Genomic DNA, 55,299 nt, shown 5'->3' with positions numbered 1-55,299 from the left:
TGGAACGTAACGGACGCCAACGGCAACGCCGCTGAGCAAGTGACGCAGACGGTGAAGGTGACCGACAACATCAAGCCTACGATTACCGCCCCGGACGCGGCTACGGCGTTTACCGCCACCACTGGCTGCTCAGCCAGCAATGTATCGTTGGGCACGCCAGTGACGGCGGACAACTGCACAGTGAAAAGCACGGTTGGCGAGCGCAGCGACAAGCTGGCCTTGACGGCGGCTTACCCCTTAGGCGTAACCACGGTTACTTGGACGGTTACTGACGGCTCGGGTAATACTGCCACGGCCATGCAGACGGTGACGGTGCGCGATAACATCAACCCCACGATTACCGCTCCGCTGGCAGTAACGGCCACTGCCAACACGGCCTGCACCGCGACCGGTGTGGCGCTTGGTACGCCGCAGACCGCAGACAATTGCACGGTGGCCACTGTGACAAACGATGCCCCGACGGCCTTCGCCCTGGGCGTGACCACGGTGACCTGGACCGTGACCGACGGCTCGGGCAACAAAGCCACGGCCACGCAAGTGGTAACCGTGACCAACACCGCTCCTGTTATCAAACCCATTACGGGCCCAAGCAGCCCCTTGAGCATCGCGGCTGCTACAGTTTCCTTGAGTGCGAGCTTTACTGACAATAACCTGAAGTCAGCTACCTGGGATTGGGATGATAATACCGCCATCACTCAGGGTGATTTAACCGCCAGCCCTGGTGCCGTAACGGGTACTCACAAGTACGCCACCCCAGGCGTTTATAAAGTAGCCCTCACATTGACGGATTTCTGCGGTCTGTCAACTACTCAGACGTATGAATACGTGGTGGTATACGACCCCAATGGCGGCTTTGTCACCGGCGGCGGTTGGATTAACTCACCCATACTGGATTTCCCTTTGATGAAAGTTGGCGGAAAAGCTACCTTCGGTTTTGTAGCCAAGTACAAAAAAGGCTCTACAGTCCAGGTTGACGGTGATACTGAGTTCCAGTTCCAGGCAGGTAATGTGAACTTTAAGAGTACTTCACTCACGGACATGCGCCTTGTGATTTCGGGAGACCGTGCCAGCTATAAAGGAGTTGGTACCATCAATGGCTCGGGTAATTACGGCTTCATGGTCTCGGCTGTTGACGGAGACTTAAAGGGTAGGAACCCGGACACCTTCCGGATGAAAATCTGGGAAGTTGCCGGCGGGAAAGTTGTTTATGACAACCAAAATGGCGCTAGTGAAGACGATGCAGCTACAATGGTCCTGGGAGGTGGCTCTATTGTAATCCACTCACCAGACAAAGGCACAGCTTCTAACGTTGTTGCTGCCGATGTAGAGAATGTTGTGGGAACAGTAGCTAGCAACCTCCTCGAAATCTACCCGAACCCGATGGCTGAGCAGGCCACCATCCACTTCCATACGGTGAAGGGTGGCAAAGCTCAGGTGTACCTCTACAACCAGCTGGGTGAACTGGTAACCACGGTTTACAATGCCGAAGTTGAAAGCGGCCGCGAATACTACCTGCCGCTCTCGAGAGAGAACATTGCGGATGGGGTGTACTTCTGCCGCATGATTACGAATGGCAAAGTGGTAAACCAGCGCATTACCATCATGAGATAGCGGAGGTTACTAGAGTAACTTAGTTATTAATTTAAAAAGGCAGCCAGGAATATCCTGGCTGCCTTTTTGGTTGTTGGGGCTGAGGGGTAGTAGTAGATGTGCTGAGTTTGAGCACTGGGTTATGGTTTGTTTTAAACTCAGTCAAATACCCGCTTCTCGGCGTGTCGCAGATACTGCTCGTCGATAACGGCGCCCAGGCCCGGCACTGTGGGTACCTCAAGTACGCCATTGGCTAGGTACTGAATGCCACCCAGGACTGGGTCTTCAGTGTACATCAACGGGGTGTCGAAATCGCAGTGGTGGATAGCGTCGTTGGTGAGGGCCAGGTGCGCGGCCGCTGTCATGCCCAGGCGGGATTCCATAAAGCCGCCGACCTGCAGGGTCATGCCAGCGGCGGCGCCCAGCTCAACAATCTTCTGGGCCTTGTGCAGCCCCGAGGCCTTGCCCAGCTTGACGTTGAACTGCGGGCAGGCGCGCAGCTGAATCAGACGCGCGGCGTCGTGTTCGTCGCCGCAGCTTTCGTCGGCCATGATGGGAATGGGAGAAGCCGCCGATACCCGGCCCAGGTCCATGAACAGGTGGCGGGAAATGGGCTCTTCGCAGTGGTCGATGCGGTAGGGGGCCAAGGCCTGGAGCACGGCAATGGCTGCGTCGGCGGTGTGCCAGCCCTGGTTGGCGTCGATGCGCAGGGGGTGGTCGGGACCGATGCCTTCCCGGATGGCCCGGATGCGCGCCACGTCGGCTTCTAGGGTTTCGCCCAGCTTCACTTTGATGGCCGGAAAGCCCTGCTGCTGAAACCGGATGGCGTCGGCCTGCATTTTCTCGGGCGACCCGAGGCTCACGGTCATGTCGGTAGTGAGCACCTTATCGGCGTGCCCGCCCAGGTAGGCGTAGAGCGGCACGCCGGCGTGCTGGGCGGCCACGTCGTGCAGGGCCATATCGAAGGCACTTTTGATGCTGCTGTTGCCGTAGATGATGCGGTTCATCAGGGCCACGCAGCCGGCAATGTCAAGCGCATCGTGCCCGTGCAGGCCCTGCGCCAAATATTGAGCTACCGCAAAGCAGGTATCAATGCTTTCGCCATTGATGGTGAGGTAGGGGCTGCATTCGCCGTAGCCGGTGCAGCCGTCGGCCGTCCGAATCCGGATGACGACATTCTGCACCTCGTTGATGGGGCCCAATGAGATGACAAACGGCTCCTTCAGCGGGAGAAACAGCTTGAAAATTTCAATGGATTGGATGGTGGAATTCAGCATGGCGCGGGATAAGGCGGGGTGTACAAAGCTGCCGGATGCCGTGAATCATACCAAGCAAGCCGGCTTTTTAGAAAGAACACAATGTAACGGGCGAAGCCAATCCAGTAGCTTCGTTCCATCATCCTTTTTACGCTAATCGAAAGTGCTAATGTTGTCGAACACTGGCTGGTGCCCCCGAAAGCCCAGCCCCCGCATTACCCACAAAAAAGGTATACACTTTAAGAGGTTGAGCTGGAGCGTGCTCTTAGTTTGCTTTGCCGGCGCACTGCATGCCCAAACCATGGCCGAGCCCGCCACGCTGCTGCGTCCGGCCGCCGTGTTCGATGGCCAGGCCATGCACGCTGGCTGGGCAGTGCTGGTCGAAAACGATAAGATTACAGCGGCTGGGCCAGCGGCGCAAGTGGCTTTGCCGGCCGGTGGGCGCACCCTCGACCTGCCGGGCCTCACCCTGATGCCGGGCCTGATTGAGGGCCATTCGCACCTGCTGCTGCACCCCTACAACGAAACGCCCTGGAACGACCAGGTGCTGCTCGAGTCGCAGGCGCTGCGGGTGGCGCGGGCCACGGTGCACGCCCAGCGCACGCTGCTGGCCGGCTTCACCACCGCCCGCGATTTGGGCACCGAGGGCGCGGACTACGCCGACGTGGGACTGAAGCAGGCCATTAACCAGGGTATCATTCCCGGGCCGCGCCTGCTGGTGGCCACCCGTGCACTGGTAGCCACGGGTAGCTACGGCCCCAAGCTCTCGACCGACGTCGATGTGCCCCAGGGTGCGCAGGAAGCCGATGGCGTGGATGGCATTGTGCGGGCCGTGCGCGAGCAAATCGGCAAGGGCGCCGATGTTATCAAGGTGTACGCCGATTACCGCTGGGGCCTGAATAGCACGGCCCAACCCACATTTTCGCAAGAGGAATTAACGTTGATTGTGCAAACGGCGCGCTCGGCGGGCCGCGGCGTGGTGGCCCACGCCAGCACGCCCGAGGGGATGCGGCGCGCCATCCTAGCCGGCGTCGAAACCATTGAGCACGGCGACGACGGCACCCCCGAAATCTTTAAGCTGATGAAGCAGCGCGGCGTGGCGCTGTGCCCCACCGTGGCCGCTGGCGATGCCATCGCCCAATACCGGGGCTGGAAGAAGGGGCAGGGCCCCGTGCCGGTTCGCATCGAGCAAAAGCACCAGAGCGTGCAAGCTGCCCTCAAAGCCGGCGTGACGCTGGCCATGGGTGGCGACGTGGGCGTATTCCCCCACGGCGACAACGCCCGGGAGATGGAGCAGCTGGTGAAGGAATTCGGCCTCACGCCGCTGCAAGTGTTGCGCCAGGCTACCAGCGGCAACGCCCAGATTTTCCACCTCACCGACCGCGGCAGCATCCGCCCCGGCCTGCTGGCCGACCTGGTGGCCGTGGCCGGCGACCCCACCCAAGACGTGGGCGCCGTGCGCAAAGTGCAGCTGGTGATGAAAGGTGGCGTGCTCTACAAACAGCCGTGAGCCGTTGAGCTGCGCCGAAACCGGCTGCTAATTACCGGAGCTGAAATTGAGCTGAATAGTGCGTGAAAGTGGGCTAATGCTGAAGGCCACGAAGGCCACGCTTCGCGTTGTTATTGTCATTGCCTTATAAAGAGATTTTTTAACGGCTTAATAGATTAAAATCAATATCTTAACGGTGGGTTGCATTTGCTGGCACTGACCGTTCCGTATGAAAAAACTGCTCTTCATCTGCTGGCTCATGGCACTGGCAGCAACTGCGCAGGGGCAGGCCCAGGTCACCGCGCGCCTGCAGGCTGCCGTGCGGAACCACGTGCAGGCCGATACCGGGCGCGTGAACCTGCTCAATGCGCTGGCTTTTGCTCAATATGCGACTGCGCCCCAGCAAACCTTCGCGGCTTACCAGGAAGTCCTTCCCCTTGCCCGCCGATTGCACTATGCCTCCGGGGAAGCGGTAGCACTACTGGGATTGGGTTTTTATCATCGGTTTCGAAACGAGTACGGGCCCGCAATAGCCTATACGCAACAAGCGCAGCAGATATTCCGGCGGCTCGGCGACGGCCTGAACCTGGTGAAATGCCTGTATAATCTATCGTATATCGAATTTGGGCAAGGCCACTTTGCACAAGCTATGGCCTACAGCTTGGACGGCTTGCGCCAGGCCGAAGCCGTGCACAATAAGCATTGGGCCATTTTGCTCTATAGCCAACTGGGCAATACCTGCCTGCAGATGGGGGAGTATGACAAGGCCCGCCAGTACCTAGTGCACGGCCTACACCTGGCCGAGCCGGCAGGTGACCTGAACGGTATTTCCCACTGCGCCTTGATTCTGGGCGACGTGTACCGCCAGCAAGGCCACTGGGCGCAGGCCCGTCGGTATTACGAGCGGGGCTTGGCAACTTCCACTGGGAACTCCGCAGATAAAGGCATTACCCTGACCCTCCTGCGAATTGGGGCCATGGACGAGCGAATGGGGCTTTACCGGGAAGCCTTCGCTACGGGCTTCCGCATTTTGCGCCGGATAAAGCGACTGAGTGACGTGGGCAGCCTGCCCGAGGCCCAACTGCTCCTGGCCCAGGCACACCTGCACTCGGGGCGGCCCGATAGCGCCCTGATGTACGGGCGGCAGGCATTGCGGGCCGGCCGGCGCAGCGGCACCAAAAGCACCAGCCGTGACGCCTGCGAGGTACTGGCGGAAGCCAGTGCCCGGCTGGGGCACTTCGCCGATGCCTACCGCTACCACGTGTCGTTTAAAGCGTATCAGGACAGCCTCAATAGCCAGGACCTCAGCCGCCGTACGGCCGCGCTGCAATACCAGTTTGAGTTGGATAAGAAGCAGTCCCAAATCCGGTTGTTGACCCGCAACGAGCAGTTGATTCGGCAGAAAAATCAGCAGCAACGCTGGCTGCTGCTCGGGGCATTGGTGGGCTTGGCGGCAGTAGGCGGCCTGAGCGGCCTGCTCTGGCGCAACAACCGAGCGAAGCAGCGAGCCAATGCCCGGCTCGAACAGCAGCAGCAGGCCCTAAAGGCCGCGCAGGCCCAACTTATTCAAAAAGAGAAGATGGCCTCGCTGGGCGAACTCACGGCGGGCATTGCCCACGAGATGCAGAACCCACTCAATTTTGTCAACAACTTCGCCGATGTGTCAGCGGAGCTTGTCGAAGAGTTGGCGGAGGAGCACCAACGCATCGCCCGCGATACGGCGCTGGAAACCGAGCTCATGGACAGTTTGCGGCAGAACCTGCACAAAATCAGCGGCCACGGGCGCCGGGCGGCCCGCATCGTCTCCGGCATGCTGGAGCACGCCCGCCCAATCAGCGGCGTGCGCCAGCCCACCGACCTAAATGCACTGGTAGCAGAATACCTACGGCTCGCGGCCCACGGCCCACACACAACGGCCCCCGCCTTCCACCCCACGCTCATCACCGACTTTGCGGCCAATTTGGGCTTGGTCGAGGTCGTGCCCCAGGAAATTGGGCGGGTGTTGCTGAATGTGTACGCCAATGCCCTCTACGCCGTGCAGCAAAAAGCTGCCACTCTCGGCCCAACGTACCACCCCGAAATCGTAGTCAGCACGCGGCGTTGCGCGGCGCAGGTCGAAATCCGGGTGCGCGATAATGGGGTGGGCATGCCCGCGGCGGTGAAGGAAAAGGCATTTCAGCCCTTCTTCACGACCAAGCCGGCGGGCGAGGGTACCGGCTTGGGCCTCTCGCTTAGCTATGACATCATTACCCAAGGCCACGGCGGCACGCTCAGCCTAAAATCTCTGGAAGGAGAATGCACCGAAGTGGTACTGGCGTTTCCCCTGGCTCAAGCCACTTGACAAGTGCCCACGACTATGTTTCTTCACTGTACCCGGCGCACGCTGCCACCACCGCTGTGCGAAGCATTGACCAAGCGCGCGTTGCCCTTGTAGCGCACGTCGCTGCCACCGGAAGCGCTGGAGTTGAGCTCGCCTTCGACGGATATCTTGACATCGGAGCCGCCGCTGGCATTTACGCTGGCGGTATTGCTTTGCAGGGCAAACGCGTTGTAGTCGGAGCCGCCGCTTACCTCTACTTTCTGGCGGTCGACGCGGCCGGCCAGGTCCACATCGCTGCCGCCCGAAGCCACGCTGCGCAAGGTCTTGGCGGTTAGGGTGAGTTTTACGTCGGAGCCGCCGCTGGCTTGCAGGTTAAAATCGTCGGCGGTGAAATCGGATTCGCCTTTGGCATCGGCGCCTCCGCTTAGGGCCAGGCCCGTAAGGCGGGGGCAGGTGATGTATACGTTCACGTGGCCCTTGCTTTTCAGCAGGTTCTGCCACGAGTAATTCCGCTCCCAGCCGATTTTCAGGGTGCCGTCCTCCACTTCCGTCACCACGTGCTCCTGGGCTTCCGGCGAGGCTTCCACCACCACCTTGGTGTTGGAGCCTTGGGTCAGGTAGACATCAATGCCACCGCTGGACTGCACCACCTGGAAGTTGCCCACCTGGCGGGACTGCTTTACCTGGGCCTGCGCCGTGCAGGAAGCAAGGGTGACGGCCGCAATGGCCAACGTGGAGGATAAAACAGAAATTTTCATGGCAAAAGCAGAATAAAGGTGTGGTGCGATAGATGCCTGAACGCGCCCTGGGGTTGCCTGATGGTTTCGGGCTCGCCAGTACGGGTTTAGCGCATGGAAATTACACCTGAAAGCGGCAAAATTCTATGTCAGTTACCGCCTGCTATTGCGGTTGAGCTAAAATTGAGCTGTTTAATGACCAGCTAATAATTCGCGCTTAACTACTACTTTGTGCGGCTTTACAGCTTAGCTTATTATTTATAAAAAACAGCTCTGTGCTACTAAAAATGCCTGTTGCTTCGTAGTTTTACTGCTATTCTGTTTTCTCTAAATAATACTTTTTCATTGATGAAGCTTACTCTACGCAGTCTACTGGTTGCCGCTTTGTTGAAAATGGCTGTTGTGTCGGCCCACGCCCAAACGGCTCCGCCCGCCGCCGAGCCCGCAGCGGCAGTTGCGCCCGCCAGCGCCGTGCCGGCAGCTCCCGCCGCCATCGCGGAGCCGCTGCTTTCGCCCGAGCTCGCCAAAGGCAAATACAAGGATTATTTGAACGTGCGCTACGCCGCCGATAAGGAAGCCCGGGCTGCCGTGCACATGTTTAACCGCAAGCAAACCGGCGGGGTGGTATGGCTGGTGGGAGGTGGAGCCTTTCTTGGCTTTTTAACTTCACAGACCGGCACCAAGACCGATGCCAACGGTGTGACTACTACGTTCACCATCTCGCCGTTCGGGTACCTCGTGTTTGCAGGCCTGCCCGTTGCGCTTGCCATCGGCAAGTTTTCGCGCTTCAACAACGGCGAGCTGTACAAAATGCTCCGGGAATACGATAAAACCCACAAACTGCCCGGCTACGTGGTAGCGAAGCTGGGCAAGTCGGACTACGAATAGGACGGCTTTTCGGAAGCACTGAATCGTGCGTCGCGCCAGATGGGCGGCTACGAAGCGGCGGGTCTGGCTGAAACACAAAGAGCGGGCCGCTAACGCAGAAGCTAGCGGTCCGCTCGAAGTGAGGTGGTCTAACTAAACCGGACAGAATTGGGACGTGGTTTGCAGGTGGGTTTCGAAGTGGTTGGGCGATTGATAGCCGAGCGCCGAATGTCGACGTTCGGCGTTGTAATAGGCGATGTGGTGGGCGATTTCGAGCTTGGCTTCGGCCAGGTCGGGGAAGCTCCCACCATCGAGGAGCTCGGCTTTGAAGCGGCTCCAAAACGATTCGGCGTGGGCGTTGTCGTAGCAGTTGCCGCGCCGGCTCATGCTCTGCCGCGCCCCGTAGCGGGTGAGCAGCTGCTTGAAGCGGGTGGCCGTGTACTGGCTGCCCTGGTCGGAGTGCACGATGAGCCCGGCCCGGGGCTGGCGCACGGCCAGGGCGCGGCGCAGGGCCTCGCTGACCAGGTCTTCGGGCATCGTGTCGCGCACGTCCCAGCCCACGATTTTGCGCGAGCAGGGGTCGAGCCAGACGGCCAGGTAGAGCCAGCCGCCACCTTGGCGCGGCAAGTACGTGATGTCGCCGACCCACACCCGATTCGGGGCCGTGGGGGCCGGCTGGCCCAACAAGCGGTTGGGCACGGCGCGCACGGCCGGGTCCGAATCGGTGGTGCGCGGCACAAACGAGCGGGGCTGCTGGGCACGCAGCCCGTGCGCTTTCAGCACCCGGCGGATGCGCCAGCGCCCCACGGCGTGGCCTTCGGCCTGCACTTCGGCCCGCAACCGGCGGGTGCCGTAGCGCTGGCTGTGCCGAGCAAATGCCTGGCGCACGGCCAGTTGCCAAGCCGGTTCAGGAGCTGGCTGGCCCTGCTGCCGGTGCCAGGCGTAGTACGCGCTTGGGGCCACGCACAGCACGTGGCAGAGCTGGCGGACCGGCACCCGGACCCGCTGCCGGGCAATGTGCTGGTACACGCTCACGGGGTCGGCTGGGCGAAGATGGCCAAGGCTTTTTTTAAAATGTCGAGCTCCTGCGCCAGCCGCTTATTGGCCGCCCGCAGGGCGCGCACCTCCGGGTCGCGGGCCACTTCCACGCTGCCCACTTCCGCCACCACCTGGGCCTGCTGCCAGCGGTAGAGCAGCTTGGGGCTGATGCCCAACGCGCGGGCCGCGGCTTGCGTGCTCCGGCTTTCAGACGCCAGGCGCAGGGCCTCCGCCTTAAACGCCTCGTCGTATTTGCGTCGTTGGTCGGGCGACGCCCCGCTCTTTTTGGCTATCATAACAGAAGAAATATACGTCCTTCTTCTGTCCGGCATTCCTAGACCACCTCAAAGCTCAGCTGCAAATCGATTAAAGGGCTTTGCGAAAAAGATAGCGGGTCTCTGAGGAACCGTGAAAAGACGTAGTAGCCTTGTAGATGGGGTTGTTAGCGTCGGTTGATTGCGAATCTTTTTCGATTTTTTGCGTTGCGCCCGTTGTCCAGGATTCCGTGCGCATTTCAACAAATTCCCACCCATCGGCGGAAAGTTCGTTGATTGTTTGCATCAGTAGTACTTGCAGCTCGCCAAAGTAATTAGAGTTGAACATGTAGCGTTTGGGCTCGAGTTTGATTTGCCCGCGCCACGCGGGCGCGAGCCAAACGCAGTATGCACCAGGGTATACCAACTGGTACTGATAGCGCACCCCCGGAGTCTCCTTAAAAGCTGTGGTGTTCACCGTACACTGCCGGCCGGACTCGGGAAAGGGCAGCGGCACGGGAACCGCCTGGGCTGCAGCCAATCGAGCCATTATTAGGCATGTAAAGAGTAGCAAGACTTTCATAATGGTATAGGCAGAAAAAGGGTTAACAACGCAGATGAGCTGCGTTGTTAACCCTTTTTTCGAATATCATGCCAACTGGCTAGTCCCGCTTGCTCTTAAGCATGCTTTTCAAGGCCGCCAGCTCGTCGCGCAGTTTGGCGGCTTGCAGGAAGTCGAGCTCTTTGGCGGCGGCCTCCATCTGCTTCTCGGTGGTTTTAATCAGTTTTTCCAGCTCGGGGCGGGTCATCATGGCCACCACGGGCTCGGCAGCCAGCGCCAGGGCCGCGCCGTCGGAATCGGGGCCGGCGTAGGCCTGGTTGTCGAGCACGCGGTAATCGGACAGCGAGGTTTGGCCCAATATTTCGGCGTGGCTCTTGCGCACCGTGCGCGGCGTGATGCCATTCGCCTCGTTGTAGGCGGCCTGGGTGGCGCGGCGGCGGTTGGTTTCGTCAATAGCGCGCTGCATGGAACCTGTGATGCGGTCGGCGTACATTATGACCTTGCCCTTGTCGTTTCGCGCGGCGCGGCCCATGGTCTGAATCAGGCTGCGCTGGTCGCGCAGGAAGCCTTCCTTGTCGGCGTCGAGAATGGCCACCAGGCTCACTTCGGGCAAGTCGAGGCCTTCACGCAGCAGGTTCACGCCGATGAGCACGTCGATTTCGCCCAGGCGCAGCTTGCGCAGGATTTCCACGCGGTCCAGCGTCTTCACGTCGGAGTGCACGTATTCTACCTTGATGCCCAAGCGGTCCATGTACTTGCTCAGCTCTTCGGCCATGCGCTTGGTGAGGGTAGTCACCAGCACGCGGTCGCCCTGCTTCACCCGCTCGTCCACCTCATCTAGCAGGTCGTCAATCTGATTAACGCTGGGGCGAATGTCGATTTCGGGGTCGAGCAGGCCGGTGGGCCGGATAATCTGCTCCACCACCACGCCCCCCGCTTGGGTCAGTTCATAATCAGAAGGCGTGGCCGACACATACACGGCCTGCCGGTACATGCTTTCGAACTCGTTGAAGGTCAGCGGCCGGTTGTCCAAGGCCGAGGGCAGGCGGAAACCGTACTCGATGAGGGCGGTTTTGCGGCTACGGTCGCCGCCCCACATGGCCCGGATTTGGGGCATGGTGGCGTGGCTTTCGTCCACTACCAGCAGGTAATCGTCGGGGAAGTAGTCGAGCAGGCAGAAGGGCCGCGAGCCCGGTGTGCGCCCATCAAAGTAGCGCGAGTAGTTTTCGATGCCTGAGCAGTAGCCCAATTCCCGAATCATCTCCAGGTCAAACTCGGTGCGCTCCATGATGCGCTTGGCTTCGGCGTCGCGGCCTTCCTTCTCGAAGTACGCGTGCTGCAGCACCATGTCGTCCTGAATCTGCTTGATGGCCGTGTTCAGCGTTTCCTTGCCGGTCACAAACAAGTTGGCCGGGTACAGGGCCACGCCGTTGGCCTCGTCGCTCAGCTTCTTGCCGCTCACCGGGTCAATCTTGTGCACCGACTCAATTTCATCGCCGAAGAAGTAGAGGCGGAACGCGTGGTCGGCGTAGGCCGGAAATACGTCCACCGTGTCGCCCTTCACCCGAAACGTACCCCGTGTGAATTCGACCTCGGTGCGCGAATACAGAATCTGCACGAATTGATACAGCAGGTTATTGCGCGTGTAGCGCATGCCCGGCTTTAGGAAAATGACGTTTTTGGCGAATTCTTCGGGGTTGCCGATGCCGTAGATGCACGACACCGAGGCGATGACGACGATGTCGCGCCGGCCGCTGAGCAGGGTAGAAGTGGCGTGCAGCCGCAGCTTCTCGATTTCCTGGTTGATGGCCATGTCCTTCTCGATGAACACATCGGAGCTGGCGATGTAGGCCTCGGGCTGGTAGTAGTCGTAGTAGCTGATGTAGTACTCGACGGCGTTGTTCGGGAAAAACGCCTTGAATTCGCCGTAGAGCTGCGCGGCCAGGGTTTTGTTGTGGCAGAGCACCAAGGCCGGCTTGCCGGTTTGGGCAATGACGTTGGCCATGGTGAAGGTTTTGCCCGTGCCGGTGGCGCCGAGCAGCACCTGGGCGTGCTCGCCGTTGTTTACGCCCTCCACGAGCTTGGCAATGGCCGTGGGTTGGTCGCCGGTCGGCTTAAATTCAGAGGTCAGTTGGTACTCCATGCAACGGGAAAGGTAGGCCGAAAAGGTCAGCCTACCTTAACCACAAACCGGTATTTTGGGTTTCGCGGGAAGTAAAACAGTCGGGAACCGCCAGCGGGCTACTTGCCAAATTCCACCGCCACATCTACGCCGAAGCCGTAGGGACGGCTCTCCCGCATAAAGCTTTGGGCCGGGTGGGCATTGAGCGACAGCAGGCCCAATTCGGCCGTGGGGCCCACCGTCAGGGCCCACTTGCCCGCCGTGGGCCGGAACTGCGCGCCCACGCCGCCGCGCACATTGGCCAGCACCCGGCGGTAGGGCGTGCCGGCCGAAGTGAGCGAATACGTGCGGGTGGCTTCCGGATTGTCTTCTACCTCGCTCCGCACGCCCAGCAGCGCCGTGACGGCGCCGCCCAGCCGGCCGTAGAGGCTCCAGCCGCGCTTCACGGGGTTGGTGTAGCGCACTTCAACCGGAATGCCCGCCGTGCGGTAGCGGAAATTGGTGGTGCGCAACCGCCCCGTGCTCATCTGGCCAAGGTCCAGAATCTGCTCGCCAACAAACGCAGCACTCGACGCCGACTTGGCCGTGGCCTGGCCAAACTCAGCTCCCGTGCTCAATGACCAGTGCCCGCCGAGGTGGCGCGTGGCCAGCAAGGCAAGGCGCTGGCTCAAGCCGGGGCGCAGGTTTTCGCGGTATTGGGCGGCGGCAAATTCGGTCAGCGCCGGGGAATCGGCCCCCAGCGCGGGGTTGTAGCCATACTCGGGTGCAATGCCGGCCCGCGAGAAGTCGATGTTGGGGTTAAACACGCCCGCCGTGTAGCTGGCGCCGTAGTGCCATTTCTGCACATCTACCGTGGGCAGAGGCTCTGCGGCGGGAAGCAGGGCCAGGCCGTCGGGCAGCGTAGCCGAAGTGGGCAGGGCCAACGAGGCCGGGCTCGAAGCAAGCAGGCCCACCTGCTCCGGAATGGCCACGGACGAGGCCTGCGTAAGTGCCGCCAAAGCCGGCGCCCCGGCTGCGGCACCGGTCAGCGCACTGCCAGCCGTCGTGGTGGCAGAGGAGGCTGCTACGCTGGCTGCCGTGGCTCCAGTAGCTGCCGCAACCCGGCTGGAATTGCCATTCAGGCCCGACGTTGGGCCACTGGTAGCGGGCGTGATGCGAGCCGCAATAGAGGCGGGGCTGTTAGCAGCGGCTATTTCAGCAGGTGAGCTGGCAGTAGTATTTCGGGTAGCGTTAGCGCCGGTCGGCTGTTCAGCGCTGCCGGAAGCCATCGCCCCATTTTCCAGTTCGTTGCGAACCGATGCCGAGCCAAAGCCCGTAGCCCGGCCTGCCGAATTGGCGGCAACCGAATATTTGCCTGCGGCATAAGTCGCATTGCCTGTTGAGCCACCGTTGTTCAAGGAACCGTTTGCGGAACCGTTAGCAGAAGTCGCAGCCGCGTTTTTGGTAGCAAAAGCGTCAGTTGTTGCAGCCGCGTCAGATTCCGTTACTCCGCCTTTTCCCGTCGACGCGTTTGCGTTGCCAGTAGCCGAAGCACCTCTAGCCCGCGTGGCCGTGGCTACTTCAGTGCCGGCCATATCGGAGGCACGGTGGGCCCACCAGCCGGTACCAGCCAGTGTGGCCAGGAGCAGGCTGGCTGCGGCCACCCACCGCGTGGCGGCAAGGCGGCGGCGGTAGGTTTCGTTTTGACGAATGAGCAGGGAATTATCAATCTGGTCCCAAAGCATGGGGCGCGGGGGCACGGCGGCCTCCTCGCCCAGGTGATGGCGAAATAAGTCCTCTAAGCTACCGGTGGGTTTGGGCGTAGAATTGTCCTCGATAGGATTAACTGACATGGCGGATTGGAGTGCCCAGGCGCTCCAGTTTAGTTTGTAAGATGACCCGGGCCCGGGAATATTGCGACTTGCTCGTGCCCTCCGTGATACCTAATAATTCTCCGATTTCTTTGTGGTTGTATCCTTCTATCGCATACAGGTTGAAGACCATGCGGTAGCGCGGAGCCAGCTCCTGCACCATCTCCAACAGCTCCTGGAAGTTATAATTGCTCAGGGTAAATTCTTCGCTGGCCAGGGTTTCGGGGTACTCGCCGTCGCTCACCGCCACCAGCGAGGCATTGCGGCGGTGCTGGCGCAGGGCCGCGTTCACCATAATACGGCGAATCCAAAACTCCAGCGGGCACTCGCGCCGAAAGCTGGCCAAGGTGCGGAACACCGTCAGAAAACCTTCCTGCAGCACGTCCTCCGCCTCGAAGGTGGTTTGGGCGTAGCGCAGGCACACGGCCATCATTTTGCCGGCGTACTTGTCATACAGCAGCTTTTGGGCCAGCTGGCGGCCGCGCAGGCAGCCGTCAATCAGCTCGGCTTCGGTGGGCGCGCCGGTGGCCGCGGCCCGGCTGGCCGTCAGGCGCGGCGCCACGGGCGTTTGGTCGGGCAGCACGTCGTCGGCGCCAAAAGCAAACCAGGTAGCAGTGCTCATGCCGACAGCCGGGAACCCCTGCCGGCGGGGAAAGTGGTAGAGAAGGTCATTTTCTGCAGCATAGATAAGAACATCAACCAAGCAATATCCGGCCCAGCGGCGGCCGTCTTCTTGTGGATGCACGTCGGCACCAAAAGGTTGCAACTGCTATATAAACAGGTGCGCCGCCCCAATAAGTTGAGCTGATTTTTCTGATGAAACTATAACCTATCTCTAATTTAGTTGCTAAAATTGAGCTGGTTAGCTCAACTTCCTTTCGGGGGCTGCGCATTCCAGATGTCCCAGGCGGCTTCGGCCTGCATGCACAGCATCTCAAAACCGTTCTTCACCTGAGCACCGGCTTCCTTGCCCTTGGCCATAAACAGGGTTTCCATGGGGTTGTACACCAGGTCGTAGAGGTAGTGGCGCTCGGTAAGGGCCTCGTAGGGCAGGCGGGGGCATTGGTCCACGTTCGGAAACGTGCCCACTGGCGTGGCATTCACAATGAGGGGGTGAGCGGCCAGCAGCTGCGGGGTGATGTCGTCGTACGTCAGGCCGGGCCCCAGCGGGTCGCGTGTTACGTTCCAATACGGAATGCCTAGCTCCTGCAGGGCCACTTCCACCGCCTTGGCGGCTCCGCCGGCGCCCAGCACCAGCGCCCGCGCTGCCTCGCCGCGGTGCGGAAAAAAGGCGAGCAGCGAGTTGCGAAAGCCGATGTAATCGGTATTGTGGCCTACCAGGCGGCCGGTGGCGGTGCGCTCAATCACGTTCACGGCGCCCACGCGGCTGGCCGACGGGGCCAGGTCGTCGAGGTACGGCACCACGGTTTCTTTGTACGGAACGGTCACGTTCAGGCCCACTAAGTAGGGGTGGGCCGCCAGCAGGCCCGGCAACTCCCCAATCGTGGCCAGTTCAAACAGGTCGTACTGATGCTCGGCCAGCCCCAGCGAATAAAACTTCTGGGTGAAGAAGGTCTGCGAAAACGAGTGACTAAGCGTGCGGCCAATAAGCCCAAACTGACGCATGATATTTCAAATAGATACAAGAAGCAACTTCAAAATAACACAAAAAACCGCCCCCAAGCATCATGCCTGAGGGCGGTTTTGTTAGCAAACTACAATTTCGGCTTTAGCTCAACTTTTCTAGCGCGAACTGGCGGCCGAGGTTCTGCCCATTTTGCTTTTCACAAACGAAACCAGTGGCGGCAGCACCGACAGCGCAATGATGCCGAGAATTACCAGTTCAAAGTTCTTCTTCACCACCTCGATGTTGCCAAACAAATAGCCCACCACCGACAGCGACACCACCCACAGCACAGCCCCCACAATGCTGTACGAGGCAAAGTAGCGGTACGTCATGGTGCCCACGCCGGCCACAAACGGCGCAAACGTGCGCACAATGGGCACGAAGCGGGCCATGATGATGGTCTTGCCGCCATGCTTGGCATAGAACGCCTGGGTCTGGTCCAGGTACTTGCGTTTGAGGAACCGAAAATCTTCCCGGAACACCCGCGGCCCGAGGTAGTCGCCCACCAAGTAGTTCACGTTGTCGCCGATGAAGGCCGCCGCAATCAGCAGCGGAATGAGTATCCACAAGCTCAGGCCCGTTTCGGGGCGGGCCGCCAGTGCCCCGGCCGCAAACAGCAGCGAATCGCCGGGCAGGAAGGGAAACACAATGATGCCCGTTTCGGTGAAAACGATAAGGAAGAGCACGAGGTAAGTCCAGGTGCCGTAGTTGTACACCACGTCCACCAGGGTTTTGTCGAGGTGAAGGAAGAGGTCGAAAAAGTGCTTGAGGGATTCCATGCCAGGCGTAAGTGAGCCACAAAGAAAACCGGCACCCGCCGAAGTCCCCGCTTCCGGGCCTTACGAGGGTAGTTTCTACCGCCCCGATTGACGCCCCTTCTGGGGAACAGCCCAAGCGTTTTGGCTCAATTCCATAGCGCAGCAGCAAAAAAAATTTTCTTTTATAAATCCCTCTTGGCCTCGGCAATAGTACCTGTACCTTTGCCGCCCCTGTTGCGGGTAGTGTCGAGGTTAAAAAACGTGCTTATTGTGAGTTTCTTATATTCAGTGGATTAGATAGAGATTGGCTCTGGTATCAGTAGCGTACTAGCTGCTGTTGAGTCGCTCACACCTACCACTAATGGCAACCCATGTGAAAGTTGGCATTGCCTCTGATTGGCTCCGCACCATACCTGACCTAGCGCTGTGCTACTCCCGTTCTACCGATTAGGTTTTACTACTCAACCTCAACCAATACTTCCCCGTTGCAGGACTAAATCTATACTTATAGCATGATAGTTTATCAGGGTGGAGACTGGTGGAAGGCCTTGCGGCACTTTCAGACCTCTGCTGTTATTCGCTTGCTGCTAAAGCGCGTGGCGCTGGTGGGCCTGTATGGTTCCGCCATAGCCGTTATCAGCCTCGATTTTCATACACTCAACGTCAAGATTGGCCGCGAATACCTGTCCATTCTGGGTATTCTGCTCAGCCTGTTGCTGGTGTTCCGCACCAACACCGCCTATGACCGCTACTACGAGGGCCGCAAGGTGTGGGGCATTCTCGTCTCGCAGTGCCGCGGCCTGGCAATGGAGATGAATGCGTTGCTACCACGCGAGGCTAAGTCCAGCCGCCGCTATTTCGCCGCCCTCATCTCCAATTTTCCCATCGCGGTAGAAGGCAGCCTGCGCAACAAGGTGCGCTTCGACAAGATGGAAGCCACGCCCGACATTCTCGAGCGCCTGCAGAAGTCCGAAAACGTGGCTTCTACCATCATCGCCGTCCTCATGGAGAGCGTGGAGCAGCTGCGTCAGGTCCAGATTTTCGACCCTATCCACCTCATCAACATCAAGCAGCACTACCTGAGCATGATGTCGGTCAACGGAACCTGCGAGCGCATCAAGGCCACGCCCATTCCGTATTCCTACAGCTTTTTTATCAAGTGCTACATCACCATTTTCATCATGATAATGCCCTTGGTGCTGGTCGACTCCTGCGGCTGGTGGATGGTGCCCATTACCATGATTGGAGCCTACGCCATGCTAGGCCTCGAGATGATAGGCAACGAAATCGAAAACCCCTTTGGGTACGATAGCAACGACTTGCCCATTACCCAGCTCTCCAACAAAATCCGGGTGAGTGTACACGACCTGCTCGGAGTGGAGCTACCAGCCGAAAAAAAGGCCTTGGCCACCGTGCCCTACAGTGTCATTCATTAGTCGGGTTTTATTGGGTGCTCATTTGGCGTTTGTCATGGTCTGACGGGAAAAAACTGCAAGACTCGAAGATAATATTATTTGTAGCATTTTAACATTAATTTTCATTTATTCCAATACCCTATACCTTTTTTAGACTCGTGCGTATATGCGCCTCATTAGGAAATACAGGTAATGCTTTTCCCTCCCCTTTACATCCAATCCCTCATTCCATGCAAATGTTAACCTTTACTCAGAAGCTGTTTCGACAGCGAAGCTTCTTCAATTGTCTTATCCCGCTATTAGCCTTATTTGTTGGTTTGGGCACTACGTCGGTTAGTGCCCAGTCAAGCTCAACCGCCACATTGCGGAATGTCATAGTGACTTCTGGGGCTAGCGCAAGTGCTGCAACTACAAATACTTATGATGCTATTCGTACCTCGAATGCCACAAGCCCTGCTCCTAATAATGGCATCTTTGATGGCACAGATTTTGGAACACTTGATGTAAATAGTGGTAGCTTATTGCTGCAAGGTGGCTCCATTCAAATTGTTGAAGTTGGAGGAGATGTTTTCACCAGCGCATTCATCGATTATGGCGTTGCCCAAGGTACCTTTCCTAATGCTCCCGACCCGGCATTTGCCCAGTCTCTGCAGCTAACCCAGATGAGTTACGATGCGGCTACTAAAACGCGGACGTTTTCGCTGAACGGTGCAGGCCGAAATATTCTGGCATTGGCTGTGGCCAATGGCACTGGAACGAGCCACCGCTTTGACATTGCTGTTCGGGCTATTGGTGCAAATGGTCGTGACCAAATTAGTATAAACGGTAGCAGACGCGAATCAGTATTTACTCCGACTTCTGCAGCTCCTACAGTATCTACTGCTACTCTGCGTAACGTTATTATCACTTCGGGCACAACGGCTGCTAGTGCTACCATTAATACGTACGACGCTAATACTTCCACTCCTGGCCCGGGTGTCTTCAACGGCACCAATTTTGGCATACTCGACGTCAATGCTGGTCGTTTGCTATTGCAAGGGGGTGCTATTCAAATAGCCGAGAAAAATGGGGATAGGTTTGACCAAGCTGAAATTGCTTATGTAGTCACGCCGGGCACTTTTTCTACATCACCTGCGTCTTTTGCATTAGGTCAAAAACTGCCTCTGACAGTAGTTAGCTATGATGCTGCTACGATGACGCGGACCTTTACGCTCAGTAATGCCGCCCGCAACATCCTTGCGTTAGCCACGACTACAGGGGCACCAGGAACAAGCTACCGTTTTGACGTTGCTGTCTCGGCAACTGGCGAGAATGGCGGGAATCCAATTGGCTTGCTTGGCAACAGACAGACTTCGGTTTTCTTTGCTACCGGCGTACCAACGTTTCAGCCTACGCTGACTAATACCACCGTCTTCATTTCGCCGAACGGTGGACCTAATGTGTCTTACGATGCAAATAATCCACCCAACGCCAATCCTTTTAGTGGTGGAAACCTTGGCACGTTCGACATCGTGACCGGAAAACTGGTATTGAACGGTGGTACTGCGGTGACAAGAGAAAATGGTACTAACGAGGTAAGTAATGTTACACTTTATTACCGTGTTCGTAGAAGCGGTACCGGTGGTGGTGGTTTCATTCCTCTAACATTAACGCAAACAAGTACTATCAATAACGCGGACGGTTCAAGAACGCGTAACTTTTCGCTTTCTTCTGCCGCGCAGAATTTGCTGTCAGCTGTTACAATTGTTGGTGGCTACAATGTGGATGTTTATTTGGAGGCTAGCGGCGCTGATAATAGCAATAATACCAATTTTGTTGCCCAAAATGGAAGTAGCATAAGCCCCTATACTGCCAGCTTCACTGTAAACGGTACGCCTATTGTAACGACGATATGGACCGGAGGAAAGAACGATAACTGGTTTGATCCAGCAAACTGGACTAATGGTGTTCCCACAGCTATTACAAATGCCATCATCCCGAACTTTACGAGTGGGACGGGTATTCCTTACCCCAACATTTATAGCGACGCTATTAAACCTTTCACGGCTGAAAGGGCAGGAACAGATGCGGCTGGCAATCCTATCACTATTCCTGCAGATCCTGGTTATAATAATATTGGGTCAGGCAATGCCATGGTGCGTAACTTAACACTGCAGGGAAATTCGCAGTTAGACCGTAGCATTTTGCGTCTAGTAGTGGGCCGGCTTGATGTATTTGGAGATTTTACTAACCCCTACGGCAGCTTTATCCAGCGAAGCTCACCAATCATCAGCTTCAAGGCTGACGGCAATCAAAATATTAGTGGTTCCATCAACGGGTTCTCTAATGTGGAGATTGATGGTGGAGTGAATAGCATTAAGTCGCTTATCAATAACTTTGAAATTAAAGCTGGTGGCTATTTGAAGTTCATTCACGGCATTTTGAAAAACACCAGCACCGATGTAAGCACCAACTTTATCTCCTTTGAAGGTTCACTCACTGACCCATCTACCCGGGTCGTGACCCCGGCTGCCCAACTGTTGGGAGAAACCGAAAACACCTTCTATTTCGGCTATCTCAAAACTACTCAAGCTGCTACTATAGGCGTTCCCCAATCCTTCAGTAATATAGGACTGACGCTCACGTTTTCGGGCGTAACCCAACCTGGCAACGTATTTGTAACGCGTAATAACTCGGATAACTATCCTTCTACCGCTTTTGGCAGTTCTCCTCCCAAAAATGGTATCCGGCGTGTATTCGGGGTTCAGCCCGGTGTTTCCACTGGCTTGGTTGCCCGACTAGAGTTTCGGTACCTGAGCAATGAATTGGTTAACCTAAGAAACCCCGATGGTACTTTTACTGGCAGCGTTGACCAGAATAAGCTCTCGCTGTTCATATCTACCACGGGTGGCAACACGTTCCTGCAATTGGGTCGTGACTCTAATAGTGGTAACATCTTGGTTAAAAACAACGTCACTCAGTTCAATACGTTTACGCTCAGCGAGCAGATAGGTGCTCTGCCTTTGCCGGTAACGCTGGTTGCATTTGATGCTAAGCGGGTGGGTGCCGATGCCTTGGTGACGTGGCAGACGGCTACAGAACTGAACAACAAAGGCTACAATGTGCAGGTGTCGACAGATGGCAAAGGCTTCCATACAATTGGAACGATAACGAGTGCTTCTCCAAATAGCACGAAGGCTACCAACTATAGCTTTACAGATACTGAGAAGAATAAGTATGGCGTGCGGTACTACCGTTTGGAGCAAATGGATGTGGATGGCAAGCTAAATTATTTCGCTCCTCGTGGGGTATCCTTCGATGGGAAAGCCACGGATGGTGCTAATGCTCTTGCTTATCCTAACCCGTTCACGAGCGACGTTCAACTCAACATTGCTTCTGTCTCGGAAGGCAAAGGTTCGGTTCGCATCAACGATATGACTGGCCGTCTTGTGGCTGAACGTCAAATTGAGCTAGCCAATGGTGTGAATGACGTGCACTTATCCAACTTAGGTGAGTTGAAAAGCGGCATTTACCTGGTTCACGTTACCTTGCCCACGGGTGAGGTAAAGAATCTGAAAGTAGTGAAGCAGTAAACTGGCTGCTTTGGCAATATAAAAGCCGGTCTCCACAAGGAGGCCGGTTTTTTTGTGGCGTATGCTCCTCAAGGAGTCACAGCCAGATGGCAGCGGTCGCACGGGCTGCTTAGCTGCGAGGCATGGACGTGCCGAGACTGGTCTCTTTTGGCGGAAGGGCGGCACATTGGGCCACGACGTCCATATCGAGCAAGTGCGAGAAGGTGTCGCCGCGCCGCCCGCGCCGGATGGTTTCCAGGCTCATCATTTGGCCAACTATAGTAAGATTAACCCTGCTGATTTATGGTCTTAACAGAATATAAATCAATAATTGGTATTATTTAAATAAAATTATTGATTTATATTAAGTTTTTACAAAATGTTTAAACTCAGCATTATATTTGATATGTTCTCTTTTAAGAAAGCGTTTACCTATCAGTTCCATCTAATTACCACAGCTACATGCAAACTTTAATCTCTACCCAAAAGCTGCATAGACAGCACCATTTCCTTAAATGCCTTATTCCGTTGCTAGCCGTGATTATCGGTTTGGGTACACCCCAAATAGCTATGGCCCAGCGCTATACAGCAACAAACTTTACTGCTAGTGCTTCACCAACAGGCGGCGCTCCTACATCTACAACTTATCGTGGATTTACGGCAAATCCTAGGATAAGCGGCGCAGATTTAGGCAACGGAGCGGAGTTTAACCAAGCTGCTGGTCCTGGACAGGGAAGTCTGGTTATTACGGCTACTTCCACCACAGCCAACGACGGGGGTACGAGAATAACCTCCTCTGCCATCTACTACCGGGTCTATTTGCAAGGAGCGGGGATTGCCCCGGCTTTTTCACGCACATTTTTGAACGAAGCGGGTACTAATGGTTCGATTATAACCCATACGGCTACTACTTCTATCGACCTACTTAATCAACCGTCAGTATTAGGTGGGGGTACTTATACGGTTGAAGTTTATTTCAGGGGCGAATACGATGATGCTGGCACAACAGGTGCATTCTCTGACCCGGCTTCGAGTAATAGTATTCCTCCTGTAGGGTACAAAGCTACATTTAAGGTCAAAACCCCTCTTTCAACTCCTATTGGCGGAAGTTCAACCTGGATTAGCACTGCCCCCGCTACAGGCCAGCCCGCAACGGCAGCTGGTGTGGGCAGCGGCAGTACTGACTGGACCAATCCTGGAAACTGGAGCAACGGCGTACCAACGGCTACCTCGGATGCTGTTATTCCGGACCGTTCAACGGGGGTATTCAGGGTTTATCCAATTCTAGACAACCCAACCTACAACTTTGCTGTGAGGAACCTCACCTTAGTGGGCCAAAGCAATTCGTCACGCGGTGAAATCACTATAGAGCAGGCCACCCTCAGGGTCTATGGAAATTTGCGCCAAAACGCAGGCGGCCTCAGGGGCACTGTTACTCTTGCGCCGGGCGTTAGAAATTATCTACTGAACTCTACTCTTGTGCTTGCAGGTGCAGACCAGATTATTACTGGTCGTTTGGGGGTTTCCGATGTTATTATTGCGGGCTCAGGTATTAAATCCGTAACCGGCGAATTATCTGCAAGCAACACGCTTTCTTTTCAGCCGGCTAGCCCAGCAAATGGGGTGATAGTTCAGTCGGCTTACGAAGACCAGACCAATGGTTCAGTGGGGCCCATTTTTGATACAACCCTGCTAACGCTAATTAATTTAGGGTCTTCTGGAAAAATTAATCAGGAGCCCGGTTTTGCAGAAACGAATGCTTCTTATGTAAGAGGTGTCCTCCGCGCTGATCATGCTGTTAATACTGGGGTAATGGAGCCATTTGGTAATATTGGCCTTGATATAACTGCCAATTACACCTCTCCTCAGAATCTGATTGTTTTCCGGATTGTTGACGACCCACTACAGAGCCCAACTTCAACCAACGGGAAGGTTGCTGTGCCCATTAAACGTCAGTATTTGGTAGACAATGCGTTGGATAGCGAAAACCCCAGCTTTTCTGGTGCAACTCTATCGGTAGTATTTCACTACTTGGATTCGGATAGCGAGCTAAATGGCATTCCGGAGGACAACTTGTTAATGTTCCGGTCAAGGTCCAATGGTCCTCCTTACGCACCAGTATACGGTACGCTAAATACCCTTAATAATACCGTTGCCCGTCCCGGCTTATCTAGCCTAACTCGCTTTACGCTTACATTGGGCGATAGAGCAAACCCACTGCCCGTTCGCCTGACGGCATTCGATGCCAAGCGTATGGGCGCTGATGTCCTGGTGACGTGGCAAACGGCTAGTGAAGAGAACAGCAAGGGCTACGACGTACAGGTTTCGACCGACGGCAAGGTGTTCCGCATGCTGGCTTCGGTGCCGAGTGCTAACCCCAACACCATGAAGCTGAATTCTTACAGCTACTTGGATACTGAGAGGTACAAGGCCGGCACGCGTTACTACCGCCTGCGGCAGGTTGACCTCGACGGCAAAGAGACATTTTTCGCTCCGGTGTCTGTAAGCTTCGATGGCAAAGTGGCCGAAACCACATTGGTGGCTTATCCGAACCCTTTCAACAGCTTTGACAAACTGCATGTAGCCCTGACGTCGATTGCAGGTGGCAAAGGCCACCTGCGCATCACCGACATGACCGGCCGTATCATCCGTCAGGAGAGCGTTGAGCTGAATTCCGGCCTGACCGACCTGCCGGTGAATGGCTTGACCGAACTGAAAGCTGGTATATACATCGTCAATATATCTCTGCCCGCGGGCGAGGTGAAGAACCTGAAAATAGTAAAGCAGTAGGTCCACTGCTTGCAGCAATAAAAAGCCGGTCTCCGTGAGGAGGCCGGCTTTTTTGTGGTGTATTCTCCCTAGTGATTAACTGCGGAGGAGAGGCATTGAGCCGGCGTTTTAGCCGCGCGGCATGGAGGTGCCAGGCTTGCCCGTTTTGGCGGCTGGCCGGAACATGGGGTCAACGGCGTCCATGTCCAGAAAGTGCGAGAAGGTGTCGCCACGCAGGCCTAGTCGAATGGTTTCGAGGCTCACGACCTCATTGGGCGCAATATTGCCCAGGTTTACATTGGCGCCCAGTAGCTTGATGAACCACACCTGCTGGGCCTTCTGGGGCGCTTCCCATAGAATCTTCTCCGAGTTAATCTTGGTCAGGATTTCCTCCACCAGGCCCGAGCGCACTTCGCCGGTACTGCGGAACAAGCCCACGTTGCCGCCCTCGCGGGCTTCGCCAATCACCTTGATGGCGCCGGCGGCCAGCTCAGTTTCCATCTGGGAAATCCACTTGTAGGGCGGAATGATTTTTTCGGCATCCTTAGAGCCGACCTCGCTCAGCACCCGCACCGACTTGCTCAGGTCGCGGATGTACTCGCATTTGCGGTCGTGGTCGAGGTCGATGCTGCCGTCGGATACCTCGGCGTATTCCATGCCGTAGGTGTCCAGCAGGCGGCGGTAATCGTCGTATTGATTGCGGATGATGAATGCCTCGAACAGCGTGCCGCCGAAATAGACTGGCACGCCGGCCGCCCGGTAGATTTCAAGCTTGCGCTTGAGGTTGGGCACCACATACGACGTGGCCCAGCCCAGCTTTACCACATCGGTGTATTCACCGCCTACTTCAAGAAAATCTTCCACTTCGCGCAAGCTCATGCCCTTGTCCATAACCATAGTATAGCCTTGTTCGCGGGGTTTGGGTGGGCGCTCGGGGAGTTGGGAAAGGTCGTAATTCATCAACAATTGGGATAAGGGGGTGAAGAGGAAACCGCCGGCAGCAATGGGTGGTGGTACCGGCAAACAAAAACCGCCCGTCGGATGACGGGCGGTTGCAAAAGTAACTTGCTCAAGGGCGAAATCTTATTTCCGAAACTGCTCAATTAATTTCTTAAGACCCGGCTGCTCACGCAGTGCCGGGAAATAATCGAACAGCAGCGTGTGCTGCTCGAAATTGAGCGTAAGGGCCGTTTCCAGGGTGTTATAAGCTTCGCGCATGCGGCCATCGGCCAATAGATAAGCGCACAGCATGTAGTGGAAATGCGCCTCGTGCGGGTGCAGGTTCACGGCGTGGTGCACCAGCTCCACGGCTTCGGTAAAGTGGCCTTGCTCGTAAAGGATAGCGCTCCAGCTTATCCAGCCTTGCACGTCATCCGGAGCGACCTCCGTGGCCTTTTCGTACGACTCGAGGGCGCTTACTACGTTGCCAACCTGGTTTTCGGCCGCTCCCAGGGCTGACCAATATTCGCCGCTTTCGGCGTACAGCTCGGTGGCTTTGCGGAAATAGTGAATGGCTTCAAACCAACGCCCCTGCTCCTGCAATAGCACGCCTTGTCCAAACCAAGCCTCGTCCATCTCCGGATTAATCTCCAGGGCCTGGCGGTAATAGCGGCGGGCGGGTTCCCACTCGCGCAGCTTCTCGTAGCATTCGCCGATGTTGCAGAGGGCTTCATCGGTGGGCTCCCCAAGCGGGTATGCTTGCTCAAATTCCGGAATGGCCTTCTGGTATTCCTGCTGGCACACAAACGTATCGGCCAGCCAGTGGTGGGCATCGTGAAAATCGGGGCTGATGACCACGGCGTAATCAAACGCCTCCGCTGCTTTGGCAAAATCTTCGCGGCGGTACCAATACTGCCCCAGGTTGTACCAAGCCGTGGCCGAGTACGGGTCGTCGTCGGTGAATCCCTTGAAGAAATCCTCGTGCTCCTCGAGGCGGCCCGTCACGTCGAGGCAGTGCAACAACTCCTGCACCCCGGTTTCGTTGTCGGGATTCAGGCGCAGGCTCTGCTTGTAGTGCTTGGCCGCACTCTTAAACTTCTGCCAGCTTTGGAAGGCCAGGCCGAGGTTAAAGTGGATGTCTTCGCGTTCGGGTTCCTGCTCGAGGCCCGCCCGGAAAAACTCAATGGCCAGCGCAAACTCGCCCCGCTGGGTGCTGATAATGCCACGCGTGACGGCTACATCGGCATTGGTTGGGTCCAACGCCGCCACTTCATCAATCTGGCGTTCGGCTTCCTGGTAGTCGCCGCGCATGGCCGTTACCTGAGCGCGGTCAATCAGCAGCTCGGTTGAGAAAGGATACTGGCCCAGGGCCGCCTCGCAGGCCTGCAGGGCTTTTTCAAACTCAGCATTAGTAACGTAGTGGTCAATGATGTTTTCAAAGTCCTCTAGATCAAAAAATACGGGTTCCTGACTGTCCACCATGCGCTCGAAGCGACGCACGATATCCAACACGGCCCGGTGGTTTTCAAAATGTTCGTTCATGCGCATAAAATCGCAGTTAATGTAAGTGGATTAATCCGGTTTTGTGGCTTGTTGAATGCAGGGACCGGCTTTTGTTACCAAGCTACCCGCAAACGCTACTCCACTCCACTTTATAAGTTCTCTCCAATGATAACAAATGTTAGCCAAAACCGTGCAATTCGGCTGTTGCTAAGATACGATAACCGCAGGGGAGTGTGTCAAGTTCACCGCTAACTCACTTGCGCACCACGCCAGCGTTTCGGCTAACGGGCGGAAGGAGAGGCCGGTGGTGCTTTGTACTTTGGCATGTGAGTACATCACCGGGTGCCGGCCGGCACGCGCCGTGTCCTTGGTGATAAGTGGCCGGGCTCCAGTAAGAACAGCACGCGCATGCTCGAGCCGCCAAATGATTTCGGCAGCCCAACTAGGCACCGCTACCGTGGGTGGTCGGCGATGCATAGCGGTGGCTGCTTGCCGAAAAAAATCAGCCAGCGGCAAGGCCTCGGCACTTAAAATATATCGCTCGCCTCGAAGCTCAGGCTGGTCGAGAGCCAATGCCAGCAGTTGCTGCACCACGTCGCGCACATCCACAAAGTTGACCAGCCCCCGGGTATAAAAACGATGCTGTTGGTGTGCGTAGCGTAGCAGCCGGGTGCTGCTGCGGTGCCAGTCGCCCGGCCCCAACACCACCGAGGGGTTGACGATGACCGCCGATAAGCCTTCGGCCACGCCCCGCCACACCTCCAACTCGCCCAAATACTTAGAGGTAGCATAAGCCGGATGCGCTGCTCCCAAGTCCCAACTGCTCGTTTCCGTTACAACCGCGGCATGGTTTGGGTCCGCCGGGCTCCCTGCTGCCGGGCCACCCAATGCCGCTACCGACGACACATGAGCCAGCCGCACGCCGGGATGTTCCAGGCAGGCATCCACTACCGCAGCGGTGCCCTGCACGTTTACTTTGAGCAGTAAATCCTCGTCTTGAGGGGCGTAGGACACGAGGCCAGCACAATGAAAAACATGCGTAACCTCAGGAGTAATCGCCGACCGCAGCAAATCAGTGTCTAGCAGTTCGCCCGCGACCCATTCCACTCCTGGCGCCGCATTGGTGGGTGTTGTACCCCGGTGCAGGGCCCGCACGGCCAGCCCCCGCTCCCGCAAGGCATGCAACAGAAAAGAGCCAATGAGGCCCGTGCCGCCGGTAACAAAAATCATGAACGAGGTTGATGGTTTCGGAGTGGCCTTTTCTTGTCTAAGCTAAGCCAATGTGCAAATCTGGCAGCTAGAAACCAATGACCAGCCATCAAAGCGTTTTGTTTAATAACGGCAGTTGAAGCAGCTTTTGCATATACGGCTGGGGAAGCGCCCGCCGCAACAGCGTTTCGGTATGGCGCAGGTGGTGGGTATCAGTACCCACAAAATCAACCAGACCGCCGTCAATCAGTTGTTCGGCTACTTTTTGGGCTGCGGGGGAGTAGTAGCCCGCCAGGGAATTGAGGTTGAGCTGAAGTAGCACGCCATGGTCGCGGCGTAGCTTTTCAATCTCGGCAAACCGGCCGTAGAGATAGGTGTAGCGCTCGGGGTGAGCGAGGACGGGTGTATAGCCTTGGGCTTTTAGCTCAAATATGATGTCGAACAAGTTGAGCGGCTCATTCATGTACGAAGTTTCGAACAGCAGATATTTCTTATCTCCGCCGAAGGTGAGCATTTCCGTGCCATCGGCCAGTTTATGCCCTAAAAATTCGTCGAGGTAATATTCTGCCGCGCATTCAAGGGCCATTTCTCCCAAGCCTGCATGAGCAGCGGCATCGCGTAGCAATTGCAGCGCCACCCGGATGCCCTCAGGCGTGTTCTTATAAAAGTCGCCCATGATGTGGGGCGTCATTATGAGCTTGCGAAAGCCTAAGCCACTCAGCGCTCGTATCAGGTCAAGAGCGTGCTCGAGAGTTTCGGCTCCATCATCAAGGCCGGGAAGCAGATGCGAGTGCATATCGGCTCCCAACTCCGCCAACGTGGGCACCGCTGCCTCTTCCGCCGGCTTATTTCCAAAAAGCCGCTGCAGGAATGTAGCCATTCAGAAACCGCGCTAATTAAAGAACTTCTTAAGTTTCTCGCCGAAGGTAAGCGCCTTGGTTTCTGGCTCTTCGTAATACCCTTGCCCGTAAGCCCCATAGCCGTAGCCATAGCCGTAGCCATAGCCGTAGCCATAGCCGGAACCACGCGAGTTGGCATCGTTGAGAATGGTACACATGCGTGTGAAATTGTTGCTGCGCATGAGTCGGTTCATGTTCTTAATGAACGTCTTGCGGGAATAATCGGCCCGCACAATGTAAAGCGGAATATCCGCCTTGCGCATAATGAGGATGCCGTCAGTCACTAGGCCCACTGGCGGAGTATCAATCAGAATGACGTCATAAGATTGAAATAACTCCTGAATCATCTGGTCGAACTTATCGCTAAGAATCAGCTCCGACGGGTTAGGCGGTGTCGGGCCAGCCGAGATAAACTGCATTGATTCAATAGAAGTAGGCTGGATGCACTCCTGAATGCTGTGCCGCTCAATCAGGATAGTGCTCACGCCTTTCACGTTTTCGGCACCAAAGGCAAGGTTGACCTTGGGCTTCCGCATGTCCAAGTCCAAGATGATGACCCGCTGCCCTGATAAGGCAATGATGCCACCCAGGTTCACTGTCACAAAAGTTTTGCCTTCGCCCGAGATGGTGGACGTTACTGAAATCAAACGCTTCTTTTTAGCAGAGCTGATAAAATCCAGGTTCGTCCGAATTGAGCGGATGGACTCAGAAATAGCTGATTTGGGATTCTTGTCAACTACCAGCCGCGATACTTCCATCTTCTCCTTGTCGTAGGTAGGGATAATACCTAGTACCGATGCTTTGGTATTCCGCTCCAATTCCCGCACGTTCGATATGGTGTTGTGCATAAAGTAGCGAACCGCAATCAGCCCCAGCCCCATGAATAAGCCTCCGGCTAACCCTACTGCATAGGCAATTAGTCGATTAGGAGAAATTGGGGCGGCCGGAGGCGAGGCAGGAGACAAAATCTGGAAGTCGGCAGTAGCACCAGCTTTCTCGATGTTGAACTGGACCTTGCGATCCATCAACTGTAGGTACGAAGTGACATATAAGTCAAGTGGGCGCTTAAGGCGTTCTAATTGAGTGCTTTTGGCGGGTAAACTTTGTAGTAATGCCGTAAATTTTCCGCGCTGTTGGTCGAGCCGGCTAAGCTCATTACGCAGCAATTTTTGGTTTTGCTGGAGCAAGCGCTTAATTGAAGTTCGCGTATACTCAATATTGGCCTGTTTACTCTGAATGGCTTCCGTTTTATCCGTGTAAGAACGCGAAGCGCGGCGCAATTGCCATTGCAAATCATTCAGCTCGTTAAGTTGCTGGCTTAGCTGAGGGTCTTCAATGCCCGCGAGAGCGGGTATACTTTGCTCCACAGTTTGCGTCTCATCACGAGTTAAGCTACCCTGGTTAGCCATTTGAGCAATTTCGCCCAACATGTTAATCTTGTCCGTGAGCTTGAGACGGTCAGCCTCCAGTTTTTCGAGTTTATCTGTTATAGCCGTGAATTCACCTTTACTGTCGTAAGTACCCGTTTGCTGCACAAAATTCTGCAACCGGTCTTCTGCACTTTCCAGGTTTTGACCATTCTGTTCCAGAATCTGATCTAGAAAGCGGAGCTTTCGAGTGGTGGTTTCTGATTTCTGAGCCAGCTTTTCCACCAAGTACACGGAGTCGATTTTGTTGACAATGTCTTGGGCTTTGCTCGGGTTAAAGTCATTAAAAGAAATCTGAATGGTGCTGGCTTCGGGATTGACAATTTCAACGGTCAAGTTCTTGTCCAGGTATTCGTTAACTGTCCTGTCGTCAAGAATCGTGAAGTGGTAGCTTGCATCTTGGGCTTCATTCGTCAATTCATCTGTACCCAGTACTGCAAGGGTTATCCCCGGCAACTTAATTTCTTGGCCTAAGCTGTATTCTCCACCGAGTGGGCGTCCTTGCCCCGTAAACTCAAGCGCAAAACGTTGCGGGCCCACGAACTTTAAATCGAACTTGCGATTATATAAACTGGGGTCTGTAATGCGGTATTTGACACGAAATGGAGCTATTCCATAGAGCTCTGATTCCAGCACGGTACCTTGAACATAATAATTTACATCCAGGGCTAAGGAATCCTTAAGCCTGCGATAAATGATATTAGATTTAATTAGCTCAACTTCGCCAGCAAGCTTGGTGCGTCCTTTATCAATTGACGCCGGGGCTTGACCTGCTAACCCTAGGGCACTTCCCTCGTTTCGCTCATCTATTTTAAGAAGTGAGGCCGATTTATAAACGGGTTTAGTGTAGCGCAAGTACAGCCACGAAGCCGTTACTCCTAGTCCCACAAGCAAAAGCATCCATAACAGACTGCGCCGCGCTACCAGCACTAGCGTGGCTATGTCCAGCCCAGGAGCATCATCATCTGCGTCATTTCCGCTGGCTAAGGGCGCCTCTGGAGGAGATGCCGTGCCGCCAGTGGCGTTGCGGATTAGTTCCTCTAGTTCTGTATTCTCGTTTATGGCCATTGTATTGATAGTGCAGCTAAGGCAACATGTTATAAGATACGCTGATATTAAGCGTACTGTCTAATTAATCTAATTGAACAGTATCGTTACTTAAATTGACTAATAAGGAAGAACGTGGTGGTAAGCAGCAATGATGACAAACTCAGAATAGGATTTATATCAACTAAGGCATCTAGAAGTGGGCGGCGTATAGGCTCCACATAGATTACATCATTGGGCTCAACCTGCAGATTGGCCCGCCGCATTCCATCTAAGGTGGACAAATCAATTTGCTGCACACGAGGATTTTTCAAGTCGCCTCGAATAATACGAATATTATTAGCCTTACCTCCGTTGCGATATAGTGTTCCGCCGCCGCCGCCGCCGCCGTCTACGCCTCCTGCTAGGGCCAGGACTTCCAACAGGTTCATGTTATCATTGTTGAGAGCAATTACCTGGCCACCGGTAGCGCCTAGCACAATTACACGGTTATTTGTGACGCGAGTAGTAACAAATGCCTCTTTGTAAAACTCATTGTAGCGTATAGCCAACGTGCTGTCCGCCTCCAGTAGTGTCAGGCCACTGACACGAATCCGGTTCACCATAGGCAGCACCACCGTACCATCGGCTTGCACCAAAAATTCTGACCCACCAGAGCCTTGGCCTGTGTTACGCGTGGGGGTACTTGTACCGCGGCCTGAAGTGGGCGCAATCGCCCCGCCCCGGCTGGGCAGGCCGCCGCTTGGCTGGCCAAACTGCAATTCCCCGTTGGGGTCCAGGATTCGTTCGCCTCTGTTCGTATTCACCCGCACTTCCAGAAAGTCATTGGGTTGAATGACATAATTGCGCTCCGACCGGTTCACGGCAATACGCAACTTCGTGCTGTCGAGCTGGCGGCCTTGGCGGTCGGTGAGCCGGAACAGGGTGCGTTGGTTGTAGTATTTGGTCGTCGCGCACGACGAGAAAAGCAGCAGTGCAGGAAGCGTCAGCAGCCACAGTCGCCCAAGGCGACGAAGGAGAAATGAAGGCATGAAGGCCAATTAATACGAAATCAAACGGAGAAAATGAAAAAAAAACGACCGCAAAAGTCAGGTTATCTCCAAAAAGCCTCAAAAGTAACGCTTTTGCCGTGCCCATTCAACAACAGGCCGTTACAGCAAGGAGCCAGGTTAGATTTCTGAGCCACTTAAATCGTACTTTCGCGTACCCAAACCCACTACTTACTGGTTGTGGGAGGAGTTGACCTAACATTCTTTTAAATCCCACCTCTAGTTCCCCTTCCATGGAAGCCGTAGCCACCGAGAACCAAACCATGATTGCGCAAATGGTGCGCGATTTTGGCGCCCAGCACATCAAACCCAACATGATGAAGTGGGATGAAAGCCAAGAGTTTCCTATTGAGGTATTTCATAAACTAGGCGAGCTGGGCCTGATGGGCGTGCTGGTGCCGCAGCAGTACGGCGGTTCCGGCTTCGGTTACATGGAATACGTTACGGCCATTGCCGAGTTGGCGAAGATTGACGGAAGCATTGGCTTGAGCATGGCGGCGCACAATTCGCTGTGCACCGGCCACATCCTGCAGCACGCCTCCGAGGAGCAAAAGCAGAAATACCTGCCCAAGCTGGCTTCCGGCGAGTGGATTGGCGCCTGGGGCCTTACCGAGCCCAACACCGGTTCCGACGCCGGCAACATGCGCACCACCGCCGTGCTCGACGAGAGCGGCGACTATTACATTATCAACGGTGCCAAAAACTTCATTACCCACGGCAAATCCGGCAACGTAGCCGTGGTGATTACCCGCACCGGCGAGGTGGGCGACTCGCACGGCATGACGGCGTTTATCATCGAGCGCGGCACGCCGGGTTTCGAAGCCGGCCGCAAGGAGGATAAATTGGGCATGCGCGCTTCCGAAACCACGGAGTTGATTTTCACTGATTGTAAAGTGCCCAAGGAGAATGTGATTGGCAAGGTTGGCGACGGCTTCGTGCAGTCGCTCAAGGTGCTCGATGGTGGCCGCATCAGCATTGCAGCTCTTAGCCTGGGCATTGCGCAAGGGGCCTTCGAGGCCGCAACTCAGTACAGCAAGGAGCGCCACCAGTTCAACCAGCCCATCAGCAGCTTCCAGGGCATTGCCTTTAAGCTGGCCGATATGGCCACCGAAATCGAAGCGGCTAGCCTGCTCACCTACCGCGCCGCCGATATGAAGGACCGCGGCCTGAACGTGAACCTGGAATCGGCCATGGCCAAGCTCTATGCCTCGGAGGTAAGTGTGCGCGTGGCCAACGAAGGCGTCCAGATTTTCGGCGGCTACGGCTATACCAAGGACTATCCGGCCGAGAAATACTACCGCGATGCCAAGCTGTGCACCATAGGCGAAGGCACCAGCGAAATCCAGAAACTGGTCATTGCCCGGGCGCTGCTGAAGTAGTAATTGTCATAGCTTCAACCGAGTTGCGCTGATAATTCCTTGTTTAGCCTAACAATTGTTGTTATCTTTGCGGCCCGATTTACTCGGCTCCCCTCCTGAAAATCTCCCTCATTCCCTGATATGATTATCATTCAAATCAAAGACAACGAATCGGTTGACCGCGCCCTGAAGCGCTTCAAAAAGAAGTTTGAGCGCACTGGCGTGCTGAAAGAGCTACGTCGTCGCACCTTCTTCCAGAAGCCCAGCATCACGGAGCGCAAGATGAAGCAGAAGGCTGTTTACAAGCTCGCCACCTACGGCCAGCCCAACGAATAGTCCGGAGTTTCGGGACGCGTTAGCATTGCTAAAACCGGCCGGTTTGCCCCGTGTGGCAAGCCGGCCGGTTTTTTCGCGTCTGCATTGCCAGACATTTCTTGCTGGAGAATAAAAAAAATGTAATTTGGATGCCCGGCCCAACCGCCGGGCATTTTTGGTGTTGGTATGGATGCTTTTCTTGATTTCCTGCGTTTTGAGCGGCGCTATAGTTCCCACACGGTTACTTCGTACCAAACGGACTTGGGCCAGTTTGCCGCCTACCTCAAATCGGCTTATGACTTAGCTGAGCCTGCCCAAGCGACCCACCCGCTTATCCGCGGCTGGGTCGTGGAGCTAATGCAGCAAAACCTGGACCCCCGAACCGTGAATCGCAAGGTTGCGTGTTTGCGCTCCTACTATAAGTTTTTGTTGCGGGCCGGGCGCATCGAGGCCAATCCGATGCTGCGCATCAAAGCCCCGAAGATGGCTAAGAAGCTGCCCGAGTTCGTGCCCGAGGAGGCATTGAATGGCTTACTGAATTCGTTTGAGTTTGGCGACGACTTTGCTGGGCAGCGCGACCAACTGGTGCTGGAAATGCTGTATGGCACGGGTATTCGCCTATCGGAACTCATCGGCATTCATGCCGACGACGTGAGCCTGGGCGCCAGTACCGTGCGTGTGACCGGCAAGGGCAACAAGCAGCGCCTAGTGCCGTTGAATCCGTCGCTGAAGCTGGTTATTGAGCACTATCAGGCTAGCCGGGTGCATAAGTTCGGCCCGGTAGCGGGCCCGTTGCTGCTCACGGACAAGGGCGAGCCGATGTACGAAAAGTTCGTGTATCGGACGGTGAAGCAGTACTTGAGCCAGATTACCACGTCGGCGGCCCAGCAGCACCCGCACGCGCTGCGGCATGCCTTTGCAACCCATTTATTGGGCAAGGGGGCCGACCTTAATTCGATTAAAGAGCTACTGGGCCACGCCAGCCTGGCCGCCACTCAAGTGTACACGCACCTGTCCGTCGATAGGCTAAAATCCGTATTTGAACAAGCCCATCCACGGGCTTAAGCTTCTTTTACCCTTTTACCTTCTTAATCAACTGCTTTATGAAAGTACAGATGCATTCGGTGCACTTCGACGCCGACAAAAAACTGCTTGATTTCGTGCAGCAACGTCTCAATAAGCTTGAGACTTTTTACGATAAAGTAACCGGCGGCGAAGTTATTCTGCGCCTTAATAATAAGGATGGAATCGATAATAAAACTGTTGAAATAAAGCTGCTTGTACCCGGTACTACGCTGTTCAGTCAAGAAGATGCCGCGTCGTTTGAAGCTGCCGCGGATGCAGCTGCTGAAAACCTGCGCCGCCAAATCACGCGGCACAAGGAGAAAACGCTGGCCCACTAAGCATAACTGCACTTAGTTTTTAAACAAGAAACCCCGCCAGAAGCGTCTGGCGGGGTTTCTTGTTTAAAAACTAGGCACTTCAATTATTACAAGCCAAACTCAGCTTTAATCTTGGGCACGTAGTCGAGCTTTTCCCAAGTGAAGGTTTCAAAGGTTTTGACGCTGCCGTCCTTCATGGTGGCTTGCACGGTGCCGGGCTGGCGGCCCATGTGGCCATATGCAGCTGTTTGAGCGAAAATGGGATTTTGGAGGCCGAAGCGCTGCACGATGGCGTAGGGGCGCAGGTCGAACAGCTTGTTCACCTTTTCGGCAATCTCCCCATCGGTGAGGGTAACGCCCGCTGCGTTTTTAGCTTTGGTGGTACCGTAGGTGGTCACGAATACTCCCACGGGCTGCGCCACGCCGATAGCGTAGGCTACTTGCACCAGCACTTGCTCGGCCACGCCAGCAGCTACCAGGTTTTTGGCAATGTGCCGAGCGGCGTAGGCGGCCGAGCGGTCCACTTTTGAGGAGTCTTTCCCGGAGAACGCGCCGCCGCCATGGGCACCCTTGCCACCATAGGTATCCACGATGATTTTGCGGCCCGTCAGGCCGGAATCGCCGTGGGGCCCGCCGATGACAAACTTGCCGGTGGGGTTGATGTGATACGTAATCTGGTCGGTGAATAAGGCCTGTACTTCGGCACTGAGCCCAGCTTTCACGCGCGGAATGAGGATGGCCAGCACGTCGGCTTTAATCCGGTCCAGCATTACGCTTTCCGAGGGGTCAAACTCGTCGTGCTGGGTGCTGATAACGATGGTATCAATGGCCTCGGGACGGTGGTCGTCGGAGTAGCGAATGGTGACCTGGCTTTTGGCGTCGGGACGCAGGTAGGTCATGTCGCGGTTTTCGCGGCGGATGGCCGCTAGTTCCTGCAGCAAGCGGTGCGACAGGTCCAGCGCGAGCGGCATGTAGTTGGCCGTCTCGTGGCTGGCATAGCCGAACATCATGCCCTGGTCGCCGGCGCCCTGGTCTTCGTCCTTAGCCCGCTCCACACCCTGGTTAATGTCCGGCGACTGCTCGTGCAGCCGGTTCATCACTTCGCAGGTGTCTGCGTTGAAGAGGTATTCGGGCTTGTTGTAGCCAATGCGGCGGATGGTTTCGCGCACAATAGGCTCCGCGTCTACATGAGCAGTGGACTTGATTTCGCCCGCAACAAGGGCAAAGTCGGTGGTAACAAGTGTTTCGCAGGCTACTTTGGCGGTGGGGTCCTGGCGCAAATACTCGTCGAGGATGGCGTCAGAAATCTGGTCAGCAACTTTATCGGGATGGCCTTCCGAAACTGACTCGGAAGTGAACAGATAGGGCATTGAAAGCGCGAAAAGAGCGAAAAAGAACAAAGAAGTGTGGTTGCCGGGCAAGAGCCAATGGGCAGTCACAGAACAAAACTACGGAAATCCGGGCTATTAGCCCTTGTGAATGGCCGGTGTGAACATCATAATGCTCAGCAGCCAGATGCGTCCAGCTGTGCTAAAATCTGATAAAAACAGGAAAGCAAATAGCCTGCCTTTAGATATTTTCCTGCGACAGAACATGCACCTTTTCGCAAACGAGCACCACGGGCCGACCCCGTAGGTCCGTGGTAGCAAAGAGATATACCTCGCCACCTTCCCGGATTCCCGTTCGCCGACGGAAGTCGGCCACCGAGTCCGGGAAATTGCGAGTGGTAACGTGGGCGCGCGCCTCCGGGCCCAGGTGCGCCTTGAGAGCTGCTCCGTCGGCCTTTTCAACGGCCCGAACTCGGAATATTCGACCCGGGAAGTCGGCCCGTAACACATCAGATGTGTAGAGGTGGCTGTGCTGGTGCAGTTTCAACAGCTCGAAGGCCGTGCCAATACTGCGGAAGGCTCCTGCTTTGAGCACTGCTGCGTTGGGCTCGTAGAGGTACTGCTGGGCTTCGGCGTAGCGGGGGAGGGCGCGGGCCTCGCGGGCACGGTTGAGCCGGAATTCTTGCTGGGTACCGTCACGGCGTAGGTTTAGGGCGTAGCGCTCGGGGTCCACGGCGGGCTCCTGGCCCAATTCGTAAAGCACTTCCTTCACCTCATTGTCTACGGCTACGACCCAGAGGCGGCGCACGTGTGCCAGGCCCTGAACGGCATGCTCAATGTCAAGCATGGGCGAGGTCTTGAGCAGTACTTTGTCGGCTTTGTGCAGCAACAGAGGCAAAAGCTTGACGACGTCGGGCTCGCAATCGTGCAGCAGGAAGATCTTGCGGGCCGCCGTGTCGCGTCGCGCCGGGTCGAGGTAGAGCCAATCGAAATGCTCAGGTGTACTTTTGAGAAAGTCCAGCGCATCGGTCGAATGCACCGTCACATTGGCGATGCCCAGTTGGGCCATGTTATAGCGCACAATGGCGGCTAGCTTGGGGTCGCGCTCCACATAGTCCACTTGGGCCACGCGAGCCGCGAAATGGGCCGTGTCAGCTCCAAAGCCGCCGGTCAGGTCTGCTATTCGCTGGCCCTCAACCAAGCTGGCTTTGAAGGCGGCCGTGCGGGCCGAGGAAGCCTGCTCGACGGAGAGGGACGGCGGGAAAATCAGTTCGGGGTTATCGGCCCAGGCCGGCAGTTTGGCGCGGGCTTTTTGGCGGGCCTGAATCTGGCGCACCAGTTCGGGTACGGGCAGGCCGGGGTGGCGGCGGGCTTGGAGGGCCAAGTGGGCGGGGTCGTCGTGCAAGTGCGCGGCCACGTAGCGCCTGGCCGCTTCGGGCAAGGGGTAGTCCATGAAGAAACCTATACGGATAAACGAGACCTTTAGCGCAAGGCCCAGCGCAAAGCCAGCAGCGGCTGCCCCGTTGGCGAGGTGCCCAAGCCTACGGTGGTGGGTTGCAGGCGTTGCCAGCCTCCCACGTGGGCAACTCCGGCATTGTACGCCGTGACGGCGCGCAGCAGGTGCGTATTGGTGTTGCGGTTGATGAGGACAGTGGCCAGGACGCTGGTGGCAAACACGCCAATGGCCGCTTTTTGAGTGTCGTTGAAATAGACGGCGTCGCCGTGAGCAAAAATCTGCTGCCCGTACAGGCCAAACGCGCCAACCGCCACCAGCCGGTCAATCAGAAAAATGGTTTTTTGGCGGCGGTAGTCATCGAGGTGGGCCAGCGCCTCGGGGTTGCCCGCTAGGTAGGGTCGCAGCTTTTGGCCAAAAAAGCCGGCCGATTGGTAATTGTTGCCCGTCTCGCCGGGAGGCAGGAAGTCGAAATTGTGCTGCGGGCCGTTCAGGCCGCGTTCGGCATCCTGGGGGCTCAGGCGAATGGTGGCGGGGGCTTTTTGGGCCTGGGCTGAGCCCAACAGGCTAATAGCCAATGCTACCATAGCCACGCCGCGTAGCCGCCACGGCTGCGCGGCTAGTCGGTTTATTTCGTGCATAGAACAAAGATAATAGCGCAGTTAAGGTTGAGTTTTGGGCACAGAGCCTCTTATTTCTGCATCCCAACTCAACAAAGCTGGGTACTTGTACGTTCAGGCCGGGCCGGCCGGGCAATTCCGGACGGCCAGCTTCACTTAAATAGTTGATATTTCTTATGGAGACATCTTTGATTTTTCGCCGTGCCTTCCAAGCCATTCTGCCGGCCTCCCTGCTGCTGGCCTCGTGCAGCAAAAGCGACACGCCAGCTCCGGCCCCTGTCGACCAAGGAAAAGTAGCTTTTATAAACGCTGCTTCGCACATTGCCCCCACAACGCTGAAATTCCTGGTGGATAACACGGAGAAAGCGTCGCTCGCCTACGGGGCCAGCAGCAGCTACCAAGGCATTCAAACCGGGAGCCATTCGCTGCAAATAACGGCCGGTACGCAAGCGGCATTTACGATGACGCTGGCGCCCGAAAAAGATAAGACGTACACTTTTGTGGCTACGCCCGCCACTTCTCCTTCCACGGTTAATGGTCTGCTCTTTCCCGACGATTTGACGGCTCCAACCACCGGCAAAGCGCGCATTCGCCTCATCAACCTGGCGCAGGGTGTGGGCACCCCGCTTCGGCTCTCCCAAGTGACCAGCACCGTGACGGGCCCCGTGGTGGCCGATGTGGTGACCAACGTAGGCGTCAATTCGGCGTCGGCTTTTACCGAGTTTGCCCCCGGCGCCTACGCATTGTCCATCTTGGATAATTCGGCTACTGCCGGCGCCACGCCGATTGCGCAAGTAGGCGACGGCTCGGGCTCCGGTTCGGGTACCAAAACCTACGAAGCCGGTAAGATTTACACCGTGGTGGTGAGCGGAACCCAAGGCAGCCTCAACCAGGACCAGAAGGTTAAGGCCTTCCTGTCACAGAACAACTAAGCCGGCCTAGCCAGCTGCTCTAGCTCGTCTATTCCGAAAGGCCCGTACCGTTGTGGTGCGGGCCTTTTCGCGTTTGGCCCTGAACAAATATCGTATCTTTGCAGTTGAACCCCGAATACTACAAACTAACCCGCATTACGTTGGAAACCACGACGAAAACGTACGTTCCGTACAAAGTAAAGGACATGAGCCTGGCCGAGTGGGGCCGCAAGGAAATCCGCCTCGCCGAAGCCGAAATGCCCGGTTTGATGAGCCTGCGCGAGGAGTTTGGCGCTGCCCAGCCCTTCAAAGGGGCCCGCATTGCCGGCTGCCTGCACATGACCATCCAAACGGCGGTGCTCATCGAAACCCTCAAGGCGCTGGGCGCTGAGGTGACGTGGTCGTCGTGCAACATCTTCTCGACTCAGGACCACGCCGCGGCAGCCATTGCCGCCGCTGGCATCCCGGTATATGCTTGGAAAGGCATGAACGAAGAAGAGTTCAACTGGTGCATCGAGCAGACGCTGTACTTCGGCGAAGACCGCCAGCCTTTGAACATGATTCTGGACGATGGCGGCGACCTGACCAACATGGTGCTGAACCAGTACCCCGAGCTGGCCGCCGGCATCAAAGGCGTTTCGGAAGAGACGACCACCGGTGTTCTGCGCCTTTATGAGCGGGTGAAAAACGGCTCGCTTCCCTTCCCCGCCATCAACGTAAACGACTCGGTAACGAAGTCGAAATTTGATAACAAATACGGCTGCAAAGAGTCGGCCGTGGACGCTATCCGTCGCGCAACCGACGTGATGATGGCCGGCAAAGTGGCCGTTGTGGCCGGCTACGGCGACGTAGGAAAAGGCACGGCTGCCTCGTTGGCCGGTGCCGGTGCCCGCGTTATCGTGACCGAAATTGACCCCATCTGCGCCCTTCAAGCGGCCATGGACGGCTACGCCGTGAAGAAATTGACCAACGCCGTGAAGGAAGCCGACATCGTGGTGACGGCTACCGGCAACTGCGACATCCTCACCGAGCAGCACTTCCGCAGCCTGAAGGACAAAGCCATTGTCTGCAACATCGGCCACTTCGACGATGAGATTGACATGGCGTGGCTGAACGGCAACTACGGCCACACCAAGGACACGGTGAAGCCCCAGGTGGACATCTACACCATCGATGGCAAAGAGGTCATCATTCTGGCCGAAGGCCGTCTCGTGAACCTGGGCTGCGCCACCGGCCACCCCTCGTTCGTAATGTCGAACTCGTTCACCAACCAGACTCTGGCTCAACTTGAGCTATGGGAGCGTGGCGACCAGTACGAAAACCAGGTGTACACTCTGCCTAAGCACTTGGACGAGAAAGTGGCCCGCCTGCACCTCGCCAAAATCGGCGTGGAGCTGGACGAGCTGACTCCCAAGCAAGCCGACTACATCAAGGTACCGGTAGAAGGTCCGTTCAAATCGGATTTGTACCGCTACTAAGCGAGCTTCGCTTGATAAAAGCATTAAGCATAAAAACCGCCGGGCTCGCGTCCGGCGGTTTTTTTGTTAAGTCAAGCTTCAGTTCCGCTTACTTGCTAGGCGGCATCAGGCCCTGAAATAACTCACCGGCTTGCGTAAATACGCGCACGCCCAGCAAACTATAGTGGTGGTCGACCGCGACACTGTAATAAAGCTGATTGCCACGCTTTTCTGCCCACCCAAAGGCGGGCTGCCAACTGTGGCCTACCATAAAACCAGATACCGTGGCATAAAGCCCACGGGGCTTTGTGATGGTGCCTTTATCCGTGTAGTACTCGGCTAACAGGTCCAGCTTGTTAGTTCCGCCTAAGGTTATGCGCTGAACGGAAGAAGCGTTTGCCAGCGGGGCATCTTTGGGCACACCGGTCAACAAGTTAGCGGTGGGGGAGGGTGAAGCGGCTATACCCGAGCCGGATTTGCTGCAGCCAATTAGCAGCAGCGCGAAGCCAAAGAACATAGCGGCTGCCAGCCCAATGTGCCGTTTGACCAATAAGGCGGCCCGCCAAAAGATGTACACAAAGGCCAGCAGTAACGCGACGTTCAGGATGGACCACAGAAGATTTACCATGTTGGGAAAGCGAAAAGCTTCAATGAGAGGGTAGAAGAAGCTTCTGTAAACATAGTGCTTTTTCTATTGTTTCAGCCTTGGGGCTGGGCTCTGGCTGGCCAGGGCTTCGCGCACTGCCGGGGCTACCTGCGTGCCAAACAGGTTGATGGAATGCATCACGCTTTGGTGCGATATGCCCTCCAGCACCAGTTGAGCCAAAAAGCGGGTGTGGTTGAACAGCCCGTGCAGGTACAGCAGCTTCTCCGTGATTTCCTGGGCCGTGCCAACGAACAGGGGGCCCTCGGGGCCGCGCAGGAAATCGAAGTGGCGGCGGTTCATGGGCGACCAGCCCCGCTCGCGGCCGATGCGGTTCATAAGCTGCGAGTAGGGCGGAAAAAACTCGTCGGCGGCTTGCTCGGAAGTATCTGCCAGGTGGAAGTGGCAGTTGAGGGCCAGCGGGAGTTGGGCCGCGTCGTGGCCGGCGTGTTGGGCTGATTCGCGGTAGAGCTCCGCAAACGGCACGTAGCGGGCCGGGGCGCCGCCGAGGATGGCAATGGTCAGGGGCAAGCCCAATTTGCCGGCCCGCACCGCCGAAGCGGGCGTGCCGCCGATGCCAATCCAGACGGGCAGCTTGGGCTGCGCGGGGCGCGGGTACACGCCCTGCGCCGCGATGCTGGGGCGGTGCTTGCCCTGCCACGAAACCACTTCGCTGCCGTTGATTTTGAGCAGCAGGTTGAGCTTCTCGACGAATAGCTCGTCGTAATCGTTGAGGTCGTAGCCAAACAGCGGGTAGGACTCAATAAACGAGCCGCGGCCTGCGATAATCTCGGCCCGGCCGCCGGAAATCAAATCTACCGTGGCAAAATTCTGAAACACCCGTACCGGGTCGGCGGAGCTGAGCACGGTGACGGCGCTGGACAGGCGGATGCGCCGGGTAACGGCCGCCACCGCCGCCAGAATGACTTCGGGCGCGGAGATGATAAAATCGGGCCGGTGGTGCTCGCCCAGGGCCAGCACGTCCAGCCCAACTTCGTCGGCCAGCCGGGCCAGAGCCAGCAGCTCCTGCATGCGCTTGCCGGCGGTGTAGTCGCCGCCCGCCACGTGGGCCGGGCTTACCTCCCCAAATGAGCTAATTCCTAGTTGCATGGGCTTGGTTAATCAGGTTGAGCATATTGAATAGCGCGAGCGCGGGCAAATGGTTGCCAAAAGGCGAGCCAACGGACTGATTGTAGGGTGAGCGTCACTCTGCTATTGACGCAATAGCAGAGCTCACACATCGGCCCAATGGCCAATCGGTTAGCATCCGAGGTGCCGGGCGCTTGGGTAACCACGCTTCCGCTGCAATTCTTGAGCTTACAGGAGTAGATTTGTTGATGCGCAATTTTTACCTTCTTGGGCTAATGCTGGTGACAGCAGAACCCGCACTGGCTCAGGTTCCTGTCGTGGCTGCTGGCAGCCTGGCTCCGCTAACCGTTGAGAAAATCATGCGGGAGCCGGCGCAGTGGCTGGGCACCTCACCGTCCAACATCTATTGGGCCGAGGATGGCCGCCATATCTACTTCAACTGGAACCCCACCAAAGACCGGCGCGACTCGCTGTACCAGGTGGCGTCCACGGGCACGGCCACCCCGCGCAAAGTGAGCGCGCGGGAGCAGCGGGAACTGCCGGCCAGCAGCGGCGTGTACGATGCCGCTTTTTCGCGCAAGGTGTACGAGCGTGACGGTGACATCTTCCTGCTCGACCTCAAAACGCAGAAAATTCGGCGCGTGACCAATACCGCCGAACGCGAAACCCGGCCCGCGTTTGCCTTGCTGGGCAAGCTGGTGAGCTACGTGCGGGCGCAGAACCTGTACACCTGGGACCCCGTCACCGGCGAAACTACGCAGCGCACCGATTTCCGCAAGGGCAGTAAGCCCGCTAGTACCTCGCCCACCGACAAGGCCGAGCGCTACTTGCGGGCGCAGCAGCTTGCGCTGTTCGAGGTGGTGCGGCTGCGCGACCAAGACCGGCAGGCCCAGGAGCGCCAGCAGAGAGTCCTAAGCAAGCTGCGTCCCAAAGCCATCTACCTGGGCCAGCAATCCGTGGAAAACCTGCAGTTCAGCCCCGATGGCCGCTACGTGACCTACACGCTGATGCAGGAGCCCGCCGCGGCCAAAGTGGCGCTGGTACCCAGCTTCGTGACGGCTTCAGGCTTCACGGAAGACATTTCGAGCCGGCCCAAAGTGGGTTCACCACAAACGGCGTACGAGCTTGGTATCTATGACATTGCCCGTGACACCACTTTCGTGCTGGGCTATAGCGAGCTGAAAGGACTGGACGAGCAGCCCGCCTACCGTAAAGAGTACCAGCTGCCGGCCAAAGCCCCTGTGCCGGCCGATTCTACGGAGGCAAAGGCGGCCAGTAAGGCGAAAAAAACGGTGGCTGAACTGCGCCGCGTGCAGCCTTTCGGCCCGTACTGGTCGGCTGATGGGCAGCGGGCTTTTCTGGTGATGCGCACCGCCGACAACAAGGACCGGTGGATTGTGGGCCTTGACCCGGCCACGCAGAAAATCAAGATGCTCGACCGGCAGCACGACGACGCCTGGATTAGCGGCCCCGGCATCGGGAACGGGCCGGGCAGCGTGGGCTGGCTACCCGACAGCCGCCGGGTGTGGTTCCAGAGCGAGGAAACCGGCTACAGCCACCTATACACGGTAGACGCCGCATCCGGTGAGAAGAAGGCGCTGACCAGCGGCAAGTTCGAAATCCAAAGTGCTCAGTTGGGCCGCGACCATAAGACCTGGTACCTTATCGCCAACGCCACCCACCCCGGCGAGCGGCATTTTTACCAAATGCCGCTGAACGGCGGCACGCTTCAGCAAATGACCAGCCGCCCCGGGGCGCACGAAGTGGAGGTGTCGCCCGACGGCCGCACCCTGGCCGTGCGCTACAGCTATACCAACAAGCCCTGGGAACTGTACGTGATGGACAACAAGCCCAAGGCGAAAATGCGGCAGCTCACCCACAGTACCACGCCGGAGTTTGAAAGCTACTCCTGGCGCGACCCCGAAATCATCACCTTCAAGGCCCGCGATGGGGCCGACGTGTACGCCCGGCTCTACCGTCCGGCTACCCCCGTGGCGCAGGGCCCGGCCGTGATATTCGTGCACGGCTCGGGCTATGTGCAGAACGCTCACAAGTGGTGGAGCAGCTACTTCCACGAGTACCTGTTCAACAACCTGCTGGTGGAGAAGGGCTACACGGTGCTCGATATCGATTACCGCGGCTCGGCGGGCTACGGGCGCGACGTGCGCACGGGCATCTACCGCTACATGGGTGGCAAAGACCTCACCGACCAGGTGGACGGAGCCAAGCTTTTGACGGAGAAATACGGCATCAGCCCGCAGCGCCTGGGGATTTACGGTGGCTCATACGGCGGTTTTATCACCCTGATGGCCATGTTCACGCAGCCTGACGTGTTCCGGGCCGGCGGCGCTTTGCGTTCCGTCACGGATTGGGCGCACTACAACCACGGCTACACCGACAACATCCTCAACGAGCCCTACAACGACTCCATTGCCTACGCCCGCTCCTCGCCCATCAACTACGCCAGCGGCTTGAAAGGCGCCTTGCTCATGTGCCACGGCATGGTCGACACCAATGTGCAGTTCCAGGACATCGTGCGCCTGTCGCAGCGGCTTATTGAACTGAAAAAGGAAAACTGGGAGCTGGCCGTGTACCCCGTCGAAGACCACGGCTTCATCGAGCCTTCCTCGTGGACCGACGAGTACAAGCGCATTCTCAAGCTGTTCGAAACCAACTTGAAGCCGGTCGGGGAGCGAACTGGCAACGGCCAACCAACCTCAACCGGACAGTAATCCAATTAAGGCAGCAGCATGGGCGTGACGCTGGCGGCTACTGCAGCGTGGGCGTCACGCCCATGTTGGCGTAGCAGAAGCTCCACACGTCGGCCCACTCGTCAATCTGCAGCTTGGTGCTTTTGCCGGCGCCGTGACCGGCGTTCACGTCCACGCGAATGAGGGTGGGGTTGGGGCCATCGTTGGCGGCTTGCAGGGCCGCGGCAAACTTAAAGGAGTGCGCGGGCACCACCCGGTCGTCGTGGTCGGCGGTGGTGATGAGCGTGGCGGGGTAGCTGGTGCCGGGCTGCAGGTTGTGCAGGGGCGAGAAGGCCAGCAGGTTCTGGAATTGAGCTGGATTGTCGGAGGTGCCGTACTCCGGGGCCCAGTTCCAGCCAATGGTGAACTTCTGGTAGCGCAGCATGTCCATTACGCCCACGGCGGGCAGGGCCACCCGGCACAGGTCGGGGCGCTGGTTCATGGTGGCACCCACCAGCAGGCCGCCGTTGGAGCCGCCGGCAATGGCCAGGTGGTCGTAGTCGGTGTACTTGTTGTCTTTCAGGTACTCGGCGGCGGCAATGAAGTCGTCGAATACGTTTTGCTTGTGCGGGGTCATGCCGGCCTGGTGCCAGGCCTCGCCGTACTCGCCGCCACCGCGCAGGTTCGGGATGGCCAGCACCCCGCCATTTTCCAGCCACAGCAGCCGGGCAACCGAGAAGCCCGGCGTGAGCGACACGTTGAAGCCGCCGTAGGCGTAGAGGTAGGTGGGGTTCTTGCCATTCAGCACCACGCCTTTGCGGTGCACGATGAACATGGGGATTTTCGTGCCGTCTTTGCTGGGGTAAAACACCTGCGTGGTGACGTAGTCCTGCGGGTTTACGTCCACTTTCGGGGCCCGAAATACGGTACTGGTGTTGGTGGCCAGGTCGTACTTGTAAATCGTGGTGGGGTAGGTAAACGACGTGAAGGCATAGTACACCACCTTATCGGTGCGCCGGCCCCCAAAGCCGCTGGCCGTGCCAATGGCCGGTAGCTGCACCTCGTGCTGAAACTGGCCCAACTCCGAATACACCTTCACCTGCGAGCTGGCATCGTGCAGGTAATCGGCAATGAGGTGGCCGCCCACCTGGCTCACGCTCTCCAGCTTGTTCGGGCCTTCGGGCAGCACGTCGTGCCAGTTGGCTTCCTGCGGCTTCTTGGGATCGATGCGCACCACGCGGTAGCGCGGGGCCTTGTAGTTGGTGTGCACCAGCACCTCGCCGCCCACATTGCCTACAACGGTGTTGTTAAACTCATAAGACGCAATCAGCGTGGTCCAGGTAGCGGCCTGCTTGGGGTCGGTGAGGTCGCGCACCTGCAGGCGGTTGCCATCCGACTTGCCATCGGTGAGGTAGAGGCTCAGAAACCGCTCGTCTTCGGTGGCGCTGGCGATGCGGAAGCCCAGGGGCATTTTCGGGTTTTCGTACACCAGCCGGTCGGCGCTCTGCGGCGTGTTGAGCTGGTGGAAGTACACCTTGTGGTACTCGTTCATGCCGGCCAGGTCGTTTTCGCCGGCTTTGGGCGCATCGTAGCGGCTGTAGTAGAAGCCCTTCTTGGTCCAGGAGGTGCTCGATACTTTTACCCAGCTCAATTCCTCAGGCAGCAGCTGGTTGGTGGTCAGGTCCAGGATGCGCACCTTGTTCCAGTCGGAGCCGCCGCTGCTGGTGGCGTAGGCCAGGTAGCGGTGGTCGTTGCTGAACTCGGTGCTGGCCAGCGCCGTGGTGCCATCGGCCGAGAACTTATTGGGGTCGAGCAGCACCTGGGGCTCGCCAGGGCCGCGCTGGCGGTAGAGCACGGCCTGGTTCTGCAGGCCGTCGTTTTTGCTGAACACCAGGTCTTCGCCCACCTGCTCGGGCACGCCGTAGCGCTCGTAGTTCCAGATTTTGGTGAGCCGCTCCCGGATTTTGTCCCGGAACGGAATCTGGCTCAGGTAGGCAAACGTGACCCCGTTCTGGGCCGTGACCCAGGCCTTGGTTTCGGGCGAGTCGAGGTCTTCGAGCCAGCGGTAGGGGTCGGGGACGGTGGTACCGAAGTAGGTGTCGGCCACGTCGGCTTTGCGGGTTTCGGGGTATTTCACGGGGGGCGGAGCGATGAGGGCGAGGCCGTCGAGGCGGCTGGGCTCGCCTTTTTCGGGGCTGGTCATTTCGGTAAGGGCCCGTTTGCTGGGGAGCGTGTTGCGGTCGAGCCCCGTGGTGGCCCGGCAGGCTGCCAAAGCTGCCAACGCGGCAAACAGGGGAATGGCAGCTTTCATAAGAAACAAGAATAAATGATGCCCGGGGCCGCCTAGCAGCGGCCCCGGGACCTTGTCGGTTAGACCAACGTAAGTTAATCTAATTGAACGTCATCGGCAACGGGCCCGGTGGGGCCGGCCGTGGCCGGCGCCGGGGCAGTGGGCGCCCGGTCATCGGCCCCCACGGGCTGCGCTACGGCGGCTGCGATGAGCTCCGGTAGGTTGGCCCGCAGCCAGCGCAGCTCTTCGTCTACGCGCTGGCTCACCAAGCGTTCTACTTCCAGGCGCTGAGCCGGCGAAAGATTGGCGGTGGCGGCAGGTGCGGCAGTAGGCGCGTTGGGGTCGGGCGCGGCGGCCAGCACCAGCGCTTCGGCTCGCCTCACGCGGGCTACGGAGTCGGCCACGGCGGCGCTGGTTTCGGCGGCCGCGGCCTGGGCGGCGGTGGCGGCCTGCTTGGCCGTGAGGGTTTCGCGGCGCTGCTGGCGGCGCCACTGGCCCAGCGTGACGCGCAGCATGATGTAGAGCACCAAACTCAGAATGCCCAGAATGAGCGCCAGGGGCGCGGCAAAGCGGTTGAGCAGGCTGCCCGGCCCCGTGGCGGGCAGCGCGGCCGAGGTGGTGCCCGCCCCGGCGGCGCGCTCGGCGGCTACCTGGGCTTCGGCGGCTTCGGCCGCGCCCATGGAGGCGCCGGCGCGGGCCGTGGTATCGGGGGCCTGGGGCATCATGGCCTCGGGCACGTCGCCGGGCGGGGTGCCGCTCACCACGTAGTTGGTCAGGGCAGTTTCGAGGGCGGCCACGCGGGCCATGCGGGCAGGGTCGCGACGGCGGGCCGGTGAGCCTTTCAGCTTGCCGATAATGGCTTTGGTCAGGGCCGCGAGCCGGGCCGGGTTGTCTTTTTTGCCTTGGTAAATGCTGCCCCGGCCCTCAATGGGCTGGTAGAGCAGGCTGTACACGCGCAGGCTGTCGGGCCGAATGCTGGCGGCCAGCGCGTCGAGGTTGGCGCCTTCGCAGCGTACCGTGCTTTTGAGGTTGGGCCGGCCGGCGTCGTCGTACACGAAGCGCACCGTGGCGCACCAGATTTGGACCTTCGCCTCGTCGATGGAAGGCTGGCCCAGGGGCGTTTGGGCCGAGGCCAACAGGGGCAGCGCGGCGGCGCAGGCAAATAGCAAACGGCGGAACATCATACGCAACGAAAGAAGTTGGAGACCGAAAAGTACGAAAGGGCCGCCCACTACCGTCGCACTTAGCTATAATCAATCTCGGTATTGTCCCCGATGTTCAGGGAGTGGTTCATGCCCCGGAACGAGGCGTCGGAGCCCACGATGCAGTCGTGCAGCACCGCCGAGCTCAATTCCGAATACGAACCGATGATGGAGTCACTGAGGATGGTGCTCTTGATGATGGTTTTGTCGCCAATGGCCACGTTGGGCCCAATGATGGAATGCGAAATCTGGCAGCCGCGCCCAATGCTGACCGGCGGAATTATCACGGTGTCGGGGAATTCGGAATAGTCGCGGTCCTCCAGAAACTCGGGCCGGTTGAGCAGGCGGGCGTTGGCTTCGAGCAGGGTTTCCTTACGGCCGCAGTCAAACCAGTTGTCTACCGGGCAGGTCGTCATCGCCTCGCCTTCCTCGATGAGGTGCATCAGCGCATCGGTGAGCTGCAACTCGCCGTGGGTGCGCACGTCGGTGTCGTGCAGCCACTCCAGGGCCTGGGCCAGCTTCTCGGGGTAGGCCAGCTTGTAGAGGCCCACCATGGCGTAGTTCGACTTCGGAATCTTCGGTTTTTCGACCACCTTGCTGACGCGGCCGCCGGCGCCGGTTTCGACCAGCCCAAACATGCTGGGCGTTTTTACCTCCTTCACGGCCAGCACCGAGCCGGGCGTGGCCAGCAGGGCGGGCAGGTCCACGTCCACGATGGTGTCGCCGAGCAGGATGAGCACGCCGTCGGTGTCGTGGCGAAACTCTTCGCGGGCCAGCCATAGGGCGTGGCCGAGGCCCTCGCGGGGCTCCTGCACCACAAAAGTGGCCTGCAGATTGGGGTAGTGGCGGCGCACGTAGCGCACGATTTTATCGCCCAGATAGCCCACGATGAACACAAACTCGGTGAGCCCCGCGCCCTGCAGGCGGTCGATGATGTGGCCCAGAATGGTGTTGCCAGCCACCGGCACCAGGCTTTTGGGCTGGGTGTGGGTATGGGGGCGCAGGCGCGAGCCAATGCCGGCAACGGGAATTACTGCTTTCATTTTAGACGGTGGAAGCGCGAAGAGTTATGGTTGAGGCAAGCCCCGCTAAGAAGCAAGCTACAACTACTAGGGCCAAGCTGCGTACTTTGCGCCGAGCCGGCAACCAAACCGGCCCGGCAACGGCAAGTTTTGCCGTTGCTAATAAACCATCCTCTTACCACTTTCTCTTTCACCACCGTACCACCATGAAACGCTTTCTTCTTTATTTCGCGGGCCTGGCCTTGTTGCTCACCCAGTCATCGTGCGGCTACAACGGCATGGTGCAGCGCGACCAAGCCGTGAAAGCCCAGGCCGGCAACGTGCAAAGCGCCTACCAGCGCCGCAACGACCTCATCGGCAACCTGGTGAATACGGTGAAGGGCGCCGCCAAATTTGAGCAGGGCACGCTCACGGCCGTTATCGAGGCCCGGGCCAAGGCCACCAGCGTGCAGCTGAACCCCAACGACCTCACTCCCGAAAACATCCAGAAGTTCCAGGCGGCCCAAAGCCAGGTATCCGCGGGCCTGGGCCGGCTGCTGGCCGTGTCTGAAAACTACCCCGACCTGAAGGCCAACGCCAACTTCCAGGAGCTGCAGGCTCAGATAGAAGGCACCGAAAACCGCATCAACGTGGAGCGCAACAAGTTCAACGCCGTCACCAACGACTACAACACGTTCACCCGCTCGTTCCCAAACAACCTGTTTGCGGGCATCTTCGGCTTCCAGCCCAAGCCGTACTTCGAAGCCGACCCGGCCGCCAGCAAGGCGCCTACCGTTCAGTTCTAGTTTCAATGAGGAATGACGAATGAGGAATGAAGAATTGGCTCAACTAGCCTCTTCTCAATTCATCATTCGTCATTCCTCATTCTTCATTCAAACATGACATCTCCCCTTACCCCCGAGCAGGACGCGGCCTTGGTTGCGGCCATTCGCAAAGCCGAGGTGATGACTTCGGGCGAAATCCGGGTGCACCTGGAAGATACCTGCCCCACGCCCGAGCCCCTCGACCGCGCCGCCCAGGTGTTTGCCGAACTCGACATGCACAAAACCGCCGCCCGCAACGGGGTGCTGTTTTACTTGGCATGGGAGAGCCGGCAGTTTGCCGTCATCGGCGATGCGGCCATCAATGCGGCCGTGCCCGACGATTTTTGGGAAACCACCAAAGAGGCCGTACTGGAGCAATTCCGGCACGAGCGGTACGTGCTGGGGCTCGAGCGCGGCATCACCATGGTGGGCGAGCAGCTCAAGCGCTACTTCCCTTACAACGCCACCACCGACCAGAACGAGCTGGACGATTCCATTTCTTTTGGCGGCGCCAAACCGTCTTCCGACGCATGAAAAATCCTGTGGCTGACGCCCAGTTGTTAAAGCCACTTCGCTCGGGAGCCAGCGCGTGGGCCGGCCGGGCGTACCGGGCCGGGTTGCTCTTATTGGCGCTGCTGTGGCTCCTGCCCGCGCTGGTATCGGCCCAGGCCATTCCGCCGCGGCCCAACCCGCCGCGCCTAGTGAACGACCTGGCCAACCTGATGCAGCCCGGCGAAGCCGAGGCGCTGGAGCAGAAACTGGTGGCCTACAACGACAGCACGTCCTCGCAAATTGCGGTGGTGACCGTGCCCGACCTCGACGGCGACGACATTGCCGACTACGCCCAGAAGCTGTACGAAAGCTGGGGCATCGGCCAGAAAGGCACCAACAACGGCATCCTCATCCTGGTGGCGAAGCAGGAGCACCTGGCCCGCATCCAAACCGGCTACGGCCTGGAAGGCGCCGTGCCCGATGCCCTGGCCAAGCGCATCATCAGCAACACGCTGGTGCCGGCTTTTCGCCAAAACCAATACTACGCCGGGCTAAACCGCGCCACCGACCAGCTCATTGCCCTGGCCAAAGGCGAGTACAAGGCCGACCCGGCCGACATGGAGCAGCAAGGTGGGCGCAATGGCGGGGGCTCCGGTCCTCCTTTCTGGCTCATTATCGGCATTCTGGTGCTGGTGTTCATCATGCTCCGCAATCGCGGCGGTGGCCGGGGCGGGCGCGGCAACCGCGGCTTCGGCGGGGGCTTTGTGCCGCCCATCATCTTCGGCGGCGGTGGCTTCGGTGGTGGCGGAGGCGGCGGTTTTGGTGGTGGAGGCGGTGGTGGCTTCGGTGGCTTTGGCGGCGGCAGCAGCGGCGGCGGCGGCGCCAGCGGCAGCTGGTAAGCAGTCATTTAGCCCAATTTTGCTTAGATGACAAAAAGCCCGTCCTGCTCAGCAGGACGGGCTTTCCCTTTTCTTGTTAGGTCCTTTTAGTGGTCGCTGCGAACGCCAGCCGGGATGGCCACCGGCAAGCGGTTCTCGGCCGGTGGCACGGGGCAGGAGTAGCCGTGCTGGTAGGCGCAGGAGGGGTTGTAGGCGCGGTTGAAGTCGAGCACCATGGTGGTGGCGCCGGCCGGGGGCAGGCGCAGGTCGAGGTAGCGGCCCCCGCCGTAGCTGCCGTGCCCGTTGGTGAGGTCGGTGAAGGGCACGAACAGGTAATCTTCCAGCCCCGGCCGCTTCAGCAGGTCGACGCTTTGGTAGACGTTGAGCCGCAGGGCTTGCCCATTCAGTACAAAGCGCAGCTCGCCGTACTTGCGGTAGAGCGGGCGGCGCGCCGTGCTGGTTTCCATGGCAAAGGGCTGCGAGGTGGAGTCCCGCACCAGTTGGGCCACCACGTAGTAGCGGTAGCGGGTGGGGTAGTAGGGCAGGCTCTTAAAGGTGCGGCGCTCTTCGGCCGTAAGCGGCGACTCGCTGGGGTTGCTGAATTCCTGGTTCAGCGCCTGCTGGAAGGCCAGCACGCTTTGGCCGTGGGCCACAGAATCCAAGGGGCTCAGCGGCGCCTGTGCGTAGGTTGTCCGGCTCAATAGTCCTAATGCCAGTGCCAATAATAGTTTGCCATTCATGGCGCAAAGCTAAGCGGCCAATCAGCCTAGCCACAGTTGAGCTGGTGCTAGGTGCTCGAACTCAACCTTTTTGCCGCTGCCTCAGTATTAGCAAATATTCAGCGGTACTAATTCTGCTGGCACTTCTTTCACTCCCTTCCTTTCTCAGCCATGACTCTTTCCCGCTATTCCCTGTTCCTGTTTCTCTGCGTGTTGGCTACTTCGCTCACCGGTTGCGAAGCCATCGGCAGCATCTTCAAGGCCGGCGCGTACACGGGCATCATTGCCGTGTTCATCGTCATCGCGCTGCTGTGGTTTATCGTGAGCAAGATGCGCGGCCCGCGGAGCTAATCGGGTATTTATATTTCAAACAAAAAGGCGGCCCCATTACGGAGCCGCCTTTTTGTTTGCTTATCAGCTCAACAAAAGCTAGTTGGCTTTCTTGCTGGGCATGGTGCCAATGATGTGGTCCCAGAGCGTGCTGGATACGCCAAACGCCACCTCGTCTTGCCGGTAGTGGTGCTGGCTGTGGTGCGTCCACCACACTTTCAGAAAGTTCTTGGGGGGCGAGTACGCGTGAATGGCGTAGTGCACAAACAGGTACATGGCGTAGCCAAACGTGAAGCCCGACAGCAGGCCAAAGGCATAGGACCCAAAGCTGAGGCGGAAGATGAAAAACAGCAGCGAGGCCACAAACACCGTGACGATGGGCGGCATGGCCAGGCGCGTCTTGTCCTTGGGATACTCGTGGTGCACGCCGTGGAAGGTGTACTGAAACTTGGCCCGGCCTGGTGTGGTGGCCGGAATGTGGTAGAGGTAGCGGTGCACGGCATATTCGGCGTAGGTGAACGCGAACAAGCCCACCAAAAACAGCCCCAGCGCCGACGCGCCCGACATGAAGCCGTGGGTCAGGCCGTAGTACAAGCTCATTACCGCAGTCAGCACAAAAATGCCTACTGGCAGGGCAATGTTGGTATGCGAAAGCCGCTCCAATACCGGGTTCTGGAACAGTTGGGCTGAGCCTTTGTGCTTGGGCCGCACGGGGGCCGTGGCGGCGGGCTGGGTAGGCGTAGCGGCTGGTTCTTCGGTGGATACTGATTGCATAAGGGTAGCGAACGTCGAACTATAGGAATTAACAAAATTACGCTTCCTGCGGCAATTCTTATGCCGGAGGTAGAGCAAACCCCGCTGTTGCGAGTTGGGCCGCGACGGCGGAGGCCGTGCAGGCGGCTTCGGTGCAGCGCAGCCGGGCCTGCTCGTAAAACTGCTTTCGAGCGTCCAGGGTTTTGCGGAGCCACGCTTCGGTGGGGCCCGCGGTGGCCAGCAGGGGGCGGCTGGCAGTTTCGGCCGCGGCGGCCAGGCGGGCGGCTAGGGTATCCACCGACACATCCAGCCACAGCGTGAGGCCGGCGGCATTGAGCACCGCCAGGTTGTTGTGGAAGCAGGGTGTGCCGCCGCCGGTGGCCAGCACCAGAGGCTCCGGCCGGGCCGCTATTTCGCGCAATACATCGGCTTCCAGCTGCCGGAAATGGGCTTCGCCGTGCTGTAGGAAGATGGCCGGTATCACCTGCCCGGCCCGGGCCACGATTTCGGCATCGAGGTCCAGAAAGGGCAGCCCGTAGTGGGCGGCCAGGGCGCGGCCCAATGTGGTTTTGCCCGAGCCCGGCATGCCGATGAGGTAAAGCTTCACAGGAAATGACGAATGAGGAATGACAAATGAGGAGTTTGTAAAATCAGGCCTGTTGAAATAATTCTCCACGCCTCATTCTTCATTCCTGAATAGGGATGCGTTAGCTCAATTTCACCCGGGGGTCGAGCACGGCGTAGAGCACGTCTACCACGATGTTTATCAACACAAAGAGGGCGGCCACAAACAGCGTGGCGCCCATCACCACCGGGAAGTCCAGGTTCTCCACCGCGCGCAGCGTCACGGTGCCCAGACCCTTCCAGTTGAAGATGTATTCGATGAAAAAAGCCCCTGCCATGAGTGAAGCGAGCCAGCCGGATACGGCCGTCACCACGGGGTTGAGGGCATTGCGCAGGGCGTGGTGCAGCACGGTGGCCGTCTTGCTCAGGCCCTTGGCCCGGGCCGTGCGGATGTAGTCCTGGCTCAACACGTCGAGCATGCTCGAGCGGGTGAGCTGCGTGATGATGGCCAGCGGCCGGATGCCCAGCGCAATGGCCGGGAGCAGCAGGTTGCGCAGCACCAGGTGGCTTTCGCCGGTGAAGGGGTCGGTTTCGTAGAGCTGCCCGGTGAGGCTCAGGCCGGTCCAGTGGCTCCAGTAGAAGCCAAACGTGACGGCAATGGCAATGGCCGCCACAAACGACGGCACCGAAATGCCCAGCACCGACGTGGTGACCAGCGAGCG

At 57.7% G+C, this 55,299-nt stretch carries 46 protein-coding genes (1 of these 46 cut by a window edge); 18 read left to right on the top strand and 28 right to left on the bottom strand.

Annotated features, from left to right (window positions below; translation table 11 throughout):
* Positions 1 to 1,611, top strand: a 1,611-nt coding sequence (locus LJ738_RS02520; RefSeq protein WP_227784751.1) for a post-COAP-1 domain-containing protein, incomplete at its 5' end; no start/stop codon positions are given.
* Between the two features lie 137 nt (positions 1,612 to 1,748).
* Here LJ738_RS02520 and LJ738_RS02515 read toward each other — a convergent pair.
* Positions 1,749 to 2,867, bottom strand: a complete 1,119-nt coding sequence (locus LJ738_RS02515) for a mandelate racemase/muconate lactonizing enzyme family protein (RefSeq protein ID WP_227784750.1) — start codon at positions 2,865 to 2,867, stop codon at positions 1,749 to 1,751.
* A gap of 280 nt (positions 2,868 to 3,147) precedes the next feature.
* Here LJ738_RS02515 and LJ738_RS02510 point away from each other — a divergent pair, with 280 nt between their 5' ends.
* Both LJ738_RS02510 and LJ738_RS02505 read left to right on the top strand, forming a co-directional pair.
* Entirely contained in the window at positions 3,148 to 4,356 is a 1,209-nt protein-coding gene (locus LJ738_RS02510) for a metal-dependent hydrolase family protein (protein ID WP_227784749.1), read from the top strand.
* 208 nt (positions 4,357 to 4,564) lie between these two features.
* Positions 4,565 to 6,676 (top strand): tetratricopeptide repeat protein, encoded by a 2,112-nt coding sequence (locus LJ738_RS02505; protein WP_227784748.1) that lies wholly within the window; start codon positions 4,565 to 4,567, stop codon positions 6,674 to 6,676.
* Between the two features lie 23 nt (positions 6,677 to 6,699).
* On the opposite strand, the gene LJ738_RS02500 is transcribed toward LJ738_RS02505, so the two are convergent.
* Entirely contained in the window at positions 6,700 to 7,413 is a 714-nt protein-coding gene (locus LJ738_RS02500; RefSeq protein WP_227784747.1) for a head GIN domain-containing protein, read from the bottom strand.
* 327 nt (positions 7,414 to 7,740) lie between these two features.
* Between LJ738_RS02500 and LJ738_RS02495 the strand changes: the two genes are divergently transcribed.
* Positions 7,741 to 8,280: a hypothetical protein gene (locus LJ738_RS02495; RefSeq protein ID WP_227784746.1), complete on the top strand. Its 540-nt coding sequence runs from the start codon at positions 7,741 to 7,743 to the stop codon at positions 8,278 to 8,280.
* Between the two features lie 132 nt (positions 8,281 to 8,412).
* Here the strand turns inward: LJ738_RS02495 and LJ738_RS02490 are convergent, their stop codons facing one another.
* The 8 genes from LJ738_RS02490 to LJ738_RS02455 form a co-directional block, all read right to left on the bottom strand.
* Entirely contained in the window at positions 8,413 to 9,294 is an 882-nt protein-coding gene (locus LJ738_RS02490) for an IS3 family transposase (RefSeq protein ID WP_227784745.1), read from the bottom strand.
* Positions 9,291 to 9,593 carry a transposase gene (locus LJ738_RS02485; RefSeq protein ID WP_227784744.1) on the bottom strand — a complete coding sequence of 101 codons (303 nt, stop codon included), beginning with the start codon at positions 9,591 to 9,593 and terminating at the stop codon, positions 9,291 to 9,293. Before LJ738_RS02485 ends, LJ738_RS02490 begins: the two co-directional genes overlap by 4 nt.
* A 70-nt stretch (positions 9,594 to 9,663) precedes the next feature.
* Entirely contained in the window at positions 9,664 to 10,134 is a 471-nt protein-coding gene (locus tag LJ738_RS02480) for a hypothetical protein (RefSeq protein WP_227784743.1), read from the bottom strand.
* 79 nt (positions 10,135 to 10,213) lie between these two features.
* The gene (gene uvrB, locus LJ738_RS02475; protein ID WP_227784742.1) at positions 10,214 to 12,256 is read right to left on the bottom strand and encodes an excinuclease ABC subunit UvrB; all 2,043 of its coding nucleotides are present in this window, start codon (positions 12,254 to 12,256) and stop codon (positions 10,214 to 10,216) included.
* A gap of 98 nt (positions 12,257 to 12,354) precedes the next feature.
* On the bottom strand, positions 12,355 to 14,067 hold the full coding sequence (locus LJ738_RS02470) for a PorT family protein (protein WP_227784741.1): 1,713 nt from the start codon (positions 14,065 to 14,067) through the stop codon (positions 12,355 to 12,357).
* Positions 14,057 to 14,707 carry an RNA polymerase sigma factor gene (locus LJ738_RS02465; RefSeq protein ID WP_227784740.1) on the bottom strand — a complete coding sequence of 217 codons (651 nt, stop codon included), beginning with the start codon at positions 14,705 to 14,707 and terminating at the stop codon, positions 14,057 to 14,059. Before LJ738_RS02465 ends, LJ738_RS02470 begins: the two co-directional genes overlap by 11 nt.
* Before the next feature lie 245 nt (positions 14,708 to 14,952).
* Positions 14,953 to 15,711, bottom strand: a complete 759-nt coding sequence (locus LJ738_RS02460) for a shikimate dehydrogenase family protein (RefSeq protein WP_227784739.1) — start codon at positions 15,709 to 15,711, stop codon at positions 14,953 to 14,955.
* Positions 15,712 to 15,828: 117 nt separating this feature from the next.
* Positions 15,829 to 16,491, bottom strand: coding sequence for a DedA family protein (locus LJ738_RS02455; protein ID WP_227784738.1), 663 nt, complete (start codon positions 16,489 to 16,491; stop codon positions 15,829 to 15,831).
* A 491-nt stretch (positions 16,492 to 16,982) separates the two neighbouring features.
* On the opposite strand from LJ738_RS02455, the gene LJ738_RS02450 reads away from it, so the two are divergent.
* From LJ738_RS02450 to LJ738_RS02440, 3 genes are all read left to right on the top strand, one after another.
* Positions 16,983 to 17,906, top strand: a complete 924-nt coding sequence (locus tag LJ738_RS02450; RefSeq protein WP_227784737.1) for a bestrophin family protein — start codon at positions 16,983 to 16,985, stop codon at positions 17,904 to 17,906.
* A 215-nt stretch (positions 17,907 to 18,121) separates the two neighbouring features.
* Positions 18,122 to 21,457: a T9SS type A sorting domain-containing protein gene (locus tag LJ738_RS02445; RefSeq protein WP_227784736.1), complete on the top strand. Its 3,336-nt coding sequence runs from the start codon at positions 18,122 to 18,124 to the stop codon at positions 21,455 to 21,457.
* 441 nt (positions 21,458 to 21,898) lie between these two features.
* Positions 21,899 to 24,226, top strand: a complete 2,328-nt coding sequence (locus LJ738_RS02440) for a T9SS type A sorting domain-containing protein (protein ID WP_227784735.1) — start codon at positions 21,899 to 21,901, stop codon at positions 24,224 to 24,226.
* A gap of 108 nt (positions 24,227 to 24,334) precedes the next feature.
* On the opposite strand, the gene LJ738_RS02435 is transcribed toward LJ738_RS02440, so the two are convergent.
* The 6 genes from LJ738_RS02435 to LJ738_RS02410 form a co-directional block, all read right to left on the bottom strand.
* On the bottom strand, positions 24,335 to 25,165 hold the full coding sequence (locus tag LJ738_RS02435; RefSeq protein WP_227784734.1) for a phosphosulfolactate synthase: 831 nt from the start codon (positions 25,163 to 25,165) through the stop codon (positions 24,335 to 24,337).
* 123 nt (positions 25,166 to 25,288) lie between these two features.
* A complete protein-coding gene (locus LJ738_RS02430) occupies positions 25,289 to 26,686 on the bottom strand; it encodes a tetratricopeptide repeat protein (RefSeq protein WP_227784733.1) in 1,398 nt (465 codons plus the stop codon).
* A gap of 168 nt (positions 26,687 to 26,854) precedes the next feature.
* Positions 26,855 to 27,877, bottom strand: a complete 1,023-nt coding sequence (locus LJ738_RS02425) for an NAD-dependent epimerase/dehydratase family protein (RefSeq protein ID WP_227784732.1) — start codon at positions 27,875 to 27,877, stop codon at positions 26,855 to 26,857.
* 88 nt (positions 27,878 to 27,965) lie between these two features.
* The gene (locus LJ738_RS02420; RefSeq protein ID WP_227784731.1) at positions 27,966 to 28,736 is read right to left on the bottom strand and encodes a tyrosine-protein phosphatase; all 771 of its coding nucleotides are present in this window, start codon (positions 28,734 to 28,736) and stop codon (positions 27,966 to 27,968) included.
* Positions 28,737 to 28,748: 12 nt separating this feature from the next.
* Complete coding sequence (locus LJ738_RS02415; RefSeq protein ID WP_227784730.1) at positions 28,749 to 31,250, bottom strand: polysaccharide biosynthesis tyrosine autokinase; 2,502 nt, start codon at positions 31,248 to 31,250, stop codon at positions 28,749 to 28,751.
* An 86-nt stretch (positions 31,251 to 31,336) separates the two neighbouring features.
* Positions 31,337 to 32,260 (bottom strand): polysaccharide biosynthesis/export family protein, encoded by a 924-nt coding sequence (locus tag LJ738_RS02410; protein ID WP_227784729.1) that lies wholly within the window; start codon positions 32,258 to 32,260, stop codon positions 31,337 to 31,339.
* Positions 32,261 to 32,511: 251 nt separating this feature from the next.
* Between LJ738_RS02410 and LJ738_RS02405 the strand changes: the two genes are divergently transcribed.
* The 4 genes from LJ738_RS02405 to hpf all read left to right on the top strand — a co-directional run bounded on the left by LJ738_RS02405 (position 32,512) and on the right by hpf (position 35,354).
* Positions 32,512 to 33,657, top strand: coding sequence for an acyl-CoA dehydrogenase family protein (locus tag LJ738_RS02405; protein ID WP_227784728.1), 1,146 nt, complete (start codon positions 32,512 to 32,514; stop codon positions 33,655 to 33,657).
* A gap of 120 nt (positions 33,658 to 33,777) precedes the next feature.
* Positions 33,778 to 33,972: a 30S ribosomal protein S21 gene (gene rpsU / locus LJ738_RS02400; protein ID WP_035564799.1), complete on the top strand. Its 195-nt coding sequence runs from the start codon at positions 33,778 to 33,780 to the stop codon at positions 33,970 to 33,972.
* 165 nt (positions 33,973 to 34,137) lie between these two features.
* The gene (locus LJ738_RS02395; protein ID WP_227784727.1) at positions 34,138 to 35,016 is read left to right on the top strand and encodes a tyrosine-type recombinase/integrase; all 879 of its coding nucleotides are present in this window, start codon (positions 34,138 to 34,140) and stop codon (positions 35,014 to 35,016) included.
* A gap of 38 nt (positions 35,017 to 35,054) precedes the next feature.
* Complete coding sequence (hpf, locus tag LJ738_RS02390) at positions 35,055 to 35,354, top strand: ribosome hibernation-promoting factor, HPF/YfiA family (RefSeq protein ID WP_227784726.1); 300 nt, start codon at positions 35,055 to 35,057, stop codon at positions 35,352 to 35,354.
* Between the two features lie 86 nt (positions 35,355 to 35,440).
* On the opposite strand, the gene metK is transcribed toward hpf, so the two are convergent.
* From metK to LJ738_RS02375, 3 genes are all read right to left on the bottom strand, one after another.
* Positions 35,441 to 36,703 carry a methionine adenosyltransferase gene (gene metK, locus LJ738_RS02385; protein ID WP_227784725.1) on the bottom strand — a complete coding sequence of 421 codons (1,263 nt, stop codon included), beginning with the start codon at positions 36,701 to 36,703 and terminating at the stop codon, positions 35,441 to 35,443.
* Between the two features lie 199 nt (positions 36,704 to 36,902).
* On the bottom strand, positions 36,903 to 38,114 hold the full coding sequence (locus tag LJ738_RS02380) for a class I SAM-dependent methyltransferase (RefSeq protein WP_227784724.1): 1,212 nt from the start codon (positions 38,112 to 38,114) through the stop codon (positions 36,903 to 36,905).
* Positions 38,115 to 38,143: 29 nt separating this feature from the next.
* Complete coding sequence (locus LJ738_RS02375) at positions 38,144 to 38,755, bottom strand: hypothetical protein (protein ID WP_227784723.1); 612 nt, start codon at positions 38,753 to 38,755, stop codon at positions 38,144 to 38,146.
* Positions 38,756 to 38,910: 155 nt separating this feature from the next.
* Between LJ738_RS02375 and LJ738_RS02370 the strand changes: the two genes are divergently transcribed.
* Together LJ738_RS02370 and ahcY are read left to right on the top strand one after the other, a co-directional pair.
* Positions 38,911 to 39,666, top strand: a complete 756-nt coding sequence (locus LJ738_RS02370) for a DUF4397 domain-containing protein (RefSeq protein WP_227784722.1) — start codon at positions 38,911 to 38,913, stop codon at positions 39,664 to 39,666.
* Between the two features lie 140 nt (positions 39,667 to 39,806).
* Positions 39,807 to 41,123: an adenosylhomocysteinase gene (gene ahcY / locus LJ738_RS02365; RefSeq protein WP_262907551.1), complete on the top strand. Its 1,317-nt coding sequence runs from the start codon at positions 39,807 to 39,809 to the stop codon at positions 41,121 to 41,123.
* An 88-nt stretch (positions 41,124 to 41,211) separates the two neighbouring features.
* Here ahcY and LJ738_RS02360 read toward each other — a convergent pair whose 3' ends face one another.
* Both LJ738_RS02360 and LJ738_RS02355 read right to left on the bottom strand, forming a co-directional pair.
* Positions 41,212 to 41,730 carry a hypothetical protein gene (locus tag LJ738_RS02360; RefSeq protein WP_227784721.1) on the bottom strand — a complete coding sequence of 173 codons (519 nt, stop codon included), beginning with the start codon at positions 41,728 to 41,730 and terminating at the stop codon, positions 41,212 to 41,214.
* 63 nt (positions 41,731 to 41,793) lie between these two features.
* On the bottom strand, positions 41,794 to 42,855 hold the full coding sequence (locus LJ738_RS02355; RefSeq protein ID WP_227784720.1) for an LLM class flavin-dependent oxidoreductase: 1,062 nt from the start codon (positions 42,853 to 42,855) through the stop codon (positions 41,794 to 41,796).
* A 254-nt stretch (positions 42,856 to 43,109) separates the two neighbouring features.
* Here LJ738_RS02355 and LJ738_RS02350 point away from each other — a divergent pair, with 254 nt between their 5' ends.
* Positions 43,110 to 45,566, top strand: coding sequence for a S9 family peptidase (locus tag LJ738_RS02350; RefSeq protein WP_227784719.1), 2,457 nt, complete (start codon positions 43,110 to 43,112; stop codon positions 45,564 to 45,566).
* Between the two features lie 37 nt (positions 45,567 to 45,603).
* Here LJ738_RS02350 and LJ738_RS02345 read toward each other — a convergent pair whose 3' ends face one another.
* From LJ738_RS02345 to LJ738_RS02335, 3 genes are all read right to left on the bottom strand, one after another.
* A complete protein-coding gene (locus LJ738_RS02345; protein ID WP_227784718.1) occupies positions 45,604 to 47,835 on the bottom strand; it encodes a prolyl oligopeptidase family serine peptidase in 2,232 nt (743 codons plus the stop codon).
* 74 nt (positions 47,836 to 47,909) lie between these two features.
* The gene (locus LJ738_RS02340; RefSeq protein ID WP_227784717.1) at positions 47,910 to 48,998 is read right to left on the bottom strand and encodes a hypothetical protein; all 1,089 of its coding nucleotides are present in this window, start codon (positions 48,996 to 48,998) and stop codon (positions 47,910 to 47,912) included.
* Between the two features lie 59 nt (positions 48,999 to 49,057).
* Positions 49,058 to 50,059: a sugar phosphate nucleotidyltransferase gene (locus LJ738_RS02335; protein ID WP_227784716.1), complete on the bottom strand. Its 1,002-nt coding sequence runs from the start codon at positions 50,057 to 50,059 to the stop codon at positions 49,058 to 49,060.
* A gap of 185 nt (positions 50,060 to 50,244) precedes the next feature.
* On the opposite strand from LJ738_RS02335, the gene LJ738_RS02330 reads away from it, so the two are divergent.
* From LJ738_RS02330 to LJ738_RS02320, 3 genes are all read left to right on the top strand, one after another.
* Positions 50,245 to 50,823, top strand: coding sequence for a LemA family protein (locus LJ738_RS02330; protein WP_227784715.1), 579 nt, complete (start codon positions 50,245 to 50,247; stop codon positions 50,821 to 50,823).
* A 93-nt stretch (positions 50,824 to 50,916) separates the two neighbouring features.
* A complete protein-coding gene (locus LJ738_RS02325; protein ID WP_227784714.1) occupies positions 50,917 to 51,375 on the top strand; it encodes a TPM domain-containing protein in 459 nt (152 codons plus the stop codon).
* Positions 51,372 to 52,232, top strand: coding sequence for a TPM domain-containing protein (locus tag LJ738_RS02320; protein WP_227784713.1), 861 nt, complete (start codon positions 51,372 to 51,374; stop codon positions 52,230 to 52,232). The genes LJ738_RS02325 and LJ738_RS02320 overlap by 4 nt, the downstream gene beginning before the upstream one ends.
* Before the next feature lie 86 nt (positions 52,233 to 52,318).
* Here the strand turns inward: LJ738_RS02320 and LJ738_RS02315 are convergent, their stop codons facing one another.
* The gene (locus LJ738_RS02315; protein WP_227784712.1) at positions 52,319 to 52,951 is read right to left on the bottom strand and encodes a DUF1684 domain-containing protein; all 633 of its coding nucleotides are present in this window, start codon (positions 52,949 to 52,951) and stop codon (positions 52,319 to 52,321) included.
* 150 nt (positions 52,952 to 53,101) lie between these two features.
* Between LJ738_RS02315 and LJ738_RS02310 the strand changes: the two genes are divergently transcribed.
* Positions 53,102 to 53,281 (top strand): hypothetical protein, encoded by a 180-nt coding sequence (locus tag LJ738_RS02310; RefSeq protein WP_068191003.1) that lies wholly within the window; start codon positions 53,102 to 53,104, stop codon positions 53,279 to 53,281.
* A 78-nt stretch (positions 53,282 to 53,359) separates the two neighbouring features.
* Here LJ738_RS02310 and LJ738_RS02305 read toward each other — a convergent pair whose 3' ends face one another.
* The 3 genes from LJ738_RS02305 to LJ738_RS02295 all read right to left on the bottom strand — a co-directional run.
* Positions 53,360 to 54,034 (bottom strand): sterol desaturase family protein, encoded by a 675-nt coding sequence (locus LJ738_RS02305; RefSeq protein WP_227784711.1) that lies wholly within the window; start codon positions 54,032 to 54,034, stop codon positions 53,360 to 53,362.
* 58 nt (positions 54,035 to 54,092) lie between these two features.
* On the bottom strand, positions 54,093 to 54,620 hold the full coding sequence (locus LJ738_RS02300) for a shikimate kinase (protein ID WP_227784710.1): 528 nt from the start codon (positions 54,618 to 54,620) through the stop codon (positions 54,093 to 54,095).
* Between the two features lie 100 nt (positions 54,621 to 54,720).
* Positions 54,721 to 55,299: the 3' portion of an ABC transporter permease gene (locus LJ738_RS02295; RefSeq protein ID WP_227784709.1), read on the bottom strand. The gene runs 480 nt beyond the window's last position; the window shows 579 of its 1,059 coding nt (coding positions 481-1,059); its start codon lies beyond the right edge, outside the window; it ends in the stop codon at positions 54,721 to 54,723.

The sequence above is a fragment of the Hymenobacter plasmatis genome (assembly GCF_020711255.1).
Classification (GTDB): domain Bacteria; phylum Bacteroidota; class Bacteroidia; order Cytophagales; family Hymenobacteraceae; genus Hymenobacter.
Note: the sequence above shows the minus strand (reverse complement) of the source record. Positions and strands in the feature narration are given on the sequence as shown.

Bases quoted from the DNA above. Each gene is read 5' to 3' on its own strand.
- LJ738_RS02410 (WP_227784729.1), bottom strand. From the start codon at position 32,260: ATGCCTTCATTTCTCCTTCGTCGCCTTGGGCGACTGTGGCTGCTGACG.
- LJ738_RS02425 (WP_227784732.1), bottom strand. From the start codon at position 27,877: ATGATTTTTGTTACCGGCGGCACGGGCCTCATTGGCTCTTTTCTGTTG.
- LJ738_RS02460 (WP_227784739.1), bottom strand. From the start codon at position 15,711: ATGCGTCAGTTTGGGCTTATTGGCCGCACGCTTAGTCACTCGTTTTCG.
- LJ738_RS02465 (WP_227784740.1), bottom strand. From the start codon at position 14,707: ATGAGCACTGCTACCTGGTTTGCTTTTGGCGCCGACGACGTGCTGCCC.
- LJ738_RS02360 (WP_227784721.1), bottom strand. From the start codon at position 41,730: ATGGTAAATCTTCTGTGGTCCATCCTGAACGTCGCGTTACTGCTGGCC.
- LJ738_RS02515 (WP_227784750.1), bottom strand. From the start codon at position 2,867: ATGCTGAATTCCACCATCCAATCCATTGAAATTTTCAAGCTGTTTCTC.
- LJ738_RS02345 (WP_227784718.1), bottom strand. From the start codon at position 47,835: ATGAAAGCTGCCATTCCCCTGTTTGCCGCGTTGGCAGCTTTGGCAGCC.
- LJ738_RS02310 (WP_068191003.1), top strand. From the start codon at position 53,102: ATGACTCTTTCCCGCTATTCCCTGTTCCTGTTTCTCTGCGTGTTGGCT.
- LJ738_RS02320 (WP_227784713.1), top strand. From the start codon at position 51,372: ATGAAAAATCCTGTGGCTGACGCCCAGTTGTTAAAGCCACTTCGCTCG.
- LJ738_RS02495 (WP_227784746.1), top strand. From the start codon at position 7,741: ATGAAGCTTACTCTACGCAGTCTACTGGTTGCCGCTTTGTTGAAAATG.
- hpf (WP_227784726.1), top strand. From the start codon at position 35,055: ATGAAAGTACAGATGCATTCGGTGCACTTCGACGCCGACAAAAAACTG.
- LJ738_RS02445 (WP_227784736.1), top strand. From the start codon at position 18,122: ATGTTAACCTTTACTCAGAAGCTGTTTCGACAGCGAAGCTTCTTCAAT.
- uvrB (WP_227784742.1), bottom strand. From the start codon at position 12,256: ATGGAGTACCAACTGACCTCTGAATTTAAGCCGACCGGCGACCAACCC.
- LJ738_RS02370 (WP_227784722.1), top strand. From the start codon at position 38,911: ATGGAGACATCTTTGATTTTTCGCCGTGCCTTCCAAGCCATTCTGCCG.
- LJ738_RS02340 (WP_227784717.1), bottom strand. From the start codon at position 48,998: ATGATGTTCCGCCGTTTGCTATTTGCCTGCGCCGCCGCGCTGCCCCTG.
- LJ738_RS02420 (WP_227784731.1), bottom strand. From the start codon at position 28,736: ATGGCTACATTCCTGCAGCGGCTTTTTGGAAATAAGCCGGCGGAAGAG.
- LJ738_RS02510 (WP_227784749.1), top strand. From the start codon at position 3,148: ATGGCCGAGCCCGCCACGCTGCTGCGTCCGGCCGCCGTGTTCGATGGC.
- LJ738_RS02470 (WP_227784741.1), bottom strand. From the start codon at position 14,067: ATGTCAGTTAATCCTATCGAGGACAATTCTACGCCCAAACCCACCGGT.
- LJ738_RS02305 (WP_227784711.1), bottom strand. From the start codon at position 54,034: ATGCAATCAGTATCCACCGAAGAACCAGCCGCTACGCCTACCCAGCCC.
- LJ738_RS02380 (WP_227784724.1), bottom strand. From the start codon at position 38,114: ATGGACTACCCCTTGCCCGAAGCGGCCAGGCGCTACGTGGCCGCGCAC.
- rpsU (WP_035564799.1), top strand. From the start codon at position 33,778: ATGATTATCATTCAAATCAAAGACAACGAATCGGTTGACCGCGCCCTG.
- LJ738_RS02315 (WP_227784712.1), bottom strand. From the start codon at position 52,951: ATGAATGGCAAACTATTATTGGCACTGGCATTAGGACTATTGAGCCGG.
- LJ738_RS02395 (WP_227784727.1), top strand. From the start codon at position 34,138: ATGGATGCTTTTCTTGATTTCCTGCGTTTTGAGCGGCGCTATAGTTCC.
- LJ738_RS02435 (WP_227784734.1), bottom strand. From the start codon at position 25,165: ATGAATTACGACCTTTCCCAACTCCCCGAGCGCCCACCCAAACCCCGC.
- LJ738_RS02330 (WP_227784715.1), top strand. From the start codon at position 50,245: ATGAAACGCTTTCTTCTTTATTTCGCGGGCCTGGCCTTGTTGCTCACC.
- LJ738_RS02500 (WP_227784747.1), bottom strand. From the start codon at position 7,413: ATGAAAATTTCTGTTTTATCCTCCACGTTGGCCATTGCGGCCGTCACC.
- LJ738_RS02480 (WP_227784743.1), bottom strand. From the start codon at position 10,134: ATGAAAGTCTTGCTACTCTTTACATGCCTAATAATGGCTCGATTGGCT.
- LJ738_RS02405 (WP_227784728.1), top strand. From the start codon at position 32,512: ATGGAAGCCGTAGCCACCGAGAACCAAACCATGATTGCGCAAATGGTG.
- LJ738_RS02450 (WP_227784737.1), top strand. From the start codon at position 16,983: ATGATAGTTTATCAGGGTGGAGACTGGTGGAAGGCCTTGCGGCACTTT.
- LJ738_RS02325 (WP_227784714.1), top strand. From the start codon at position 50,917: ATGACATCTCCCCTTACCCCCGAGCAGGACGCGGCCTTGGTTGCGGCC.
- LJ738_RS02505 (WP_227784748.1), top strand. From the start codon at position 4,565: ATGAAAAAACTGCTCTTCATCTGCTGGCTCATGGCACTGGCAGCAACT.
- metK (WP_227784725.1), bottom strand. From the start codon at position 36,703: ATGCCCTATCTGTTCACTTCCGAGTCAGTTTCGGAAGGCCATCCCGAT.
- LJ738_RS02455 (WP_227784738.1), bottom strand. From the start codon at position 16,491: ATGGAATCCCTCAAGCACTTTTTCGACCTCTTCCTTCACCTCGACAAA.
- LJ738_RS02355 (WP_227784720.1), bottom strand. From the start codon at position 42,855: ATGCAACTAGGAATTAGCTCATTTGGGGAGGTAAGCCCGGCCCACGTG.
- LJ738_RS02375 (WP_227784723.1), bottom strand. From the start codon at position 38,755: ATGCACGAAATAAACCGACTAGCCGCGCAGCCGTGGCGGCTACGCGGC.
- LJ738_RS02335 (WP_227784716.1), bottom strand. From the start codon at position 50,059: ATGAAAGCAGTAATTCCCGTTGCCGGCATTGGCTCGCGCCTGCGCCCC.
- LJ738_RS02350 (WP_227784719.1), top strand. From the start codon at position 43,110: ATGCTGGTGACAGCAGAACCCGCACTGGCTCAGGTTCCTGTCGTGGCT.
- LJ738_RS02440 (WP_227784735.1), top strand. From the start codon at position 21,899: ATGCAAACTTTAATCTCTACCCAAAAGCTGCATAGACAGCACCATTTC.
- LJ738_RS02430 (WP_227784733.1), bottom strand. From the start codon at position 26,686: ATGAACGAACATTTTGAAAACCACCGGGCCGTGTTGGATATCGTGCGT.
- LJ738_RS02485 (WP_227784744.1), bottom strand. From the start codon at position 9,593: ATGATAGCCAAAAAGAGCGGGGCGTCGCCCGACCAACGACGCAAATAC.
- LJ738_RS02415 (WP_227784730.1), bottom strand. From the start codon at position 31,250: ATGGCCATAAACGAGAATACAGAACTAGAGGAACTAATCCGCAACGCC.